Raw genomic sequence first — 55078 nt, 5'->3', positions numbered from 1 at the left:
CTGGAACTCCAAGAACCGCTCGGTGGCGGCGTCCTCGCTGGGTGCGGTGTAGACGGGCTTGAGGGCCTTTGCGACCTTGTCCCAGTCCTGGCGTGCGGCATAACGGAACGAGTTGCGCAGCAGGTGAACCACACACGTCTGGACAATTGTGCGAGGCCAGACGGCTTCCACGGCCTCGGGAAGGCCCTTGAGCCCGTCGCAAACCAGCATCAGCACGTCGTCAAGGCCGCGGTTCTTCCGCTCGGTGAATACGTGCAGCCAGTACTTCGCACCCTCGCCGCCGTCACCGGCCCAGATCCCCAGGATGTCCCGGGTGCCTTCGGCGGTCACCGCCATCACGACATAGACGGGACGGTTCGCGACCTGTCCGTCCCTGATCTTGACGTTGATGGCGTCCACGAACAGGACGGGGTAGACGCGGTCGAGAGGACGGCTCTGCCATTCGGCCATGCCCTCCATGACCTTGTCGGTGACGGTGGAGACGGTCTGCTTGGACACTTCGGCGCCGTACACCTCGGCGAGATGAGCCGATATCCCCCCGTGAGTGAGGCCCTTCGCGGACAACGACAGCACCATTTCGTCGACGCCGGTCAGGCGCCGCTGCCGCTTCTTGACGATCTGCGGCTCGAAGCTGCCGGCAGTGTCGCGAGGCACCTTCACCTCCACCGGCCCGACATCGGTCAGCACGGTCTTGGCGCGGGTGCCGTTACGGCTGTTGCCGTTGTTCTTGCCTGCCGGATCATGCTTCTCATAACCGAGGTGATCGGTGATCTCGCCTTCCAGGGCAGATTCCAAGACTCGTTTGGTCAGCTGCTGCAGCAGCCCACCCTGCCCGGTCAGCTGCAGCCCCTCCGACCGGGCTCGCTCCACCAGCATCGCAACCAGTTGCTCGTCGGACACGGGCGCGGGCTGCCCCACCTGGGCACTCTCGACGGGTTCCACGGTCTCCAACTCCACGGCGGTGTCAGTCACTTGACGTCTCTCCCATGCTCGTCGGATCCGCCGTTAGATTTACACTCCCTCACTAGATCAGCAGCTCAACGCATCACTCACACAGTGATCCTTCGTGGATTTGTCACTGCTGGGCGCGGTGGCCGGTGAGGTCGAGGCCGAGGCGCCGGGCGGCCTCGATCATCTGGTCGTTGGCGGGCTCGCCTTCCCACTTGCCGATCAGGCCGGCGGAGCGGACTTCGAGCTCGCCGGCGCCCCGCTTGGCGAGCGCCAGGGCGGCGAAGGGGCTGCGGCAGTAGTTGCCGAGGCAGACGGTCAGGACCTGGCGCACGATGCGGCTCCCGTGGTCTTGAGGGCCTGGCCGAGGACGGTGACGACCTGGTCGATGTCGTTCTCGGTGAGGTGCTGGTGGAACGGCAGGCTCAGCAGCTCGCGACTGATCTTCTCGGTGGCGGGCAAGTCGCGCCGCCACTGGGCGAAGGCGGACTGCAGGTGGTTGGGCGGGTAGTGGACGCCGACGCCGACACCACGGGCCTTCATCTGTGCGTGCACCTGGTTGCGGTTCGCGATGAGGACCTGGCACAGGTGCGGTACGGAGCGGTCGACGTCGACGTCGACCAGGCGTACGCCGTCCAGGCCGGCAAGGGCTCGCTGGTAGGCGCGCCACAGGAGGCGGCGGGTCGTCTCCGCCTTCTCGAAGTGAACGAGCTGGGCGAGGCCGATGGCGGCGTTGATGCCGGACATCTGGTAGCGCAGCCCGAAGCCCTCCACGCCGTAGCTGGTGGTCCGGCCGCGTTCGGCCTGGGACTGGACGACACCAAGCATCCGCAGGCGGCGGACCGTGGCGGCCTCGGCGGAGCCGCGCGGGATGACGATGCCGCCCTGCCCGCAGGTCAGGTTCTTGATCGGGCCGAAGCTGAAGCAGGTCAGGTCTCCTGTACCGCCGACACGGCAGGCGCCGTTGCGGGAGCCGAAGGCGTGCGCGGCGTCCTCCACGATGGCGATCCGCCGGGCGGCCAGCTCCCTGCGGACCCGGGAGAGGTCGACGGCCCGGCCGCCGAACAGGACCGGCATCACGGCGCGGGTGCGGTCGGTGACGGCGTCCATGACGAGCTGGTCGGTGACGCACAGCGTGGCCGGGTCGATGTCCACGAACACGGGGGTGGCGTCGGTGGCGAGGATCGCCTGGACGGATGCGCAGAACGTCATGGACGGCACGACCACCTCGTGACCGGGGCCGACGTCGGCGGCGAGCAGGGCCGTGTGCAGGGCAGCCGTGCCGGACATGACGGCGACGGCGTCACGGACGCCGAGGAACGCGGCGATGCGGCGCTCGAATTCCTCGGTGACCTCGCTGTGTCCGTACTGGCCGCCTTCCAGCACGCGGGCGACCGCGGCGGCCTCGCCGCCGTACAGGTGAGGGGTGTTGTTGCGTCCGGCGTCGGGCCTGACGGTGGTGGTCATGCGACGGCTCCCCTCGGGGCGGCTGCGATGTCCAACTCGCAGATGTCGCCGACGTGCAGCGTCTCCAGGTAGTTGTGGTGAGGAACACGCCGGTGCGGTAGGTGGGCTGGTCGTGGTCGACGGGTAAACCGAACAGGCCCTGGCGTAGGGACATTACCCAGACCCCGCACGGACCGCAGGCTCCACCACATCTAGCATTGGTCTAAACCACCAGAGAAGGGTGGGCGGGCAGGTGATCAAACCGACCGCACTCATGGTGGATGACACCGCGGTTCGGCCGAAACCGACCCGCCGCGCACCCGGGGTCACAAGGCGCGGTAGAGGGCCTCGACCAGTGCCATCTTCCGCGGGTCGTCGGCGATATGAGGCCCCATACGGTTCATGACGTACCCCAGTGACACCCCCGCCTCGGGGTCGGCCAGTCCGCAGGAGCCGCCGAAGCCGTCGTGTCCGAAAGCCCTCGGGTTGGGCCCGTAGGAGCCGTTCGGCCCGCTCAGCCACAGGCCGAGCCCGATCTCCGCAGCGGTGCCGAGTCCGGGACCGAGCACCAGGTCCCGGCACCTGCCCTGCCCCTCGCGCACCCGCTCCGCCGATTCGGGGAACAGTACGCGCTGGCCGCCGTACGACCCTCGTCCCGCGAAGATCCCGTACAGGGCGGCGACGGCCCGTGCCGTGCCGTGGCCATTCGCGGCCGGGATCTCCGCGGCCCGCCACTCCGGCGTGTTCGCCTCGGCCGCGCCCACCAGGGGATTGGCCAGCGCGGCGAGTACCGCCGGCGTCAACCGGCCGAAGGCCGCGGCCTGTTCGCTGTCGGAGGCGGCCGGCGGATGCACCAGCTCGGCGGCCCGCCCCGCCTCCTTCTCGGGCAGGCCGATGGTGAAGTCGACCCCCAGCGGCCCGGTCACCTCCCGCTCCAGGAAGGCCCCGGGCGCCAGCCCCGAGATCCGCCGTACGACCTCCCCGACGAGGTGGCCGAAGGTGATCGCGTGATAGCCGGACACCGTCCCCGGCTCCCACCACGGCTCCGTCGCCGCCAGCCGCCGTGTCGTCAGCCCCCAGTCGTAGAGCTGCTCAACCGAGTGCGGCTCGCGCAGGCCCGACAGGCCTGACCGGTGCGACAGCAGATGCCGTACGAGGACCTTCTCCTTGCCGGCCGCGGCGAACTCGGGCCAGTACTCGGCCACCGGCGCGTCGAAGTCGAGGAGCCCCCGGTCCGCCAGGATGTGCGCGCACAGCGCGGTCGGGCCCTTCGAGGTCGACCACACGTTGACCAGGGTCTCCCGCTCCCACGGCCGGGTGCGGTCCGCGTCGGCCCAGCCGCCCCACAAATCCACCACGACCTCGCCGCCGACGGTCACCGTGACTGCGGCGCCCAGCTCCCCCCGCTCACGGAAGTTCTCCTCGAATGCCGTCCGCACCGCCTCGAACTGCGCGTCGCAGTGTCCCCGCGCGACTGGCTCACGTTCCGCCATGGGCCCCTCCGTCCTCCGCCGGAAGCCCGGGCCGCACCGCCGCGATCCGGGCCCCATGAACGTACCGACTGGTCGGACTGGAGGGAAGGTCAGAGAAAGAACAGGTCGCCGGCCGGCTCCTTGTGACCGTCCTTGGTGTGCCAGTAGTCCCGTGTCTCGACCGCCAGACCGGCCTCGTCGAACCGCGCGAACACGCAGCCCGCCAGGGTGGACGGCGCTCCCCCCCCTCCTCGGCGAGCACCCGGAACTCGGCCACCGCCACCCCGTCCGGGCCGACGACCGGCGCCGAGAAGCGCACGTCCGTCACCGCTCTGCGGCTACTGGCCGAGCTGCGCGGCTGCGTCGGCCGCCAGCGTCGCGCGCCTCGACGATGCCATCGGTGTACGGCAGCAGGCGGTCCCCGGGTCCGAGTTGCTCGGTCGCCATCGTGATCGGCAGGCCGAGGGTAGTCGAGAGAGGAGTGCACCACGAACACCTCACCCGAAGGACGCAGGTAGAGGTACCAGATGACGCAGTCCTGTTGATCCCGCAGGAATCGCACGAGGAAGGCACCAGGCTCTACCGGGCTGGGCAGGGGCTCTGAGATATCAGTCCAGCAGCAGGTCACCGAGACCTCGTCCAGCGAGCAATGCAGCTTGGAGTCGGCCTGGAAGGTGGTGAAGTCCCGTGGCAGCGTCAAGCCCCTGGCTGCAAGGTTCTCTGCCAAGCGATTGAGCGCCGTGACCTGTTCGGGAACAGGTTCGCCGGTACCACCGAGCCATTGAAAGGCGCCCGTGAACTCGGTGGAGTCGACAGGCGGCAGGCTCTCGTAGGGGTAGTACTCATAGGTGTAGCGACAGGGCCGGTATTCACCCAGGTCGGTGGCACACCAAGCAGAGTCGAAGCCGACCGAGGACACGTCAGACCCAGATCGTCCACCAGGCATCGGCCCCCGTTGATCACCGTGAGCGGAGTTGTCGGCGTCAGCATCGCACTGCCTACTGACACTCCCTGTGACGGGTGGGCCAGGCCCGCTCTCTCCTGCGCCTCCCTGATCCCGTGGGGCGGCGCGCGGCAGCGGTTGTCGGGGTACGCCCTTCTGTGCCCAGGCGGGTACGGAGAAACGTGCCCACTTTCCGCATCCCTCCGGTCCCGTGCATCCTGGTCAGTGCTGCGGAGAGGGTTGAATGCGCAGGGGGTCAGCGACGCAGGGGGTCAGCGGCCTGTCATAGGGTCCCGCCAAGAGTCCCCCAGTCCTTTCGGAGCGCCTGTGCCCCGCCTTGCTCGCCTTGTGACTACGCTCGCGGCCCCTCTCCCGTTCTCCGGGGCCGACGCAGCGCCTCATCTGGAGCCCCGGCCCACATCGCGGCTCCTCGTACAGCGAGGGGACACGAAGCTGATCGTCCAGGAAGTCCAGCCGCCGACCACTGCCTCGACCGTCTCCTTTCCGGCGCCCTGGCCTCGCCGGTTCGGCACGAGCGCAGTGTCGCCTGCCGCTGACCTGGTTGTCTTCGCCGGACCGCATGCAGTGCGAGCCGTTGACCAGTCGGGAAACCCACGGTGGGAACTGCGGCACCGCTGCTGTTGCAGGCTGCGCGGGACACAGAGACTTCGCCGAGTACGCGGACGACAGAGACCACCGCTATGCCAACCGTGGCTTCGCCGGCTTCTCCTCGGACGGGAAGACCGTGTGGGCCCATGTCCACGGTTCTCTGGAGCACGACGCCCCGGACCACGACCGCGGGGAAGAGTGGCTGGTTATCGACGCCGCTGACGGCACGGTGCTGGCCCGCACCCAGACTCGGACGGCCGCGGCGGGCTCCGTCCACGTTCCGCATCCGGACCCCGGCCAGATGGGTCTGACCATCGGAGAAGGCCAGGACGGATCACCCCTGCGCTGGGGGAAGTGGGACGGTCACGCCCTCATTGTCCACAGCTTCGGCGACGAGGACCGTGTCCTGCTGGGGGTGAGCCCGAGCGGAGATCGTCTACTCACAGTGACCCATGACCAGGACCTTCTCGCCGTTCATCTGGCCGCCGACGGCTCCGTGGTGGCCGAACTGAGCGCGGACATGCTTCCTCCGCATCCCGCGTTCGAGGAGGAGACCACAGATGACGAGGCGCAGGCGTTCCTCGACTACGAGGGCGGCTTCATCGACGAAAACACCCTCGTCGTCGGGACCGTCGAGAGCGACGAGGAGTTCGGCCCAGGCCGGCACTGGCTCGTCGACGCGGTCCACATGCAGCTGATCGACCAGATCACCTATCCCTTCGAGGTGCCCGGCCTGCCCAAGGCTCTCGGAGACGGCACCTGGTACACCGTGTCCAACCTCGACCACGCCCTCCACATCTGGGCTCTGTAACGGCGCTGCCGACGATCAGGCGTACCCAAATGCTGAGCACGTTCACCTGTACGCGGCTGGGTACGTTCGCGTGTACGCCGACAAGGGCGAGATCGTCCTCTACAACCCGGCGAAGATGCGGGTCCAGCGATACACGTTTCGTGGAGCGCAGATCAGCACGCCCTACAACATCGACGAGGTCGATCCCGACGGAGCACGCTTCCGCCGGACGAACCACGGCGATGTGGCCTTCGTCGGCCAGGTCAGCGAATACCTCGCCTGACACATTGGATCACGTGGAGAGCCGGATGCTCGGCCAACGGGCACGTCCGGTTCGGCGGGCGGGGACGGGGAAACCGGTACCGGAAACGGTGCACGGCGTCCCGTCCCCGACCCAACACATGGAACTCGACCGACACGGCGCCGAACTGCTCTTCCATGTGCTGACCGAACGCGAGGAGAAGAAGAGCGTCGCCATCGCATCCAACGAGTCCTTCGGCGGCTGGACCAAGACCTTCACCGACCCCCGCCTCTGCGCGGCCATCGTCGACCGCCTGACCTTCAACGGCACCATCCTCGAGACCGGCACCGACTCCTACCGCCTCGCCAGCACCCGGGCACGAGCCGAGCAACCCGCCAAGGCCGGCTGACACCTGCCGGTCCCGGCTCGACCGCTGCCCTCACGTCGAGCCGGACGGTGGAGGAATCACCTACTCGTCGGCGCGGGCCACAAGCAGCGGCTGGAAGAAGCCTGTCTCCTGCGGCATCCGCCACCGGACGTCGGCAAAGCCGGCCTCGGCTGCGAGGCCGGCCAACCGGTCCTGGCTGAGAGACCAGTAGGTGGTCCGGCGGACCTTGACGCGCCATTCTCCGCCTGCCGGAAGGAGTTGGAAGTGCTCCAAGTCGTAGTGCTCACCGTCGTCGTGCCAGTGCCAGAGCTGGAAGGTGACAGTCCGCTCTCCGCCGTCGGCGGTCCGGTGGACTTGTGGGAGCGTCGAAACGGGGTGGTTGCGCAGCAGGTCGTCGTAGTTGCGTGTGCTGACCAGCAGCAGGCCGTCGGGGCGCAGCACGCGGCGCATCGCGGCCAGGGCGACGTGCACGTCCTCCTCTGTCAGCAGGTGGGGCAGCGAGTTGTCAGCGCAGACGACGACGTCGAACCGGCCATCGGGAAACGGGAGGCGTCGCATGTCGGCGGCTGCCGTGCTCAGGCTGAGGCTTCGGCGGGCGGCCTCACGGCCAGCGCGGGCGGCGGCGCGAGGGCTGAGATCGGTGCCGGTGACGCGGTGCCCGTGCAGCGCCAAGCCGATGGCCTGCGTGCCGATGCCGCAGGAACAGTCGAGCACCTTGGCGCGATCCTGACCGATAAGGGCGTCGAGGGCGTCCCCCTGTCGGCGAATGCTGGCGTCCCAGTCTGGGTAGATCAGGTGGTAGTCCTCGGCCAGTTCGTCGTAAAAGTGCGCCACCGATGTCTCAGGCATGGCCAGAGGCTACCGCGCCTGATCTTCCGGAGGCGCTAGTCGCCTCAGCGGTCCGCGCGACGCCCTCACTGACGACAGTGCCGTCATTTCCCGTGAACATCTCCGAGCGCGTTGATCGCCAACTGCTGTCGAAACCCATCGACAAACGCTGCTGCTGAACGTGAACGAAGCCACTGGGTACCGTCACCGCTGCCGCACTCCTCATCTGGCTCCGGTCATAACCACGCTGGGCGTTGCCCCACGACCTCGTCGTCAGTGACGGACCAGGCAGAACGGATGACCTGCGGGGTCGGCGTATATCCGCCAACTCCGTCCGTCCGCACCGTCATCCAGCACCTTGGCGCCCTGGGCCAACACCTGTTCTCGAGCGCGGTCCAGGTCGGCGACACCGAAATCCAGGTGGAACTGCTGTGGTCGGCTCGGGTCCGGCCACAGCGGCGGCTGGTAGTCCGCTACCCGCTGGAAGGCCAGGACGAGGCCGGATCCGGTGTGCAACGTGGCCCAGCCCTCGCTGAGCGCCCATCGCCGATCCGACTGGTTGACGGCGCCGCCAAGGAGCGACTGGTAGAACTCGGCGAGTTCACCGGGGTCGGAGCAGTCCAGCACCACGCACTGCAGATCAGCGATCACGGGGGCAGAGCCTATTCGGCAACGACGCGGGCACCGGCCAGTTCCTCGGCGGCGGCCCGCATACGCCAGGTCCGTGGCCTCGGCTCGGGAGCGCCCACGCGAGCGTGTGGCCAACCACACCCCGCACACCAGCGCACCCGCGTCCAGCTCCGGCGGCGCCCCGTACATCCAGTCGCGTGCCCGGGTACGGGAGACCTTGCCGACCGCGGCGCTGATCTCGTCCAGCACCTGGCGCTGGGGGGAGCCGGCCGAGCGGCGCTCACCCTCGCCAGCGCCGTGCTCATCCACGACGACGATCAGCAGACGGCATCCGCCGCCGACAACGTCGTGCCGCTGCGCCGACCACCAACGTGACGGCCGCCGCCGTCGGCGGCTGGCGATGCGCCTCAAGCGAGGCTTCCAGCCGCATCCACCTTGCGCTTTGGGTGCATCTCCAGACGATCACGCCTCGTCGATGTCGTTCGGCCAGGCGGGCCCCACATCCACATGGCCGAGCTGCACGCGTATCCCGGGGAGTGCCCGCGGGGCCGCGCTCGGGGAGAGCAGGGCGGTGAGGGACCGGCAAAGGCCGTTCTCGTCGCCTTCGGGATGCTTCGCGTGCAGGTGGTGAGGCCGGGGGTCCTGGGCGAGGACCCAGCTCGGGTCCCAGACGCCGGTGCGACGGCCCCGTACGACCGCGACGGCGTCCACGACTGTGCAGTGGTAGGTCACCCGGACGGGGAAACGCGCCGCGGAGTCGGACGTGCTCAGGTGCCATGTGGCGAACAGCTGCACGTCGGGGCGGACGTCGACCAGGGTCACGGCGGTGGCCCGTGCGGTGTCGACGGCCCCCGTGCGGTGTTCCCCGTCGATCTCGTGCACGAGGATCTCACCCGCCCCCGCGACCAGCGGAGCGCGCCGCTCGCGCACCGCGCTCCACCGCAGCCGGGGCCGCAGTTCGCGGTGGCGGAGGACCGGGTACCGGGTCGTCACGCCGCCGCCTCCTTCAGTGCTGCAGCGCCGTGGCCACGTCCCTGCCGATGCGCTTGACCGCCGCGAGGTCGAGACCGTAGTGGACGTAGCGGCCGTTGCGTTCCACGCACACGAGCCCCAGGTCGCGCAGGGTGCGAAGGTGACGGGAGACCTGGGGGCGAGTCATCGACAGCCGGTCCGCGAGGTCGGCCGTGGTCATCGCCTGGCGGGCGATGAGCCGGCACAGCCGGACCCGGCGAGGATCGGTGAGCGCCAGCATGCGGCTGCGGGCCAGGGTGACCCCGATCTCCGGGGCGTGCACCGGGAAATGGACGACTGGTGGCAGCCCCGGTTCGTCCTTCACCAGCAGGTGCGGGGCGCCGTATCGGGTGGGGATGAGCAGGATCGGCGTACGGGCCGGGCTGATCACCGCGTGGTGCACCTTGTCGAAGACGACCCGCGACGGACCGGCCGGCCGTGCGCTGGACGGGCTGAGCGAGAGCAGGGCCGCCTCCGGTCCCTCGTCCGCGAGCCGCTGCCGCACGAGGTGCGCGGCACGGGCGAGCGCGGGCTCGGTCGTCGCCCACAGGTCGGCGAAGAAGACGCGGCGGCACAGGTCGAGGAAGGCGAGGATGTCGGTGCGCAGTCGCTCCGGGTCGCGCAGCAGGTCTTCGGCGAGGGTCGGGTGCGGTTCCGGCAGACCGGAGGCCGCCCGGCGCAACGCGGCGGCCTGTGCCGGGTCGTGGAGCAGGCGGCTGAAGTCGAAGCCGCGGTAGCCGCTGGCACAGGTGTGGGCGGTGAGTTCGGCGAACCGATCCGTCGTCAGTTCCGGCAGGGGGGCGTTCAGCCCCGGGTAGAAGCCCCGCCAGCGCAGCGCCGTCCACAGCGGGGCGAAGCGACGCAGGCCGGCTCGGAACGCGGGCGGGGCGTCGCGGGTGGTCTCCTCGGCCCAGGGCGCGTGTTCGGTGTGGTGGGTGTGGTCTGTCAGGACGTGCAGGCTCGCTGCCAGTTCCGCGAGCGGCGACACGGTGACGGTGAAGCGGTCGGGGGCGGCGCCTTCCAGGACGATCACGACCGGCATGACGGGAAGTGTAGGATCGCGGGCCGCTCACGTCAGCACTCGGCTCCCGCAGCGACCTGTGCGAACTCCGCTCTCACGGCCGCCAGCAGCTCCTCGTCCGTGAGCAGTTCGGCGACTGTGCGGGCCAGACCGGTCGCCGCGATCTCGGTGCGGTCGTGGGCGAGCGAGGTCGCCGCCGCCTCGCGCATCGCCTCGGAGTGGGCGGGCGTACCCGGCTCGGCGATCTGGATGTACGGGTGGATCACCGGCAGAAGCTGCGAGAGGTTGCCGATGTCGGAGGAACCGGCGGGGCTGTCCGGACCGGCGGGCGCGATGTCCAGGCCCAGTGCGCGCACGGCCTGCCCGAACCGTTCGGCGAGCACGGTGCTGTCGCGGCGTTCCGCGTAGAGCGGTCCGGTCTCTGACACCTCGGCCGCGGTTCCGGTGGCCAGCGCCGCTCCCTCGGCGGCCGCGCGAACCCGCTCGACCAGGGCCCCGGCCGATACGGCCGTACGGTCCCGTACGTACAATTCCACGGCGGCGTGGGCGGGAACGACGTTCGGGGCTTGCCCGCCGTCCGTGACGATGCCGTGCAGGCGTGCTGTCGGCGGGACGAACTGCCGCAGCGCGTCCAGGGCGGTGAGGAACAACTGGGCGGCGGCCAGTGCGCTGCGGCCCTCCCACGGTGACTTCGCGGCGTGCGCACTCACGCCGGTGAAGGCGACGCGCAGGTGCGCCGCAGCCAGCGAGTGCTGGGTGGTGACCGAGTGGTCGGCCGGGTGGAACATCATCGCCGCGTCCACGCCCTCGAACACTCCGGCCTCGGCCAGCCGGACCTTGCCGGCGCCGCCCATCTCCTCGCCGGGCGTGCCGATGACGGCGACCGTTCCCGGGTGCGACGGCAAGGCCCGTACGACGGCGATCGCGGCCGCGGCGCACCCGGCTGCGATGAGGTTGTGCCCACAGCCGTGCCCGACGCCGGGCAGAGCGTCGTACTCCGCCAGGACGGCGACGTACGGGCCGGGCCGGCTGCCCTCGTGCACGGCCACGAACGCGGTGTCCATCCCGCCCACCGCCTCCGTCACGGCGAAGCCGGCTTCCGTGAGCCAGCGAGCCAGCGTCGCCTGGGCGTGGAACTCGAAGAACTTCAGCTCCGGCCGCGCGTGGATCGCCAGGCTGACCGCCTCCATGCGGGGACGCAGCGTGGCGAGTTCAGCGGCCAGGGCCTCCAGCGGGGGCGGCGCGGTGGTGGGCATGTGGGCCTCCGTCGTACGGGTCGAGCACCGGGACGTACGGCCTGAGCTGTCACGGTGTGCGTCGAGACTGCGGCAGCCTTCGCGTCGCCGGCTCGCGATTACCGCGCCGCAGGTAACCCAGGCGGACTGCGCGCTCCGGAGGGACAGGATGCCTCCGTGACGAAGTGAACTCAGGGGTGCCGACCCGGGTCCTGCCTTGTGGCTCGGGACGCCGAACGTTATGGAGGGGGAGCATGGGCTCGGAACGGGGACGACAGGCCTCCGTGCGGGATTGCGCGGAGGCACTCGGTCTCGGCGAGGAGCGAGGAAGTTATGCCGTCGCAGGGCTGTGTGGCGCCCTCGCACAGCTCGCACGACGGTTCCTTGCAGGGCTGTTCGTCGTCTTGCTGGTCTGTATGGTCGTCATCTCGTCGGGATTCCAGAAGGGCGTCATCACGATGGGAGCCGTGATGCTCTCACTGTTCGGTCTCACGCTGGCCTGGCGCGGTCTCAGCGCCAGGTTCGGGCTGCGCAGGTGCTACCTCTACACGCGCGGTCTGGTGGTCACCGGCACCTTTGGCCGAGTGCGTCATGCGGTGGCATGGAGCGAGGTGACCGAGCTGAAGTGGATGGCGGCCAACATGACGCTCCTCCTGGCTTTTCACCGATTCGAGATCGAACGGCGCGGTGCTGGGCGCGTGGCGTTCCTGGCCCTCGGCATCAAGCCCCGACTGGTGGAGGCCCTGGTAGTGCCGAAGTAGACCCGGTGGAACACGCCGTCGCGAATCGCGGTGATGCTGCCTGGGCAGGGCTACCTGCCAGAGAGGCGAGGGCAGCACGCAAGTTACGGTCCGGCACCACAGCGGAGATCCGCTGGCTACGGAAGACGGCCAACCCTTCCTCGACCGCGCGGCGGCCGCGAGGCCTGAGCGTGACCCGGAGCTCGCGAACCAGCTCCTGGTCGGTGATCTCGCGGGGCGCCGCTGGCTCCATGGGCGGCCCTTGGGGATACGTCTGCGTGTTCAGCAGACTCAAGTCGGTGAGCGGGAACGGCGGCTGAGCCAACAGGCGCAACGCATCACGGCTCGGATCTTTCGCCTCGCTATGAATGCTGGTGGCGCCCTAATCAGCTGACGCAGGCGTGGCCGACGCCACGGCGGTGGGCAGCAGAGTTGCGGCAGCCAGCGTCACGGCCCCGGACTCCTATCTCTGTCCCCAGGGGAAAAGTAGCTGTCAGTGATGCTCTGGCTGGCGGTCCCAGAGGTGCACCGTCTCGCCGACTTTGAGCGGCTTGTCGCTGGGGCCCTTGATATGAGCGGGCACGATGCGGTCTTCATGCTCGCACCCGCCGTCGGCGTGGGCGCGGGGATTGAGGTAGGCAAATAAGGACGTGGAGGCGCGCCCCGGACCGATCACGGCCCGGGGCGTTCGGACGCGGGGGGGGCTGGTCACTTGCACATTGTGCCGTTGACCGGGGGTTTTCCATGCAGAAGGTAGGTGTTGACTGCTTTCTGGATGCAGGGGTTGCCGGTCATGTAGGAGGTGTGGCCTTCGCCGTTAAGGGTCAGGAGGACGCCGGAGCCCAGTTGTTCGGCCAGGGCGGGGGCCCAGGTATAGGGGGTGGCGGGGTCGCCCGTGTTGCCGATCACCACGATGGGCGGGGCGCCGGGGGCGTTGATGTGGTGGGCGGGAGTTCCCTTGACCGGCCAGCCGGTGCAGTCCATCTGGCGCCAGGCCAGGGTCGGGCCGAAGACCGGGGAGGCCTTGGTGAACGCGGGCAGTGCTTTCGCCACGTCCCGCTCGGTGTAGCGCTGGGGAGTGCTGGCGCAGTAGATGCTGCCCGAGGCGTCGAGGTAGTTGGTGTAGTGCCCGTCGGGACTGCGCTGGAAGAGGGCGTCGGACAGGGCCAGCAGGATGGTGCCGTCACCGGACTCCGCCTGCTGGATCGCCTGCCAAAGCGCCGGCCAGATGGCCTTGGAGTAGAGCCCTGTGAGGACCCCCGCTTCACCGAGGCTCTGGGTGAGTTCACGGCCGGTGTCGGTGGGGATGGGTTTGGTGTCCAAGCCGTGCAGCAAGGCGGCGACCCGGGTGACCACCGCGTCCTTAGTGAGGCCCTTGGCCTTCGCGTTCGCGTTCGCTTGCGGTTGCTGGGCAGCCCATCTGCCGAAGTGGCCGAGCGCCCGCTGGAAGCCCGCCGCCTGCTCGCGGAAGAACCGTAGGGGGTTCAGTTCGGTGTTCACGGCGCCGTCAAGGATCGTGCGTCCTACCTTCTCCGGGAACCGGTGGGCGTATTCGGCGCCCAGCCAGGTGCCGTACGAGAAGCCGAAGTAGTTCAGCTTCCGCTCGCCCAGCGCGATCCGGATCATGTCCAGGTCCCGGGCGGCGGCGACCGTGCCGACGTACGGCAGGGTCTTACCGGACCGGTTTGCGCACCCCTTGACGAAGGCCCTTCCTCTGGAGAGGAGGGCGGCCTTCTCACGGGCGTTGTCGGGGCTGGTGTCCATCGCCAGCCACGCGTCCTTGCGCTTGTCGCCCACGCAGTGCACCGGGCGGCTCCGGCCGACCCCGCGGGGGTCGAAGCTGACCAGGTCGTAGCGAGCGCCCAGCTTCTTGAACTGGGCCGCGGAGCCCCCAGCGAAGGCGTCGATCCCGGATCCGCCGGGGCCACCGAAGTTGAACACGAGTGAGCCGATGCGGTGGGCCCGGTCGGTCGCCCTGAGGCGGATCAGGGCCACCTTCATGGTCTTCCCGCGAGGCTTGGAGTAGTCGAGCGGCACCATCAGCTCGGCGCACTCGAGGCTTCGCGGCGCCGGTCCGCCGGGCGGGGCGGGCGGGAGGTCGTGGCACGCGCCCCAGGCGAGCGGCGCCGGGCGATAGGGCTCGCCCGCCCGGGCGCCCGGCGCGGCCGCAGCTTCGTCGGCCGGTCCGTACTGCCCGATCACACCGACCGCGAGGAGGGCCGCTCCGGCCACGAGAAGGGGCTTGCCGCCCCTCCCACCGAGCGCGGATCGTCCGCGGCCGCTGATCGATTTGCCGGTGAACAGCATGAGCTGTTCTCCTTTCCCATGGAGGCACGTACATGTAAGAGCACGCCCGTGGGCGTGGTGGTGCGTCTTCCGTCCGTGGGCTGCCGAGTGACCGCTCGGCAGCCCACTTCATGACACGGTGAAGTGTGCGAGGCCCTATTCCTGGTCGGGTTCCTGGAGGGATTCCTCCGAGAAGTTCCTCAAGCGCTCCAACTGGTCCCAGTGATGGGCGATGCGCTCTCTCCCGACCGCAGTCAGGGTGACGCTCGTTTTGGGCTTCTTGTGCACGAAGGTCTTGTCGATCTCGACCAGGCCCGCATCCTCCAGCTTCGACAGGTGGCTGGAGAGGTTCCCCTTGGTGAGCCGTGTCGCGCGCTGAAGGAAGACGAAGTCGGCGGCTTTCACGGAGGACAGCACCGTCAGGATCGCCAACCGGCCCGGTTCGTGGATCAGGCGGTCGAGGATCAGCTCCTCGTTTCCAAACTCCGGCATGACAGACCTGGAGGTTTCAGATTCCGAGAGTCCGGACCCTGACGTTTCAGGCCCGGGCATTGCTGTTCCCGATGGTCGGTTCCTCGGAGGGCCTGAAGGCGCGATTGAGGGCGCGATGGTCGAAGATCCCCGTCGCGATGGTGGCCGCCCCCGCCAGGATCAGACCCAGGTTGATCTTGCTGTCCGCTCCCGCACCACCCCAGACGGGTACGAGGCCGGCTGCCAGGAGAGCGCCGCAGATGATCGCGTGGTGCGCCCTCAGTCCTACGCCGACGGCGTAGTAGACCGCCATGATCAGGGCGAACGAGGCCGCGGTGAGGCTGAGCGGCAGATCGAGGGACCAGTCCGTCTGCACTCCTGCGGCGACCACCACCGCGCTGACGGCGGTGGCGACGGCGCCCTTGGTCTGGGCCCTTGTGGACAGGGTGACCCGCCCGTAGTTCTCGTTGTAGTAGCGGGCGATGAGCAGGTATGCCGCCGCGGCCGCCAGCAGGCAGCCCATGAAGACCCAGGCGTGGCGCAGTGGGCCCCAGGCCAGGTTGCCGAGCCCCGCGAAGATGATCACGGCGCCTACCGGGATCGAGAGAAGGCCTCTCAGGTAGTAGTAGATCGCCGCCGCTGACTCCAGACTTCTGCGTTCCATTGCCGCCCCTCCCAAACTGGTCTGTGCCGCAAACCATATGTTCGGGGCAGCATCTCGTCAACTGGTTTGCACGGCAAACCTCAGTGGTGGGCGGTCACAGTTCCGTCGGGAGGCCGTCGTAGCCCGCGACACCCGGGCGAGCGGTGGCCAAGGCGGGCGGTGGCCAGGGTTGACACGACGGTGGGGTGCGGGGAGGCGTCGACCACCGGGTAGTCGATCTCGCCCTGCGACGGGTCCACCGGCCAGGCCAGGTGTTCACCGTTCAGGGAGAAGCGGGCGTCGACGCCCGCCTTGTTGCCACGGGCATCAAGGCGGATCCAGCAGTCTGCCGACGCGAGATGGACCGTGGTGAGGCCATGCAGCACGAAGCTACTGGGGGCACACTCCCAGCTTCGTTCCAAAGCAGGAACGCAAGGAAGCAACAGCCTCCAGTTGGGACGAGGTTCTGGGCAGTGGCCCTGACGGGCATCCGCGCTGGTCGCGACACCCGCAGGGCATGGCCGAACCCTCGGATAAAGAAACCGGCCGTCCGCTCCCGGTTTGTCCGGACCTCCGAGCACCAGCCCCCGGCCGCAGGCCGTAGAGGCGGACGATCTCGGCGAGGTCGGCCGGCGGGTGGGAGCTGGTGGCGGCATGGGGAGCGTCGGGGTGGGGCAGGTTGGTGGCCAGATACCAGGTGGCCTTCTGCGGCAGGCCGGCTGGGTCGGTGGTGGCCACGACCAGCCGGCAGGGTGAGTCGGGGCCGTAGCCGCCCAGGCGGGCATCGGCGGCCCACCAGGTCTCGGTGTGCCCGTCGCGGAAGTGACGCTCAACGGGTGTCCAGTCGCCTGGACGCCTGGCATCGCGCCAGGCCAGGGCACGAGCGGCTTCGATAGGGGTGTGCGGCTGGTCGGCCCGGGCCCAGGTGCCGCGGTGCGGCTTGAGCGCGACCACGTAAGCCAGGCCGGCCTCGCGCAGCGCGAGGTACCAGTCGTCACTCACGGAGTAGGCGCAGTCGGCGACCACCGCCCGGCAGCCGAAGCCCGCCTCCTTCCCCCGTGCCGCGAGGGCAGCAGCCAGCTGCGGTTTCGTACGGAAGGCCGGATCCGAGCGACCGCGGGCGAAGTGATGGGCGGGAGTGTAGGGAGTCGCGTGCAGCGGGTAATACACGCGGCCGTCGGTCCACACCGTGGTCACCGTGACGATGCCGTTGTCCGTCTTGCCCAACCGGCCCAGCCACTGCCGGCCCACGTGCGCGGTGGCCGTGCCGTCCTTGCGGTCCCCGGAATCGTCGATCACGATGACCCCGCCGTCGTGCGGAGCCGTCGCCGACTCCTCACGCAGCAGCTCAAGCCGCCGGTCGTTGAGCAGCTCAGCCTCCCAGGGAGACTCGGACAGGAAGAACTGCAACCGCTGCACCCCCGGCATCCCCGCACCCACCACCGGCTCCGCCCCCGCCAGACAGGTGATCGTCTTGTTCCGCTCCCGCGGCGCCAGCAGCCCGGTCAGGTACGCGCGAAATCCTCGCCGCTGCGCCAAGCTGAAGAAGAGGTCGTCGAACCGGGCCGCGTAGCCCTCCAACGGCCCCGGCGCAGGCAGACACGGACGGCGAGCGGTCATCTTCAGCCCCCAGCAAGGCAGTTCACTCCTCCCACCGGCCTACGGCCAACCCGACCTACCGTCAACCCACACCGCCCACCGGATTTAACGAACTACCGGTAACCGCCGGCCCAACCAGCCAACTGATCAGCCCAGCCCCGGATGCCGATCAGAACGGACGAACCGCGACACTCAGGAGGGTCTCGGCCTCGGTCGATGGCGTCGTCGATGCCGTCGTCGATGACCTCTTCGCGGTACTCGGTGGGGTAGTCCTTGCAGTTCATGGCGACGCGGTGCAAGCTCGGCGAACATGTTGCCGACGCAGAGCATGAGGAAGTTCTTGTTCTGGTCCTCGAACTCCGCCATGAACTTCGTGTCGAGGGGGGCTCGGAGGAAGCAGCTCGATGGGGCCCTCTTGTCAGACTTGGTCGGCGACTTCGTCATCGACGTTGCCCTCGGCCTTCTCACCTCGTCGGTCCGCAGCCGCTTCTGTTCGTCGTCCAAGGGCGCGGCGAGCGCGCTCGTGGGCTGCAGCAGGGTCGTCGTCCTGCTCCTCGTCGGCGGCCTCGCGGCGGAGGGCGAGCGCTTCAGCGGTGCCGCTGCAGACGACGAGGAGTCCGTTGAACAAGGCGTGCACCGAGGGGCCGGCGGCCTGGCGTGTGGCCGTCCGTCACGTCCTTCGGACGCCGGGAGCAGCCGGTGAAAGCGCCGTGCAGCAAGGGGTCGTACGTCAGTCGTCCTCCCGCTCGGCGCCGGCGAGGTACTCGGTGAGGGCGTGGAACACGCAGAGGTTCGGGATCCCGGACGCGACAGTGGCTCACACCTGCCAGCGGCCGGCGGCGCGGACGGCGACGAAACCGTTGAGTATCTCGATCTGCTGGATCTGCGCCCATCGCAGGGCAGTCCCTCCGCAGCTGACTTCGTCCCCGGTGATCCATACGGGGCCGAAGGCCAGCCGTGCTCCCTGGTGCACGGCCAGGGCCCGTGGCACCTGAGCGTCGACGACGGCCCGGCGGATCCCGGGCCACCACTCCCCCGGACGGTCGAAGTCACCGCAGCGCAGTTGCGCAGCCGGTACACGTAGACCGGTACGACGTTCCCGTCCGGCATCTCCCTCCCCCATACGTTCTCCAGCAGTTGCCGCTGGCTGATGGAGCGGCCCGGACTCAGCGCCAGCGCCGCCAGCACCGCCTGCTGCCGCACGGGGCCGACGTCCACGGGCCGCCCCGCGAGCCCCATCCGCAACGGTCCGAGCAGCGACAGCCGGAGCTCGGAACCGGGTACGGTGCCCGCCCGTCGTCCGACGGCTGTCCCCGGCGCCGGCACCGGCCCGCGCGGGCCCTGTCCCGGCACGACCAGACTCGGCTCACTCGCCGGCGGCCTCCTGGACGGCATGATCGTCGGGCTCCTGGCCGACTTCCTGTTCGGGCTCGTGCACCGGCTCACGTACACGGTCACGGGCAAGGTCATCAGACCGTCCGCCGTACGCCTGCAGATCCGCGGCCGGCCGGAGACCAGCACGTGGACGGCCGGCCCCCGACTGGTGATCGGCACGCTGGGCGGCGCGCTCTTCGGCTTCGCCTACGATTTCGTGATCGGCCTGGTGCACGCGTACGGCTCGAAGGTCGGGCTGCCGACCGCGCTGTACCTCGGGCTCGTCGACGGGATCGTCTACTGCCTGGTCTTCGGCGGCGGTGCCGGACTCACCTTCTGCTTCCTCGGCCTCCTCGAAACCCCCCTCGACATCGGCTCCGCCGTCAGCCCGCGCAGCGTCCTGGCTGCCGACCGGCGGGCGGTGATCACTCAACTGGCTGTCTGGACACCAGTTTTCGGCGCAACGGTCGGACTCGGAATCGGGGTGGTGGTCGACCTGCTGCAGGGGCGTCTGGGCCGACTCGTCGTCGACCCCACGGCCAGCCTCATGCTCGGCACCATCAGTGGCCTGGGCGGCGCCCTCGGCTACACCCTGAGTCTGACCGCCTGGGGCCAGTGGTGCGTACTCGCCCGCCTCTGGCTGCCGCTGACCGGGCGCCTCCCCTGGGCCGTCGCCACCTTCCTCGACGCCTACCAGCGCGGCGTCCTGCGCCAGGCCGGTGCGGTCTACCAGTTCCGCCACGCTCGTCTGCAAAGCCGGCTCGCCCAGGCCCACCGACGGAGATGAGCCGCCCCGGGTCCGGCTACAGCGCAATTTCGTCGCTGCTCCCGGCCCCGGGGACAACATGACCTCCTGACCGCGAAGGCACCTATTGATGGAACGTCAGTTGTCGGTGATCCAGGTGCCCTTGTCCGGGTGCCAGTGGATGGTGGCCTTCTGGAAGCGCTGCGCTTTGCCGCCGCCGGCCTCGTCCACCTCGTCGCTGGTCGGGTAACCCAGGACGCTCTCGTGCCCCGCCGCGTGGAAGGCGTCGTAGATCGCGTCATGCACGACATGCGTGCCGGTGGACGCAGACCACAAAAACAGCCCCCGCTCGAAGAACTGGTAGCGCCCCCGGGTCCCGTCCGGCGCCCGCGCGGCATCGGCCTCGTCCATGGTCGGGAAACCCCAGCGCCGCTCCGCGTCCGACGCCCAGAACGCGCTCAGAATGTCGCCGTACACCGCATAGGCCACATCCGGATGCCACAGGACGATCCCGTGCTCGAACTGCTGGAAGCGCCCGCCCAGCGAGGCATCGCGTTCGCCCCGGACGGGCTGCCCCAGTACGCTGCTCGGACCGCCCATGCTGTCGTACTTGACCGCGATGGTGCCGTACGGCACAAGGTCGTCCAGCTTGTTGTAGCGGCGGGGTGAGAACCCGCGGAGCCCGTCGGTCCACACCTGTTCCTCGGCCACGTGTCCGAAGTCGTACTCCTCACGGACCACCGGTTGGGTGTGGGCCGCGTCCGCCCAGCGGGCGAACAGTGCCACGTGGTCGGTGCCGTCCGAGTCCCGCAGCAGGGCGTCACCTGGTTGCAGGTCGTCGGCCGGGACGTCGAACGTGACGTTCCACAGGTTCCAGGTGGTGAGGGAGCTGCTCAGATGCCAGGCCATGGACACATAGCCCGAGCAGTCCGGGCGGTAGCATCCGAACTGGTTGTTGTGGCAGCCGGTCTGGCTGTACGGCACCTGTTCGTCCATCCACGACCATGCGCGGTCCATCACTTCGCCCCGCCCGATCGGCTCGTCGGGACTTGACGCGCTCGCGGCCGGTATGGCGCAGAAGGTGACCGCAAGGGTCGCCAGCGTCAAGGCCGCCATGCGACGCACCGTCCGATGAAGGAACCTCAAGAGAGCTCTCCTGTTCAGTTGTCGGTGATCCAGGTGCCCTTGTCCGGGTGCCAGTGGATGGTGGCCTTCTGGAAGCGCTGCGCTTTGCCGCCGCCGGCCTCGTCCACCTCGTCGCTGGTCGGGTAACCCAGGACGCTCTCGTGCCCCGCCGCGTGGAAGGCGTCGTAGATCGCGTCATGCACGACATGCGTGCCGGTGGACGCAGACCACAAAAACAGCCCCCGCTCGAAGAACTGGTAGCGCCCCCGGGTCCCGTCCGGCGCCCGCGCGGCATCGGCCTCGTCCATGGTCGGGAAACCCCAGCGCCGCTCCGCGTCCGACGCCCAGAACGCGCTCAGAATGTCGCCGTACACCGCATAGGCCACATCCGGATGCCACAGGACGATCCCGTGCTCGAACAGTTGGAAGCGCCCGCCCAGCGAGGCTGCCTCCTCGGCACGGACCGGCCGGCCCAGGACGCCGCCCGGGCCGCCCATGCTGTCGTATTTCGCCCCGATCGTGCCGTAGGGCTGGAACGCCTCGTCCTGCAGCGCCCAGGCGGTGTCCTCCGCCTGGTCGTACCGGTCCGGGTAAGCGGAGCGCTGGACGGCCTGGGCGAGCTGCCCGGCGGTGCTGCCCTCCATGCCAGGCTCCATCTGCAGGGCCACCTCGAAGAACTTTCCCGCCGCGTAGTCGACGTCCATGACCTGCTCGGGGGAGCCCCAGCCCTGCGAGGGGCGCTGCTGGAAGACGCCGAGCGAGTCCCGGTCCCCGCATGACAGGTTGTTCATCCGGGACTCGACCCAGCCTGTCTCGAACCCGGCGAGCATGACCTTCTGGGACACGTTCATGCGCTGGCCCACCTCGTAGACCTTTCGGGTGACCGCGATGTCCCGCTCCGGAGGGACGTAGCAGTACAGCGTGGCTGGGGCCGCGTGGTTCAGGGGGCCGGGGATGCCCTTCAGGGGCTTTGCACTCTGGGCGCCCGCGGGGCTGCCGCTCAGTGCGGTCAGGGTCAGGATCGTGAGGGCGAGCAGCGCTGTGCTGCCCGGTTTTGCGCGTCGTGAGCCGACGCCGCTCATCTGTTCCTCCTGTGCCGGGGATGTGTGCCGAAGGGGGATTGCGGAATGCGGACTACGGGTTGATGCCGTCGTACTGCAGTACTCGGTAGGGCGACTGGCCGGGCTGCCCGTTCCACTGCGACACGATCAGGGTCAGGGAGTTGGGGCCGGCGCTGCCCGGGTGGATGAATCCGCCGTAGAGGAACGGAAGTTGGGGTCTGCCCCAGTGGTTGGGCGGCCAGGCGGCGTCGCCGACGATCTGCGACTTCGGCGCACTCCACACGGCATCGGGCCGGGGAGCGGTGCGGGTACAGATCGAGTAGTCGGTGACGTCGAAGTAGCTCATGCAGTACGTGCCGCCGATGCGCTTCACCGAGAACTCTCCGATGTTGTTCCCGGACAGGATGATCGAAGGCTGGACTGCCCGGGTCCACTGCCAGCGGCCGTCGAGGTAGGCCCAGTTCTCCTGGGCTCCGAAGTTGCCTGCGCGGAACTCTTCCGGCTGGATGCGGAAGAGCTGGATCGCCCCGCCGTCACCGGTGTTGCGGTGGCTGCCGTTCCAGCGTTTGGAGAAGATGTACAGCCAGCCGTCGGGGTCGATGCCCGCGAACGACCACATTCCGTACAGGGACTGGTTCACGCCCTGCGTGTCACCCGCCCAGTGGTAGGGGTAGTCGTGCCAGGTCACGCCCTGGTCGTCGGAGTAGGCGACGCCGGACATCCGCGAGCCGTCGTAGCCCGCGGGCGGCTGCCAGACCTCCACGGAGGTGTACTGGATGTACGTGCGGCCGCCGAACTCGATGCAGTCATTGGGGATGCGGCTGACCTCGAAGCCGTGCCCGTTGTCGGCGTTGTGCTGGTAGTCGAAGAGCTGCCGGGCGGCGCCTCCCGTGGGCATGGCCCAGGTGAACGAGATCGGGGTCGCGCCGGAGGCGTCGAAGGCGGCCTGGTTCAGCATGACCGGGGAGCCGAGGTAGTCCCCTCGCAACCCTGGTTCGGTGAAGGAGTCGCCGAAGACGTAGCCCCAAGTGCTGTCGTGCTCCCGGTAGTAGGGGATGGCGAGATCCCCCGATCCCAGCCCCTGCGAGCTCGCCGAGTCGCCGGGCTGTTCGCACAGGGGGGTGCCGCGCTGGGCCGCGGCGGCGCGGGGAGCGGCGGCGATCGAGCTGCCCAGCGCGCCGGCGCTCAGGGCGACGCCCGCGCCGGCCCTCAGCAGCGATCTGCGGGTGGGCGGGAGGCGGTCGGGGTGTGCGGGGTTCGACATGGGCGGCCCTCCAGGGTCGGCTCACCGCGGCGAACGCGGTGTCGAGTCGGGATGCAGTCCGCGAGCGCGGCACGCTCATCCTGGCGAGGGGCGCTGAAAAGTTGATGAAGTCCCGGTTCACCGCCCGGATGCGGCGTTGCGGTGAGGTGAGAGGGCCACCGTCGAGCAGGCCGGGGACCGCCTGACCGGAATGCGGCTGCGCCGCAAACACCTGTCACCGATAGGAGTACGTAGCCGACACCACGTGTCTCCCGCCGGCCGGCGCCATCGAGGACACCGACCGCGACGCCTGGTACACAAGCCGGGATTTCACCCTGTGCGGCGACGGCACCGGGGGCGCGGCGCATCATCGAGATTTCATCGGTTCTCCCTAGCGTGGCCACGTTCGAACGAAGACCGCTACCACAGGGGAAGGACGGCTCGATGGCGCGGAGAAGATTCAGATCGAGGTTACCGATGGCGGTCATGACCGCGACCGCCATGATGAGCATGATGGCGGCTACCGGGTCGTCTGCCACCGAGCAGGGGCCGGACGAGCCGACGATCCGTTACACCGAGTACGGAATCCCGCACATCATCGCATCGACCTGGGAGGGGCTCGGAACGGGCTACGGATATGCCGCGGCCAAGGACAACATTTGCACCTTGGCCGACACGTATCTGATGGTCAACGCCCAGAGGTCCCGCTATCTGGGACCCGATGGCAAGGCGAGCCCCGGCCAGACCCAGAACGGCACCACCAATCTCAACAGCGACCTGTACTTCCAGCGGATCAAGGACAACCGGGTGGTGGAGCGGCTGCTCGAGCAGCCCGCCCCCAACGGGCCCGAGCCGGAGGTCAAAGAGGCGGTTCGCGGCTATGTGCGGGGATACAACAGGTACTTGGCCGAGACGGGCGTGAACAACATCTCCGACCCGGCCTGCCGCGGTGCGGCCTGGGTGCGGCCGATCACGGAGCTGGACGTCTACCGACACGCGCACGCCGAGATCATCATGGGCAGTGCCGATGCGCTGCTGGACGGTGAGGTGAACGCCGCACCCCCGGGTGCGTCGGCCGCCGCGTCGCCGGCGCTCTCCGCCGCACGGACCGCGAAGAAGATCCGCGCCGCCATGGCGGTGAGTCGTCGACAAAGCATGGGAAGCAACGCGTTGGCGGTCGGCTCGCAGGGCGTGTCCGGCGGCACCAGCATGATGCTGGCCAACCCGCACTTTCCATGGCAGGGAAAGAACCGGATGTGGCAGAGCCAGCTGACCATCCCAGGGAAGGTCGACGTCTCCGGGGCCGGCCTGCTGGGGTTGCCCGCGGTGAACATCGGGCACAACAACGACGTCGCCTGGAGCCACACGGTCGCCACGGTGGCGCCGTTCGGGCTGTTCGACGTGCAGGTGGATTCGCTGAATCCGACCAACTACCTGGTGGACGGCACCTGGCAGCGGATGACCTCGCAGCAGGTCGCTGTCGACGTGAGGAACGCGGACGGCTCCATAGGCAAGGTCACCAGGACGTTGTGGTCCACCCGTTACGGCCCGATCACCACATCGATGCAGGGCGTCCCGTTGCCCTGGGCGGTCAGCGCCCACGCGGTGCGTGACGTGAACATGGACAACCTGCGGGCGTTGAACACCTGGTTCCATCTCGACCAGGCCAAGGACGTCAATGACGTCGTGAACACTCTGGAGACCACGCAGGGCGTGCCCTTCTTCAACACCGTCGCCTCCGACCGCAAGGGCAACGCGCTGTACGCGGACATCCAGGCCACCCCGAACATCACCGACGCGCACGCTCAGTCGTGCCTCACCGAGACAGGTAAGTTGCTGTTCAACCAGCCGCTACGCCTGCCGAACGTGCCCCCGATCTCCATCCTCGACGGCAAGCGCAGCGAGTGCGACTGGCCCAACGATTCCAACGCGGTCGCGCCAGGGCTGCTGGACCCGCACAAGCAGCCACGCCTCATCCGGTCCGACTTCGTGGGCAACGCCAACGACAGCGCCTGGCTGGCCAACCCCGAGCAGCCGCTGTCCTTCCCCAGGGTGATGGGCGACACGGCGGCGCCCCGGTCGCTGCGTACCCAGGAGCTCACCCTGACCGCGCAGAACCGGATCAACGGCACGGACGGCTTGGCCGGCAAGGGCTTCACGCCGGAGAACATGCGGCAGTTGCTGTTCGCCGACAACAGCAGGGCGGCAGATCTGGCCCTCAACTCCACGGTGACGATGTGTCAGAGCATCCCCTTCGGGACCATCCTGGTGGACGGCACCCTGGTCAACGTCAGCGAGGCATGTCCGATCCTGGCCGCCTGGAAGGATCACGACTACACGGCGGACAGCCGGGGGTCCTGGCTGTTCGCGAATTACTGGGCCTTCCTGCTCGGTGGGCAGGGCATCGAGAAACTGCCGTGGCGGGTTCCTTTCGACCCCAAGGACCCGGTGCACACGCCCAACTCGCTGGACTCGGGCAGCTCCGCCGTCCGCGATGCGCTCGGCCGTGCGGTTCTCGCGCTGCGCAAGGCGGGCATTCCGCTGAACGCGCCGCTCTTGGACGTCCAGGAGATCACCCGCAACGGTGAGCAGATCCCGATCCACGGCTCGATCAGCGAACTCGGCGTGCTGAACGTGATCACTCCCGGCCAGGTCGACGGCAAACCGGACGTGGTCTTCGGGTCCAGTTTCATCCAGGAGGTGCGGTTCACAGCAGACGGTCCGCCACAGGCCTCCTCCGTATTGGCCTACTCCCAGTCGGCCGACCCGAACTCGCCGCACTACGCCGATCAGACCAAGCTCTTCTCGGCAGGCCAGTGGGTGACCGAGCGGTTCACCGAGCAACAGATCGCGGCCTCACCGGCATTGGAGGTCAAGGTCCTGAACTGAGATCGACGGTGAGCGCGCCGGAGCATGGATGGCGGTGTCCGGCGTGCTCTTTCATCGGAGCCTCACTGCTTCCCGGCACATCTCGCGCCGCACGACAAAGAACTCACGAGGGGACACACTGTGGCAAGGACATCGAACAAATGGCTGACGGTGACGGCATGGATGGTCGCCGCCCTGGCCATGGTCATGCTGCCGACCGGTCCGGCACAGGCCGCTGACAGCACCGCGCCGCCACCGATGGCGAACGGATTCGGCCTGACCCAGGTCGACACGGCCGTAGGAGGCCCCACCAACTTCACCATCACTGTGACCACGCCCGAGGTCACGGGTAAGCACCACATCAAAATCATTCTGCCGAGCGGCTATTACGACGACCCGGCCCGCCGCTATCCGGTGCTGTACTTCCTGCACGGTTCACCCGACGACCCGATTCAGCAGACCTATCCGGCGCTGACCATGTCGGACTCGATGATCACCGTCATTCCGGACGGCGGCGCTCGGGGCTGGTATGCCAACTGGCTCAACCAGAAGACTCAGCTGGGGGCCCAGAACTGGGAGCACTTCCACCTCAAGCAGGTGATCCCGTTCATCGACGCGAACCTGCGGACCATTCCCACCAAGAAGGCCCGGGCCATCGCCGGTGTCTCCATGGGCGGGTTCGGCGCCTTCCACTACGCCCAGGTCCGTCCCGACCTGTTCAGCCAGACCGCATCCCTGTCAGGAGACATCGACCTGTCGGCCAAGTCCATGGACTTGCGGCTGGCCGTCGTCGCCTCCGTCACCGATGCGCTGGGCGCGATCTGCGGCTCGTCGTCCGGAGCCTGCGACCCTGACAACTCGCCCTACAAGCCCGGCGTGGACAGCGACGCTCTATTTGGCTCGCCCTACCCGGTGTTCAACGCCGACTGGCGATGGAACGAGGTCGACCCGGCAGCGCACATGGACAAACTCGCCGGAGTCGGGGTGTCCATCTATGTGGGCAACGGAGGCGGCTCGCCCCTCGAATCCGAGTTCTGGCTCGAAGGGGCGGCCAAGCACGCCAAGGACAGCATGGACGCGCTGGGCATGTCCTACCACTACGTCGACTACGGCGACGGTTCCGCCTGGGGCACCCAGTGCGACGGCGGCCACAACGGCGGCTGCTGGGAACAGGATCTCCGGGACCTGATCCCCAGGCTGGAAAGGTCCTTCGCCTCCTGACCGTCCAGCACAGCCGGACGTGGAGGGCACCATCCTGGCCGTGCAGACCATGACATCCGTCGCCGCGTGTCGGAGGATCATCTGGTGCGTCACCGGCATTCGGCTCGGAGGAGGCCCCACGTCGTCGGACAGGCGGTGGCGGGTACGGCCCAACACGTTCGGTGTCTTCGGGGGTTCGGGGGGCTAGGGTCGCCGGGGACCCCGTTGCCCGCGTCGGTGCAGGCCGTCGAGGGTGCGGGCGAGTTCCCCGGGCTCGGTCCGGGAGCCGGCGACGGCCCGCTCGAAGCGGTCGCGCGCCTGGGCGAGGTCTTCCGTCGCGGCGTGGTGCCAGCCCAGCCGGTTGCGGATCTCGGCCGCCAGCCGGGTGCCGGACCGTCCGCCGACCGCCGCGAGTGCCCGGTCGTGGAGTTCCGTCGCCCCGGCCAGGTTGCCCAGGCACTCCTCGGCGGTGGCCAGCCTGCCGAGGACCGCGGCGTACAGCGGGATGTCCCCCACGCGCTCGGCGAGTCCGGCGGCCCTGCGGAGCGCGTCGGCAGCCTCCGCGTACCGCCCACGGTCGAGTTGCAGGGTCCCCATGCGAAACAGCGTCTTGCTCAGGATCCTGGGTCTGCCGATCTTTTCGGCGAGGACGACCGATTCCGCGTAGCAGTCATGCGCCGTTTCAAGCTGTCCCACCTGATGGTGGATGGCGCCGACGTTGGCCAGGTACATGACGGTGAGCCAGTCGTCCTCCACTGACTGGGCAAGGTCCGCGGATTCGGCCAGGAGCGCGGCGGCCTCGGCCGGTTCCCCCGCCGCATTGGCGAAGATCCCGAGGGAACCCAGGGCCCGGGCCTGCTCGATGAGGTCTCCGGTTCGGCGGCTGATCTCCAGGGCATCCCTCAGCCAGCGGCGCGCCTGCTCGTACTGGCCCTGGAGACCGTGCGCTATGCCCATACAGGTGCGCAGTTCGGAGACCATCCGCTGGTCGGTGGCCTGCTCCGTGAGCGGCAGCACGATCTCAACGGTGGCCCGGCACTCGTGGTACCGGCCTTGCCTGGTGAGGTAGTCGCACAGTCCCTCGGCGAGCCGACAGGCGTCGTCCACGTGCCCCACGGCCGCCGCGTGGCCGACCACGTCGACCAGTTCGCTGCCCACCGCGTCCAGCCAGGCCGACGCCTCCTCACAGTCCGCGAAGGGCGCGGTGTCCGGCTGCGGGCCGGTCGGGAAGGCAGAGGGGCCCCAGTCGCTCGCGCGGCGGGCGGCGACCACGTAGAGCCGGAACACCCCGGTCCGGGCCGCAGCGACTTCCGCGGGGTACGCGCCGGCGACGCGCCGGGCGTAGACCGCGACCAGGTCGTGCAGGCGGTAGCGGCCCGCGCCCGCCTGCTGCACGAGACTTGCCTCGACGAGGCTCTCCAGGGCGCGCTCGGCGTCGGGTGGTGTCATGTCGAGCATGGCGGCCGGCGTCAGCCGGTCGAACTCTACGGTCGGCGACAGGCCCAACGCCCGGAACGCGCGCCGTTCGGCGTCCGGAAGCTGGTCGTAGGAGACCCGGAAGGCCGCCTCCACGCTGCGGTCCTCGACGGCGAGCTCGCCGAGCCGGTGTTCGTCGTCAGCGAGCCGGACCGCCATGCGCTCCAGCGCCCAGGACGGGCGGCTCTGCAAGCGAGCCCCGACGACGCGCAGGGCCAGCGGCAGCCGGTCGCAGAGGCGGGCCAGCTCGCGCACCGCCGCATGCTCGGGGTCGGTGCCCGGGCCGCCAACGATGCGGGTCAGCAGCGCCACCGCCGCGTCGATGTCCAGCGGCTCCAGCGAGAGCCTACGGTCGGCGTCCAGCCCGGTCAGCCGCTGCCGGCTGGTCACCAGCACGAGGCTGCCGGGACCGGCGGGCAGCAGGGGGCGCACCTGTTCTGCAGCGGATGCGTCATCGACCACCACGATCAGCCGGAGGGCGGCGGTCGCGGCCCTCCATGCCGCGGCCAACCCGTCGAGGTCGTCCGCATACTCATTGTCGCCTTCGCCGACGTCGCCGACTCCCCGCAGCAAGCGGCGCAGCACGCGGTCCGGGACCGCTGCCTCCCGCCCCTCGCGGTGACCGTGGAGGTCGACGAACAGGCAGCCGTCCGGATAGCGCTCCCGCATCGCACGCGCGGCGCGCACCACCAGCGCGGTCTTGCCGACCCCGGCCATGCCGTCCACAGCGCGGACCGTCACCACCTGCTCATCGGCCGGCGCGAGGAGCATGTCGAGTTCACGGCCCCGCCCCGTGAAGCCGCCGACGTCGACCGGTAGTTCGTTGCGCACGCGTGGGAGTGGGCGAGCGGCTGCGGGCCGCCGGTCCGTCGATTGGTGTGACCGTGACGATGCGCCGTCCGCCGAACGGCGCGGCCGTGGCGACGCACCGATGAGAAACGTTTCATCAGCGCGCAGCACCGCCTCGTGCACGCGTTGCAGTGCACCGCCCGGCTCCGCCCCCTGTTCCCTCACCAGACGACGGCGCACCTTGGCGAAGACACTCAGCGCATCGCCCTGCCGGTTGCCGGCGTAGAGGGCACGCATCAACAGGGCGGCCAGGGACTCGTTGTGCGGATGCGTCTCGGTCAGAGCGAACAGCTCTCCCACGACCTCGGCGTGGCGGCCCAGCTGCAGCTGGCACTCCACCTTGTCCTGCACCAACGCCAGCCTGTGTTCCGTCAGCCGGAAGCGCTCTCCCTGGGCGAACGGCCCGGGGATCTCGGCCAGGGGATCGCCCCGGAACAGCTCCAGGGCGGTGGACCACGCGCCGACCGCGGCGTCCAGGTCACCGGAGTCCCGAGCGGCGTGCGCCTCGGCGACGATCTCCTTGAGCCGAGCCACGTCCATCGAAACGTTCCGCGGGTCGAAGCGGTAGCCACCCCGGTCGGTCACGATCACGGAGCCGGAGGGGCTTGCTCCATCAGTGCCCAGACGTCTGCGCAGCTGGTACACATAGACCGGGATCACCTTGGCGCCCGTGCCCGGCGGCTCCGGACCCCATGTTCCGTCGAGCAACTGCTGCCGGCTGACGGTCGTCCCCGGCCGCAGCAGCAGCGCCGTCAGCAGAGCCTGCTGGCGAGCCGGACCGAGCTCCAACTGTACGTCGCCGCGCCAGGCCCGGAGCGGACCGAGGACAGCGAACCGAAGCCGACTGTCGCCCGCTGACGACTCCCCCCTCGATAACACGCAGGGGAGTATAGGCCCAGGATCCCCCGTTTTCCCGCGGACATGGTCAAGTGGACAGCCGGTCTCCCGTCCGTGCGACCGTGGGGAGCGCCGTGCTGGTTGGGGTTTGGCAGACAAGAACTCGATGCAGCACAAGGCGGCGAACCCAGAGACCAGCGAGGATCACAGACTGTAGTCAACTCTTGATCGCAGGGGGCGCTGAACTGTTGCTCCAAGTCCTGACCGAACGCGAGGAGAAGAACAGCGTCGCCATCGCCTCCAACGGGTGCTTTGGCAAAGCGCACATGTTCCGGCGAACACGTGCCAGGCGGCGCCGAAACGTCACGGGTTCATCTTGCGGAAGTCCTCGTACTCGTCGCAGACCGTGCCTTGGTTGACCCAGCGTTGGGGGTCTGCGGCGAGGGGCCTTGACCAGGCCTTGACCCTTGATCCTGGACACACGAGACACTGGATCCTGAGGATCTGAGAACGGACATCTCGTGGTAGAACTATCCGCCGCAGTTCAAGGCGGACGCGGTCGCGTTGTACCAGTCGCGGCCCGAGGCGACGATCCGGCAGGTCGCTGCCGATCTGGGAACCAATGCCGAGACCTTGCGGAACTGGGTTCGGGCAGCCGGTGCGAGCCGGCCGCGGGGACGCCGGGCGGAGGTGTCGGCCGAGCCGCCGACGCCGCTGAAGGCGGAGAACGCCGCTCTGCGCAAGAAGGTCCGTGAGCTGGAGGAGGAACGCGAGATCTTGCGCAAGGCGGCGAAGTGTTTCGCCGGGGAGACGCGCTGGTGAACCGCTTCCAGTTCGTTGCCGACCACCACCGCCGCTACGGCGTGAAGCGGCTGTGCATCATCCTGGGCATCGCCCGCTCCAGCTTCTACGACTGGCGTCGGACGGCCGCGGACCGGGCCGCCCGACATGCGGCCGACGCTCGCCTCGCCTCCCGGATACGGGCCGTGCACCGCGAGCCGGACGGCACCTATGGCGTTCCGAGGATCACCGCCGAGCTCCGCGAGGCGGGCGAGCGCGTCAACCACAAGCCGATCTCGCGTGTGATGCGGGGCGCCGGTCTGGTGGGCGTGCGCTTGCGCCGCAGGCACCGCACCACTGTTGCGGACCCGGCCGCGGCGAAGGCCGGATCTGATCGGCCGCGACTTCACCGCAAGCGAGCCGAACACGAAATACGTCGGCGACATTACCTATCTCCCGCTGGACGGCGGGAAGTTCCTTTATTCGGCCACGTCATCGACCTCGCCTCACGCCCCCTGGCCGGCTGGGCGATCGCGGACCACATGCGCACCGACCTCGAAACCGACGCCCTGGCCGCCGCCGAACGGACCCGCGGCAGCCTCGCCGGGGCTGTCATGCACACCGACCACGGGGCCCAGTACACCAGCCGGGCCTTCGCCGGCGCCTGCCGCCAGGCCGGCGTCGGCCAGTCCATGAGCGCGATCGGCTCCAGCGCGGACAACGCACTTGCCGAGTCCTTCAACGCGACGTTCAAACGCGAGACGCTTCAGGGCCGCAAGACCTGGTCCAGGGAACGCGAGGCCCGCCTCGACGCGTTCGGCTGGCTCAACCGCTACAACACCCGACGCCGTCACTCCCGCCTTGGACAACGCAGCCCGATCGCCTACGAGACAGCGTCCGAAACAACATCGACTACGCTGACACCAGCCGCATAACCCGTGTCCAGGATTCCGGGTCAAGGCCCAAGGCCGGGAAGTTAGCCTGTTTGTGCTGGTGGCAAGGGGGTTGAGGTCCAGGCAGTGGCTGCGTAGAGGCCGGGCCCGAGTTTGTGGATGAGCCCGGTGTCGGCCCATCGGGAGAGCTGCCGATACATGGTGTGCAGGGTGATGTCGCCGAAGTGTGCGGCGATCTCCGCGGGTCTCCATAGGCGCGTCGGGTCGTCCTGCAGCAGGGCGAGAATCCGGTGTCGTCGGCGCTGGGCTGGGGCGGTGTAGCGGTCGTCGCGGGAGGCCGTGGGCAAAGGCGGCTGTTCGGGGCCGGGTTCGAGGACGGTGACGGTGAGGTCGGTGATGGTGCGGCTGTGATCGGGACGGCCGTCGTCGCGTCGCTCGCTGTAGCGGGACATCGGGGACTTGACCTTGCGGGTGCTGGTCCGGTGTCGGCGGGGCGCGAGGAGTCGGGCCAGCACCCGCCGGCCGATCAGCCCGAGGGAGTTCGGCTCGTCCGGGACGATCCCGGCGGCCTGAATGAGCTGGTCACGGGCGGTCTGCAGGGCGATGGTGCAGCAGCAGCGGTCGGGGTCGGTGCCGGGGACGGACTCGGCGGCCTCAACCATCACGGCCCGTAGGGCCTGGTAGAGCGTGAGCAGGGCCCACATCTCCTGTTCGAGGCCGACCCGGTCGCCCGAGCGGAGGTTCCGGCCGGCCAGGATCGTGTGGCGGAGCGCGAAGTACGTGCTCTCGTGTTCCCAGCGCTCGTGGTAGAGGTTGATCAGCGCCCTGGCTGAGTGTCGGCGGGCGTCAGTCAAGGTGGTGACCAGCCGGTAGGAGCCGGTGAAGACGGTGCCGTCGCTGCAGGTCACCGTGATCTCGGCGTCGATGATCCGGACGTTGACGGTGCCGATCACCGACAGGTAGGAGCCGTCGTCGAGACGGGCCAGGACCGGGGTGCGCCGGTTGCTGCGGAGTCGGCCCAGCACCTTCGCGCCGGTCGCGGTCACCTGGGTGAGGAAGCCGTTGGCGTCGAAGCCCTTGTCCCACAGCACCAGCATGTCTGGCCTGAGCAGGTGCAGCAGCCGGAGGGCGTAGGCGGTCTCGCCCTCGTCGGTGGGGCCGAACACCGCGCCGATCAGTGCTCTCGTCCCGGTCTCGACCAGTGTCATCAGCTCTAGCGTGGGATAACCGTGATGAGCCGTCCGCCCGAGCCAGGCCCGGTTGCTGGGCGAATCGGGTACCCGCAGCGAACTGCACCCGTCGAAGGACACCGTCCGGTAGGCACCGAACCGCACCCCCGGCGTCGTCGGGCGGGCCAGGGGACCGGCGAGCACCTCGAACAGTGACCGCACCGGTGCGGCCCCCAGCCGACGGCGCAGGTCCCGCAGGGCCTTCGCGCTCGGCGAGGCCACCGGCATCCCGGTCAGGCCGCCGGTGAGCTTGTCCCACACCAGCCGGTAGCCGACCTCGGGGAACAGGCACATCGCTAGCAGGAAGTAGACCCCGACCCGGGACGGCAGATCACGCAACCGCCGCTGCACCGTCCGCGTCTCCGCCAGCACCGCGTCCACCAGCTCGAACGGCACCACGGCGGTCAGCTCCCCCAGATGGCCCGGCGCGAACCGGCCCGCCGCCACGGTCACCGAACGGGTGATGGCCGTCAGCGCGGACGGCAGGACAAAATGAACCCGCAACGGAGCTCCTCACGTACAAGTTGTCTTGGTCGACTGCCTGTACCAACGAGCTCCGTTGCTCTGCGTCGGAAATCCTTCAACTCACTTGCGTGACCTGCGAAAACGCTAACTTCCCGGCCTTGGGTCAAGGCCCGTGGCCCGCCTCTCCCCGTTCGTACGGCACCACGTCAACATGCTCGGCCGGTACTCGTTCCAGCTCCCCGAACTGCCGGGCGACCTGCGCCCGCTGCGCGACCCGGACGCGGCCGAAGAGGTGTGACCCAAGTGCGGTGACCGTCACCGCCGGGGGCTGTCCCGGCGGTGACGTTTGCACTGGTTACCGACTCGTAGGGTGCCGTGAGCCGTAACACCGGCGGAGGGCGTGGCGGCTATGCGTGGTGGCGGGTGCGGTAGGCGGTCCGTAGCGCGGGTGGCGTGGACGGCGGCCGGAGCAGCGGATCAGCCCGGCGTCACCGCGCCCTCCGGCACTCCGAACCACTCCTTCAGCGCTTCCGCCAGACCGGCCGTCGACGTCGGTGCCTGCGCCCCCGCGTCGGCCGCCCAGGCCGTGAAGCCGTCCGGACGGACGAGGATCGCCGCCAGTTCCGGGCGGGACGGGCAGCCGGCCGTCAGAGTGTCGACATGGCCGGCGTACCCCGCGGCGAGGGCCCGGAGCTCCGGGTCGTCGGTGAGGTCGAGCAGGAGCGCCCGGCCGCCGTGGAGGTGGTCCGCGAGACGGCTGCCGTCGGTGAGTTCGAGGTCCGGGGTGCTGCGGCCGGTCAGCGGGTGCTCGCCCGGCAGCTCGTACCGCACCCCGCCACCGTTGAGCCGCACGGTGAGGTACGTGGTGCCCACGACCGTCCCCGCCAGGTCGCTGACGATCTCACGCAGGGCCCGGGACTGCGCGTCCGGGCGCATGGCCGCGACCTGGGACCGGGTCCAGTCCAGGACCCACGCACCGACCGGGTGCCGCTCGGAGGTGTACGTGTCCAGCAGCCCTTCCGGAGCCCGGCCGCCGATCACCGCGGCGAGCTTCCAGCCGAGGTTCATCGCGTCCCCGATACCCAGGCTCAGCCCCTGGCTCCCGAACGCGGAGTGCACGTGCGCCGCGTCGCCCGCCAGCAGCACCCGGCCCTCGCGGTACTCGGTGACCTGGCGGGCGTGGTCGGTGAAGCGGGTCGCGGTCCGCACCCCGGTGATCGTGACGTCCACGCCGGATACGCAGCGCAGCCGCGCCTGGAGGTCCTCGGTGGTGACCGGCGCGTCCCGGTCGGCCGGTGGGCCGTCGAGCTCCACCGTGACGACGCGGCCTGGCATCGGCCCGTGGGCGTACACCCCGGTGTCCCTGGCGGTCCAGCCGACCTTCAGGTCCTCGGCGCCGGTCATCTCCACGACCGCCTGGTGACAGGTGATCTCCGGGTCCGTACCGAGAAATTCGAACCCTGCGAGCTTGCGGACCGCGCTGCGGCCGCCGTCGCAGCCCACGAGCCAGCCGGCGCGTATGGCCCCGTGGCTGGTCCGCACGGTGACGGCCCCGTCGTCCGCGTCGAAGCCGGTCAGCTCCACTCCCCGGCGCACGTCGACGCCGAGCTCGTCCGCCCGCCCGCCGAGCAGCCGCTCGATGTCCTGCTGCGCCACGAAAGCGATCTCGGCGGCGGGTCCGGCGTCGCCGAGGCCCGGCTCCGTACGGTCGACCAAGTCGGCGCGCAGCATGATTCCGGCGAAGTGCCCGACAATCCCGAGCCTTTGGCCCGCGGTCCCGCCTCCGTCCCCGCCGTTCTGCTCGCGTATGAATGCCTGGAAGCGGTCCATCGCCTGCCGCTGCACCTTGGCCAGCGCGGGCAGCATGCCTCGGCGGTAGAGCGCCTCGGCGCTGGGCGTGGTGATCGCCCCGCCCTTGATCGTCGGGTTCACTTCGGTGAGGCGCTCCAGAACGGCCACCCGCGCGCCTCCGAGCCGGAGCTCGCAGGCCACCATCAGTCCGACCGGGCCGCCTCCGGCCACCACTACGTCATAGTCCATGGCGCCGACTATGACCGAGGGTCAAAAAGGCCAAAAAGACGCCGCGATGTCAAGGGGTCGGCCCCGCGAGGAGAATGGGGTCGGCACAGTCAGCGCTGAGAACGATCAAGGAACGATGCTCATCGGCTGCTATCGCCGGGAGCGAGCAGGCTCGTGAGCTCGGCGATCGCCTCTGGGGACGGCTTGAAGCAGCGGCGGACGTTCTCCGGCTTCTTGTGCCGTGACTTCGCCATGAGCATCAGGAGCGAGGAGCCCTGCTCGCCGAGGTGGGTCAGAGAGGAGTGGCGGTATTCGTGCAGGTCCCAGCCCGTACGGGGACCGCGGAAGGCAGTGTGCTCGTCCAGCAATGCTCGGGCCTGCCCATACGACAGCCTGGCCAGCCCGGTGTCCGGGCAGACGTCGCGGGGGCAGACGACCTTGCCCGGCCCCGGACGGCGGTGGGTGACGAACACCGGTCCGCGGGTGCGGCCCTTGAGCAGCCGGGGCAGGAGCCGGGCGGTGCCGGCGCCCCAGTACACGGTCTCCAGCACATAGTCCTCGCGCGCCTGGCCGCGGCGGCGGGCCTTGGCTCGGGCGCCCTTGGCCTTGACCAGGCAACGACGCCCGGCGAAGTCCAACTCCTCGATATTGACGCCCAGGACCTCCTCGGCCCGCCCGGCGGTCTCGTGGAGCATCCGCCACAGCGTCTTCTCCCGCAGGTGGACCTCGCGCCGCGCGATCAGCCGGTCGATCGCCGCCTTGGAGCGCGCCGCGGTCTCGGAGTCCGGCACCGCCAGCCGCTTCGCCCAGGCCGGGACCATCGGCCCCTCGTAGCCGCGCTCCCGGCACCGGCCCAGCCAGGACAGCACCCCCGCCCGGCGGGAGTTCCACGTGTTCACCGCGGCGGTGCCCCATAGCAGTTCCAGAGTTCCAGGGCCTCGCCGATCTCGTCGTCCGCGACCGACGCCAGCGGCCGGGCCTCGTCGAGTCGTTCCGCGGTCTTGCCCACCCTCCTGGTACCAGAGCGACGAGCGCTGGCGCGACGAGTACCGCGCCGCCCCCGTCCGGCTCTGGGCGAAGTGCAGCGCCCCGGGCCACAAGCCCTGGAAGCTCGCCTTCGCGGTGCCGCAGGACGGCGGCTGGGCCCTAGGCGGCGCCTGACCCGAGACGGGCGTCGGCCGTCGCCACGGTCAGTCCTCGTCGTCGTGAATCCGGGTGTCAGGCTGTTCGGTGATCCGACGCTCGCGTTCGCCTTTCCGCGACCCCCGGGTCCAACTGCCGTAGCTAGGCTGCGCCGCAATCAATGCAGACTCCAGTACCGGGCTGTCCTCCGCCAGCCCGGCGGTCCCTTGAGGAACCTAGCCGAGCCAGACCAGGTCGAGGACGTACAGGCGCCCGGCTGGTCGGTTGATCCAGTACACGGCGGTGACCTGGCCGACCGAGGCGGAGCGGACGTCTTCACCTTCGGGGTCACGGCTGTCGAACGGCGGAAAGGCCCACGGGTCGCGGCCGGCGATGTCGAGCACGTCGCGCACGATTTGCCGCGCGTAGTCGGGCAGTTCGGTCAGGACGCCCTGGGCTTTCGCGGACAGGCGGGCGCTGAAGGCATCACTCACGTGCGCGTCCCAAGGACGTCCTGAGCGTCGATGCCGTCGGAATCGTCCATGCCACTGTCCAAGAACGCGGTCACGGCCGGCAGGGCGGCAAGACGGGCCGTCCAGGCGGCGACCACAGCGTGGAGGGGGGCAAGGCTGTAGCTGTGCCGGGCGTCGTCCAGGGCGGCCGTCCAGTCACGCTCGAAGGCCGGCACCCAGCTCTCCGCCCGGCTGCTGGCACGAAGTTCAGCGAGCAGCTGCTTGGCCGCAGTGGGCGCTAGGGCCGACGGTGGCGCGGCGTGGTCGGGCTGGGCGCTCATGTCTCCTCCAGGCGTCTCAGAGCTACGGTATCGCCGCGTACGCTGGGCTGGGAGGCGCTTGCGACATCAGCGCGCAGGCCCCGTCGAAGCTGATGTCGGCGAACTCGGCCTCCAGCCCGCCGTTGCTCCGGCTACTGGCGGCACGTCCTTCTGATGTCGTACAGCCCTTTGGCTTGCGGGGGGGCTGGATGCAACGTCAGCGCTGAAGCGGATCCGTGGAGTCGGGTATCCCCAGGGCGGTGTCCGGTCGGCGGAACTCGCAGGCACGGAGGAACGACCGATCGCCGGTAAGCGCCTGGCGGGCGTCGCCGACACTGACGGGGCTGGCGCCACGCTGGACCACGGTGCAGTCGGCGCGGTGGACGGCAGCGCCCAGGGGAGAGAGAGGTGCGCAGCGGCCCCGCAGACAGGAGGAGCAGGGTTCCACTGCTGGGTCCGCGGGGCCGGTGCATGACTCACGTACCCTGCGATGCGTCCGATACGCCCGATCCCTCCCAACCGCCCGCACCGGCGGTCTTGTTACGCGAGTGGGGCCCGGCCGCATCCGGCCGGACCCCACTCACCTCTCGCGCGTGCCGCGCTCCTCACGCTGGGTGCCTTCTCGTCTACCAGCGGTACCAGCGGCCCTTGCGGCCGCCGCTGTCCGCCGTACGGACGACGAAGCCCAGCAGCCACACAACGAGCACGATCACCGCGATCCACCACAGCGCCTTCAGCGCGAAACCCGCACCGAAGAGGATCAGAGCCAGCAGAAGAACCAGAAGCAGGGGAACCATTGTTATCAACCTCCTGGCCACCAGGTGCCCTTACCTCGGGCCGACAAGCCCACAAAGCGGGAGTTATTTCCGCGGGGCACGGGGCATATGCGCGGGCGCCACGCGCCATGCCTGGTTCCCCCAGCCCCACCCCTCACGCACCGCAGGTCCACCTCGTCAACTGCGGTGGGCCGGCCTGTGGTCAGGGCGTGTCGCCGCAATAGTGGAAGCGCCAGGCGATCGCCGGGCCTGGTGTGCGCGGCTCGTCGGCGCTGGGGCGCGGCAATATCGGGCCGGGGTCTGGGACGATCATGCTTCCAGCTTCTGTGAGCCACACTTCGGCATCCGAACGTTCTCCTTCCGGAGCATTCGCACCCACCGATAGAACTCAAGCGGTCTATCCGGTGATCTTCATCGACTGCGTGCACGTCAAGGTGCGAGACGGGCAGGTGGCGAATCAGCCCGTCTACGTCGCACCCGCGGTCACGGTGGACGGCACACGCGACATTCTCGGCCTGTGGGCCGGCGACGGCGGGGAAGGCGCCAAGTACTGGCTCCAGGTCCCGGCCGAGATCAAGGGCCGCGGCGTCGAAGACGTGTGCATGGTCGTCTGCGACGGGCCCAAGGGCCTGCCCGACTCGATTTCGGCGGTCTGGCAGCAGGCCGCGACCCAGACCTGTGTCGTCCACCTGATTCGGGCGTCGTTCCGCTACGCGGGTCGCCAGGACTGGGACAAGATCTCCCGCGCACTCAAGCCGGTCTACAAGGCTCCAACTGCGAGCGCGGCGGAAGAGCGATTCCTGGAGTTCCAGGGAGATTGGGACACCAAGTATCCGGCGATCGTGCGGCTCTGGGAGAACGCCTGGGCAGAGTTCGTGCCCTTCCTCCAGTTCGCCACCGAGATCCGCTGCGTCGTCTGCACCACCAACGCGATCGAGTCGGTCAACGCCCGCATACGAAAAGCCGTCCAGGCCCGCGGGCACTCCCCGAACGAGGCCGCAGCCCTCGAATGCGTCTACACGGCCGTAATGAGCCTCGACCCCACCGGCCAGGGACGCAAACGCTGGACCATGCGCTGGAAGCCGGCCCGGCAGGCCTTCGACATCGCCTTCGACGGCCGACTCTCCGTCGGCCGCCGCTGACTCACCCCACCCGAGTTACACCGTTGGCTGGACAGACCCCCGGCGGCAGCAGCCGCATCGCGCGGTTCACGACGAGGTGTTCCAGGACCACCTCCTGCACGCATTGGCGCAGGAGACGCGCATCGCTCTCTGACCGGTCGGCAGACACCGTGGCGTCGGGGGCGTCTCACGGGCGGGGCTGCAGCATCTCCAGGGCGCCGGTCTCGGTGTCGTAGCTGCGCAGGGTGACGAGCCGGGCCGACAGCGGTGGCGCTGCGAGGAGTTCGGGGATCTGCCGGGCGGCGAAGGCACCGGCCCGGCGGGTGCGGCCGAGGGTGATGTGCGGGCTCCAGCGCGCGGGGTCGTGGAAGGGGTTGAGGGTCTCGGGCGGGCTGTCCGAGGCCACCGCCTCCCACACCCGGCGGTGCAGGCCGGCCAGCGCGGAGTCGAGGTCCAGCGCCCAGGCCAGTACCGAGGTCGGCCGCTCGAAGCGGACCAGGCCGGTGAACCGCACCGGCAGCGGCAGCGCGGCGGCCGCCTCGGCGAGTTCCCAGCGGATCGGGGCGGTCAGCTCCGGGCAGGCGGCCAGGGTGAGGTGCGGGCTGTTGGTCGGTGAGCGGTGACGGGCCTGACTGGGCAGGCCCGCCACCGCGAGCCGCCGCCAGGCCTCCCGGACCGCCAACTCTGCCGCCTCGTCCAACAGAAGCTCGACCGTGCGCACCACCGCAGCCTACCGGCGGTCGTCGGCGCGGTCGCCGGCTCTCTGACCAGCGCCTCGCTCCTGGACAAGCCGCGTCGACACGCTCTCGGGAGTGTCGACCCCCGCAGTGCCCTGCTCTCGCGTCCGCTGGTTGGGGCTGTGGCGCGCGATGGAAGAGTGCCGGTAGACCTCCTGGTCACCCGCGCAGGCGGCGGCGAGGACGGCGGGCAGCCGGACGGGAGGGGGCGCGGCGGTGAAGTGGGTGAGGTGTTCGAGGGTGGTGGGGCCGGTGCGGTGGGTGACGAAGTACGGCGGCTTGGGCGTGAGCGAGGGGCAGCCGGTGAACAGGCCGCGGGGAGCGGGAGCGAAGGGGGCGCGCAGCCCCGTCTTCGACGTCCTGGAGCATGAGGGCGTTGTTGACGACGCCGGGTGCCGCTGCCGATCGCCTGCCAGGTGTGGCCCGGGTAGGCGCCCCACGGGGTGTAGCCGGCAGGAAGTCACGCCGGACCAGGTGTTGACGCCGATGGTGCCGTGGCGCAGTTCGGCCAGGGCCTCTTGCACCGCGTACGGATGGGTCCGCTCGGTTCGGGGGTGCACGATCAGGGTCGCGCCCAAGGTGCCGGTCAGGACGGTGTTGGCGAAGTCGACGGCGTGTCGCTTGTCGATCAGCGGGGTGTCGTCGCGGCGACGGCGTGCCGCGTGGTCGTCGGTGCCTCAGACGATGGCGTCGTGGGTGCGGTCGCTGCCGGTGACGTTGAGGCAGGCCACGTAGTCGTGGGCTGCGAGGTAGGCGCCCTCGGCGGGGCCGCCGTCCACGAACCGCAGCCGGCCGCGCTGGACGTACTCGGCGAAGATCTGCTCGAAGTGCGGGCGCAGGTAGGCGTTGACCGGGTTCATCTTGGCGATGACGACGTGGCCTTCGCCGTAGAGCTTGTGCAGGATGTCGGTCGCGGTGAGTGCGGCGATGTTGTCGGCGCCGAGGACCAGCGCCACACCAGGATGCTGGACACCGCCCCGGTACGGTGCGGCCGCGCGGTGGCGTACCTGCTCAGGGGTGATGCCGTCCTGCATCCGCACCTGGGCGAAGTAGCCGCCCAGCAGCCGCGGACCCAGGCGGTGGCGGGGAAGACGCTCACCCACCCAGGTGCGGCCGCCTCGCTCGTGCACCGCGCCGGCGGGCAGCGGTTCGCGGCCTGCGGCGAGGTGGCGCGGCACGTGCAGCCGTGTGGTGACGTGCTGGGCCAGTGCCCACGGGGGCTTCACCGGCGACATCGCCTCCGTCGCGGCGGTGAAGGCACTGCGCAAGGCGGAGCCGAAGCTGAGCCTGCTCGCGGCGGTGCAGCTGCAGAAGGCGGCCGTGGCCCATCCGGAGCAGCCCCCGACACAAGCACTGCGTGGGCGGACAGTGGGGTGCAGAGTCAGCGGATTCGGCGCCGGTTCACCGGGGTGTTCCGTCGCGGGCGAGGGTCCCCCATCCGCCGGGTTGTTCGGTGATGATGTCGCACGCCTCGGTGGTGACCCGATCACTGATCCAACCGAGGGGTTCGACGTCCGTCACGAGGGGTTCATTGTCGGGGCCGCGGGCCGCCTCACGGCCGTGCAGCAGCCACGGCCGGGTCCGCGGGTCCTTGACCCGGGGCAGATGGCAGTAGTCGTACAGCCGGCGCGCGACCCAAATTTTCGCGGGCCGCTCGCTCCACCAGGCTTCGATGTCCAGCGAACTGGCCGAGAGCCCCGGCAGCCGAAGGCCGGTCAGGTCGTCCTTGCTGCGGGCATGCGGCAGGTCGCATGCCGGGCCGAGGGACCAGCGCACGTACAGGCCCCGGCGGCTGGTGACGAGCCGGGTCAGTTCCTCGAGGCTGGCGACGGTCGGCAGATCGGCGCGGGTGCTCATGGTGCAACGCGGGGCGAGCGGGGGGACGGTCAGGCGGTGAGCAGGGAGTCGTCCTGCGGGCGGGCGCCGGGCAGCCGGTGGCGGGCGGCGATGAGGGCGGCGTCGATGTCACGGGTGCCGGTCGCCACGCACAGGGTGTAGGCGACGTCGTCCATGCGCTGGCGCACCTCGGGGCTGCCGTCTTCGGCGTGCAGGATCCGCAGCGTCTCGTACTGCTCGATCAGGTTCGTCAGTACGGCGGGGTGCGCCATGAGCATCGAGGGTCTCCTCATCACCATAAATCACTTGGCGTGTACACCGACCCTTGTGCCCCGCCTTGCGGCCGTCATTCCCGCGCATCCCGGCGAGGCCGCCCGCCCCCTGACAGCGGCCCGGAATGTCGTCGTCCCGGGTGACAGGGAGCCATCAACGCGGATGGTGAGGGTAGGCGGTAGTGACTCTCAACCGTTCGCACGAAAGTGGTGCCCCGCCATGGCCGAAACCCAGGACGTCGTCGACCTCATCCTCCAGGACCACCGGCGCATGGAGGACCTGTTCCGCCTGATGCGCAGCGTCGAGGCCGACCGGGCCGGTGCGCTCAAGGAGTTCGCGGACCTGCTGATCGCCCACGCGCAGGCCGAGGAGGCCAAGGTCTATCCCGCCCTGAAGCGGTACAAGAACATCGACGACGACGAGGTCGAGCACGGCGAGCACGAGCACGACGAGGGCAACCAGGCCCTGCTGGACCTGCTGGAGGTGGAGGAGGTCGGCTCCGAGGAGTGGGACTCCAAGCTGGAGGAGCTGGTGGAGGCCGTCACCCACCACGCCGACGAGGAGGAACGCACCATCCTCAACGGCGCGCGCGAGAACGTGGCGATGGAGCGGCGCGAGGAGCTGGGAGCGGCGTTCTGGGAGGAGCGCGAGCGGCAGCTGAAGGCCGGCTGCGGCTCGGTCGAGAACGTGCGCCGCATCGTCAATTCCTGATCGCGACCGCCCCGGCGCGGGGCGCCGGTCCATCCTGCGGAGGAATGGGGCGCCCGCGCCGAAGGGCGGCACGTCGGCGGTGGTGGCGTCCAGGCCCAGCCGAGGCGACCACCGACCGTGATCGCGCACAGATTGACGCCTGCTGTGACGGTCCCCAAGCTTGAGAAGGCGATGCAGGAAGGGGCCGTGGCCGTGAGCGGTGGGCAGAGGACTTCCCCGGCTGTTGACCGCAGCGGAGAGGGCGGCACCGGTGAACGCCGTCGAGGTGGTCGCTGAGCACCTGCGACGGCGTTTCGGGGCCACGGAGGTGTCCTTCCTCAGTGGACCTGACGGGGAAGGCAGTGGCGCGGCTGGCCCCGGCCGTCGATGTGGAGGGTGGACGGGAAGCGGAGCGGATCAGCTTGTCAACACGTCGCCACGAGCTGGAGTACCTGGAGTGAAGTGGCTCAGCTAGTAGTGCTTCGTTACGTCGGGTGATCTCGCCTGGTGGTGGGCATCTTCTCCGGTATGAGGTTGGGGGAGGTGGAACGGCTCCCGGGCGAGTTATCGGAGTTCGTTGCCGATGTGTTCGGGTCGGTGCCGCGGCGGGATCAGCGGCGGTGGGGCGAGTGTTATCTGCGGGGCCTGATGCTGGACGGCCGGCGCAAGTCGATCCAGCCGATGGCCGAGCGGCTGCCGGACGGCAACATGCAGGCCCTCCAACAGTTCGTGAACCAGTCGCCGTCCGCTGCCCGTCAGACAGCGGATCGCCGAGCGGCTGTCCGAAGTTGTCATGCCCGAGGTGTGGGTGATCGATGACGTGTCGTTCCCCAAGTGCGGCAAGACGTCGGTCGGGGTGGCCCGCCAGTACTGCGGAGCGGTCGGCAAACGCGCGAACTGCCAGGTCGCGGTCAGCGTCCATGCCGCCACCGACACCGCCTCGTGCCCGCTGGAGTGGCAGTTGTATCTGCCGCGTGAGTGGACGGACGAGCCGGACCGATGCCGCAGGGCAGGTGCCCCCGACGACGTGGTGCACCGGGAAAAGTGGCGTCTCGCGCTCGGCCTGCTGGACACACTCGCCGAGTGGCAGCTGAAGGCGCCGGTCGTGATCGCCGACGCCGGCTACGGCGTCAGCACCTCCTTCCGGCTCGGTCTCGAGGAGCGAGGACTGTCCTATGTCCTGGCCCTGAACGGGAAGGAAGCACCCGGAGGATGCCGAGCCGCACCAGCCTGCTTATGGCGGACTCGGACCGCCCACCCTTCCCCGCTACCGCACCCCACCGCGAGCCGTCTGCGTCCTCGCAGCGCAGGCGGGTGCGGAGCGGTTCACCGAGGTGACCTGGAGGCAGGGCAGCAAAGGCGCGATGACACCCGGCGGTCACCGACCGGCACGTCGGCCACCGTCCGCAGGTGATAGCCGTGCACCCGCCCCGACGACGCCCCACACACCGAACAGACCGCAGCGTCCTGCGGAGTCCGAGCCTGCACCACGATCCGTAAACCCTCGTCGGCCAGACCCTCTATGACCAGCGGGGACAGACCCGAAAACACCTCTTGCACAAGCTCGTTGAGGTCATGTCCCTTCTCGTGGTGTAGCCGATCATTTGGCGGTCGTGTTGGTGGTGTTGGGTAGCGCGGGGGCGCTTTCGGGGAGTTCGGTGGGGTAGAGCTGGTCCATGCTTCCCTCGGGCAGGTAGCGGCGAGGGAAGGCGATCCATTCGTCGTGCAGTTCGAAGAGCACGGCGGTGACCAGTCGCAGGAGTGCGTCGTCGTTTGGGAAGACCTGGACGACGTCGGTGCGGCGCTTGACCTCGCGGTTGATCCGCTCCAGCGGGTTGGTGGACTGGATCTTCTTCCAATGTCGCTCGGGGAATGCCGCGAAGGCGGTCAGGTCGTCCTTTGCCTCCAGCAGCATCTCTTTGACCTTGGGGAACTGCTTGCCGAGCATGTCGGCGACGGTGTCGAGCTGGGTGCGGACCGCGTCGGCGGTGGGCTGGGCGAAGATCGTGCGGATCGTGGCGGCGGCCATCTCGGCCGCTTCCTTGTTGATCACGCTGAACACGTTGCGCAGGAAGTGAACCCTGCAGCGCTGGTAGGCGGCCCCGAGCATGACCTTGCGAATGGCCTTGACCAGCCCTAAGTGGTGGTCGCCGATGACGAGCCGGACCCCGGTCAGACCGCGTTCGCGCAGGTGACGCAGGAACTCGGTCCAGAACACCTCGGTCTCGCTGTCGCCGACCATGACTCCCAGCACCTCGCGGCCGCCGTCCTCGGTGATCCCGGTGGCGATCACCACGGCACGGGAGACGATCTGGTGCTCGACCCTCGCCTTGCAGTAGGTCGCGTCGAGGTAGACGTACGGGAAGCGGACATGGTCCAAAGGCCGAGCACGGAACGCCGTCAGTTGGCCGTCCAGGTCCTGGCAGATCCGCGAGACCTCGCTCTTGGATATCCCGGTGTCCGCGCCGAGGGCCTTGACCAGGTCGTCGACCGACCGCGTGGACACGCCGTGGACGTAAGCCTCCATGATGACCGCATACAGGGCCTGGTCGATGCGGCGGCGCCGCTCCAGCAGCGCGGGGAAGAAACTCCCTGACCGCAGCTTGGGGATCGCCAGGTCCAGGTCGCCGGCCTGCGTGCTGAGCGTCTTGTCCCGATGGCCGTTGCGAAGCGCGGTGCGCGTCTCGGTGTGCTCGTTCCACTCCGCGCCGATCCGGGCCGTGGCCTCGGCCTCGATCAGCTCCTGGAGCATCCGCTCGGCCACACCACGGACGAGTTCGAGCCCGTCCGCCGAACGTAGTGACTCAAGCAGCCGGAGTAGGTCATGCTGAGACAGGGCCACCCTGCACCTCCCGCATTGAACTGCCCGTTCACTACGGAGAGTTGCACGGTGGCCCACCCTGCGGGCAGGGAGCGAAAGCCTCATCGGCACACGCCCCGGCGCACTCCCTCACCTTGATCGGCTACACCACGACAAGGGACGCCATCCTCGTTGAGATCCTTCACGCGAGCGTCAACGAACCTCACGACTCTCCGTCACCACCGAAAGTGAGACAGGGCCGTTCACTGGACAGACCCCTGGTCGGCCCTGCGCCACCAAGGCGGCCGCGTGGACGTAGGGGTGAAAGCGGCCGGACGGCGCCGACTATGACGCTCGGCGCATGGCCAGCGCGGTTCGCGCCAGCCCACGCAACCAGGCGTGGGCGTGGTCGGTGTCGTAGCGCTGATGCCACGACAGATATACCGGTGCGAGCGGTAGTTCGAGCGGCAGGGGGAGCACGACCAGGCCGAGGTCGGCGACCGCGGATCGCGTGGTGGCTTCAGGGACGCTGACCAGGAGATCGGAGCCGCGCGCGAACTCCAGCGCGGCCGCTTCCGTGGGTGCGGTCGCCACCACGCGGCGGGTGAGGCCAAGCCGCGCGAGAGCGTCGTCGAGGGCATTGCTGAGGTTTCCCCGTCGCGAGACGGTGACGTGCTCGGCGGCGGCGTATTGATGTGCGGTGACGGTCCTGCCACGGGTGAGGGGATGCCCCTGCCTCACGACGATGACGAGGCGGGACTCGCCCACGTTCTCGGCGCGGATGTCCGGTGCGCCCGGGTGGTTGGCGTTCGCCTCCAGGTCCACCTCGCCGCGCCGCAACTCCGGTGTGTCAATGCTCGATTCCGCGACGAAGCGCAATCGCACGCCCGGCGCCTGTTCACGCACGGCCGCGAGCAGCGCGGGGCCGCTCAAGGCGACCAGGGAATCGTGCCAGCGGAGTGTGAAGGTGCGCTCCAGTGTTGCCAGATCGAGTTCACGGCTCGGTGCCAGCACCCCTTGGACCTGGTGAAGCAGCTCGTGCACCTGTTCCCGGACGGCGATCGCGTACGGCGTCGGGGTCATCGTGCGGCCGGTGCGCACCAGGATCTGATCCCCGGTCGTGCGCCGGATTCGGCCCAGGCTCCGACTCATCGCGGGGGCGGTGACATGCAGGCGTGCGGCCGCCCCGGCCACACTGCCCTCCTCCAGCAGCGCGTCGAGCGCGGCCAACAGGTTCAGGTCCAATTGCACGTGAGTAATCCTAGCCGTGCTTTACATGCATTTGAAGTTAATTAAAGGGCTGTATACCGTCGAGATCAGAGCGCTGGACAGAGCGCACGGCGCGGCCTGAACGGCCTCATCACCTCTTACTCACCTGGGAGTTCACCATGTCCGAAACGCTTCAGACCAATGACGTCGCCGCCTCCGACGCCGACCTGCTCGGCCAGACAGCGACCGCCGTGCGCGCGGCCGGTTCGGCGCTGCGCGAGCGCTTCGGCGAGGTGGTCCGCTATCAGACCCGCGAAGAGCTGATGCGCGCGCTCGCCGCCAACGACGACACTGCCCTCGACATCCTGCGCCCCCGCCTCACGCACTTGCGTCCGGACGCCGGCTGGGTGGAGGACGAGCTGGACGGCGGGGCGCTGCCGCCCGGCGAATGGTGGGTCGTGGATCCGGCCGAAGGCAACGTCAACCACCTGCACGCCCTGCCGGAGTGGGCGGTGACCGCCACCCTCGTGCGCGAGAACCAGCCGGTGCTCACCGCGGTCCACCTGCCGTTGACCGGCGAGACCTACACCGCGCTCACCGGCGCGGGCGCCTACCTGGACGGCCGGCCGCTGCGCGTCTCCCGGACCGCGGACCTCGGCCTGAGCATGGTGGCCACCAGCCAGGCCCGGCCGGACGAGGACGACGACGTCGTGCGGCGCGTCGGCTCCTCGATCACCGCGATGCTCTTCGACGCACTCGTCGTCCGCACCGCCGTGCCCGCGACCCTGCACCTGCTGAACGTGGCAGCCGGCCGCATCGACGCCTTCTGGCAGTTCGCCGGCGCCCGCGCGGACCTGCTGCCCGGGGCGCTGCTCGTCACCGAAGCCGGCGGACAGATCTCCGACGCCGAGGGCCGCCCCTGGACCCCGCAGAGCGAGAGCTTCCTGGCTGCCGCGCCCGGCGTCCATGCCGAGGCCGTCGCCACCCTCTCCCGCTGACCGCGCACCACAACCTGCACGCACGGAGGTACCAGATCACCATGCCCACGATCGCAGTTCTCGGAAACGGCCGCGTCGGCGGCAACCTGGCCGCAGCCCTTACCCGGGCAGGGCATGAGGTAAGGGTGGCGGACCGCGAGCCGGGCGCCGCCGCCGGCGCTACCCGCACAGCCCAGATCGTCATCAACGCCACGCCGGGCGCCGGCTCGCTGGACCGGCTCGTCGCCCTGCGCGAGGAACTGCACGGCAAGATCCTCGTCGACGTCTCCAACGCCACCATCGACGGACCGGACGGACTGCCCGCCGACCTGATCTACCCCGGCTCAAGCCTCGCCGAGCAACTCCAGCAAGCGCTCCCCGAAACGCGCGTCGTCAAGACACTCAACACCATGCTCTTCCCGGTGATGACCGCGCCGGCCACGCTCACCCAGGCGCCGGATGCCTTCCTTTCCGGCGAGGACCCGCAGGCCAAGCAAACCGTCCGCGAACTGCTCGTCAGCCTCGGCTGGCGTATGGAGTGGATCACCGATCTCGGCGGGATCCAGACCGCTCGCGCCACGGAGGCCGCGATCCTGTTCGTACCGCACGTGATTCGCTCCAACGGATTCGCGCCTTTCGCGATCTCGATCGCCCGCTGATCCGGCGGGCCCTCCCAGCACGCGGAGAGTTCGTCGAGCCCGATGTTCGAACCATATTCGGTTCCGAGAACGGGCGCTGACTATGTCCCTCGTCATCGAGTCGGCGCATGAGCCGGCCCGTGGTGGGCAGCGGATTTCCGCGCGCAGGCGGGGAGTCGGCACGGGGCGCGTTGAACCGCTCCGGGCGCGCCAAGAGGAGGGTCCCCACCCCTCTGTCGCGCCCCGCTCCCCCGGCACCACGCCGCCCGTCCCACCCGCCCGAGCGTGCGCGTCGGTGCCTCGCAAGCCAGCATGCAGTCGGTTGTTGAGCAGTGCCGCCTGTCTGCGCCGCGCGTAGTCATCGGCGCTGAACATGCGCGGCATGCTCACAATGAGGTGCCGTGCGGCCGAGGTGGGCGAACCCGCGGCCGACGTCGGGGACGCCGCCGCGGGCTGCCCACTCGCCGTTCCCGTCATTTCGCCGACGATGAGGTGTCCTCGGGACCCGCGACGGATGATCGACGGCGGGTCAGACGGAGGTCGGTCAGGCCGATGGTGACGGCCGAGGCGACCACGACGGCGTTGAGGCACAGGGCGAGGCGCGGGCCGATGCCGACCAGGGTGCCCGCCAGTGCCGTGCCGGCCGAACCGGCGGCCATCTTCAGCCCGGCCATCGTCACGAACACCTGCGCTCGGGCGTTGGGCGGGGAGTACACCGAGCGCACGGCCAGGGACGCGGTGAACAGGACCGCGCTCGTCGCTCCCGCCAGGGCGAAGGTCGCCAGGGCGAGGACGTAACCGGGTGCCAGTGCACAGAGGCCGACCGCCACGGCGTTCGCGGCGATCAGCCGCAGCACCCAGCGCTCCGGTTCCCCGGTGAGGGGGAACGCGCCGGTCAGCAGCGCTCCGCAGAGGTTGCCGACGCCGTAGGCGGCGCCGAGGGCGGCGCCCGCGCCCGCCGAGCCCTGTAGGTTGCGGCCGAAGACCACCGCGATCACCATCACGCCGCCGGTGCTGACCGAGGTGATCATCGTGGCGATCATGACGCGCCGCAACGGACCTTGCCGGACGATCACTTTGAGGGCGTCCCGTACGGGCATCGAGCGCTGCCTCGCGGCGGCGGTCCGGTGCTCCTTGGGCAGCGCGAACATCAGCAGGCCGGCCAGCACGCCGGCCGCGCCCAGCGCGACCACCGCGGTCAGGGCCCCGGTCAGGGCGGTGATCGCGGCGACCGCGGCCGGACCGAGGATGTTGCTGCTTCCGTAGGTCGCCGAGTCCCACCCCTCGGCCCGGCGCTGGGCGCGGGTGTCCTCGCCGACGATCAGCGCGAGCCGGCTGCTGAGTCCTCCCGTCATCAGCGGATCGCAGAGACCGCCGACGATGACGATGAGACCCACCAGGACGACGGGCAGACGGTCCAACGTCAGACCGGTCCCGGCGAGCATCAGCCCGAAGACGATGAACGCGGCCGCCAGCCGAAATCTCGGGTCGCGGGCCTCCTCCAGCCAGCGCGCCATCCACGGTCCGGCGACGTTGGGCAGCGTGAGCAGGGCCGCCAGGACGCCGCCTAGCGCGGCCCCGCCGTGCCCGGCCCGGGCCAGCGTCAGCGCGACGAGCGCGACGGGAGCGCCGCCGCTCGCCGAGCGTACGAGCGTCGCCGAGGTGAGGTACACGGCGAGCGAGAGACCTCGCCGCTGCCGTAACTCTCCCTGCGCGTCCTGCGGTTGCGGCGCCGGCGGGCCGGCGGCCCGGTCGGGTGCCTGCGGGACGCCGGCCGGCTCCTGCTCCTTCGGCACGGCGGTCGCGTCCGGTGTCCGCAGGGTGCCGGACGTCGTGTCCCCGTCGGCGCGCTTTCGGCGGTCGGGCACGTCTTCTCCGTTCGACGAGGCCCGGCCGTGGTGTCCCGACACGCAGTTGCTGTTCGTGCCCGCGGTGGTCCGCCGGCCGCCGTCGCGCCTCACGCGACCGGAGCCGGGGTGCGGGTCCGCTCGGCCAACGACGGGAAACCGAGAAAGCCCTCGATGTCGGCCTTGACCGCCGAGCACGCCGCCTCGGCCTCGGCGGGCGTGGGGGCGACGGCGCGCAGCATGCCGAACGAGTCGAAGTTGGTGCGCATGGGCGGCACCACGTCACCGGCCCCCACCCGCGCGTAGCCGGAGTGGAGTCGGGCGAGGAAGGAAGCGAACCAGGCGTCGGGGAGAAGGGCGGGCACGGTGGACTTCTGCGGTGCGGCGAGGAAAGAGTGCGAGGCCGAGCCCTTCACGGGCAGCGGGCCGTCGGGCAGGGGCCCGCCAGGGAACAGGTCGACCAGGAGGGCGAAGACGTCCACCCCGGCGACGCTGCTGATGGTGTCGGGCAGGGAGCCGCCCGTCAGCCACGGGTTGACCTCGATGAGCCGGAAGCTGGACGGGGTGTGCATCACCTCTACGTGGAAGATGCCGAGGTCGAACCCGAGTGCGCGGCACACCTCGACGGCGTAGCGACCGAGTGCGGCCTCGTCGGTGGCCGGCAGTCCGGACGGGACGGTGCATCCCAGTTCCAGCACCGGGTTCTCCCGGCTCACCTTGCGGCTCGCGCACACGAGGGGGACCAGGCGCCCCCCGGACGCGGCGACCTCCAGGGAGTACAGGTCCCCGGACACCAGTTCCTCCACCAGGTACCGCTCGTCGAGACGCCGGGCCATGCCCTCGGTGAGCCCGTCGCGGTCCGCCGCCGCGGCGGCGAAGTGGGCACTCACGGCTAAGGGGTCGCGGGCGATGGAGGTCACGGCCTTCCCGATGCCGAGGACCGGTTTCACGATCACCGGGTAGCCGATCGCCTCGGCGGCCTCCAGCGCTTCGGCGGCGTCGGTGACGACACGGAAGCCGACGCTCGGCACCCCGCGCTCGCGCAGGATGCGGCGGCGCTCGCCCTTGTCCCGGGCCACGAGGGTGCCGGCCGGCGAGGTGCCGCGGGCGGCGAGGTCGGCGGCGGCCTGCGCTCCGTAACTCAGTGTGGAGAGCACGGCGTCGACGCTGCCGGGGTCCGCTCCGGAGGCGAGCGGTGCTCCGTACACGGCGTCGCCGGCCAGGGGATCGGCGAACGGGACGGCGTGGTCGGCGAGCTGGATGGCTTCCCTGCGCTGGGCCGATGTGGCGGTGAAGTCGTAGAGGGGGCAGTGCAGGTAGGTCACGGTGTGACCGCTTCGCTTCGCGCGGGCGAGTGCCTGAACACCCAGACCCGTGGTCTCCACGAAGAGGAGGTGAGACATTGCGGCCCTTCCTCGCCGTGTGGCGGCGGGAAATCGATCCGATCGGACGCGGGATGGCGTCGGACATGACAGGTGTTCCCACTGGGCGGGATTCATGTGCGGCCGGCCGGGGCATCACATGAGGCCGCCGGCTGCCGCGTGAGGGCTCGGATGCGGGCCGGTGCGCGTGACCTGGAGCGATGACGAACGCGCAGGGGATCCGGGTGTTCACTCCCCCTCCAAGCCTGCACCTTCAGGAGTTCACCGCCATTGGCGGCAACGGCCGGGCCCGGCGCACCGCGCCGGGCCCGGAACCGTTCAGAGCCGTCGCGGCTCCCGTCCGCTGACAGGCGCCGCTTCCGCAGGCGCACGTACGACGCCACGCCACCCGGCCCACATCCCACCAGGGCCAACACAGGTCCCGGCCACGGAGTTCACTCACAGGAGTGACACCGCCGCACGCCCCGCACTTCCCGGCCGCAAACAGATCTGCCAACCCCAGATGCAGGCGCTCGGCTAGGGTTTCCCAGCCGAGCGATTCGCGTGGGTGGCCGTTGAGTTCACCGGCGACCGCATCGAGGTCGCCCCTGCGAGTGCTTCGGACGGTCGGTCACCAGGTGACGGGCAGCTCGGCAAGGCAGTGGAAGACGGGGTTCTCACGAAAACGGAGCCGAGACGCCTCGCAGGCCAGGCGGAGGGTCGGCAGCCTGGTGAAGAGGGAGCTGAGGGCGAGTGTCACCTCCAGTCGGCCCAGCGAGGCGCCGAGGCAGAAGTGGGGGCCATGGCCCCACAGTAGATGGCCGGAGGCATCGCGGTGGATGTCGAGGCGTTCGGGGTCGGGGAAGACAGCGGCATCGTGGTTGGCGGCGAGCAGGCTGATCATCACCGACTCGCCCTCCCTTACCAGGGTCTCGCCGATCCGGAGGTCCTCGGTGGCCTGGCGCACGACGCCATCGTGGATGATCGACCAGAAGCGCATCGACTCGTCCACGAATTTCGGCAAGAGCGCCCCGCTCTCGGCGAGGACCTCGGCGCGCAGCCCATCATCGGTCAGCAGGCTCAATGTACTGACCGCGATCTGAGTGGCGGTCGACTCGTGGCCGGCGATGAGCAGCAGTTTGAGGATTCCCAGGAGATCGGCGCGGTCGAGTTCGCCGGTGGCCACGTGGTTGAGGACGAGACGGCTGATCAGGTCGTCACCCGAGTCATACTCCGTGACACGCGCTCTCTCGTCGAGGAAGGCGATGATCCGGTGGTGCGCGGCCAGAGAGACCGCCGGGTCACCGTCCGTGAGGAGGATCTGGGTCTGCTCCAGGAAGAACGCGGTGTGCTCGTCCGGGATCCCCATCAGCCGGGCGATGACCAGCGCCGACACCTTGGCAGCGAAGTCCCGTACCAGGTCCGCAGGTTGCGGACCGGCTGCCAGCGCGTCGGCCACCTGGTCGGTCAACTCCTGGAGCTGGGGCCGCAGTGCGCGCACCCGTCGCACGGTGAACTCCGGGGCAACCATCCTGCGCAGCCGGCCGTGGTCCGGATCGTCCATGCGCAGGAATCCGCTCGGCCGGCCGTCGGCGGGCACGGGGATGCGCAACGGAAAGCCGGGCCGAGTCTCATCGGCGCTCAGCCGGGGGTCCTTGAGGGCGGCCTTCACATCCTCATAGCGGGTAATCAACCAGACCAGCTGTTCCTCACCGGCGCCTGCCAGGAGACGGACCAGCGTCGGCGGGCCGTCACGAACCACACCGAGGGCCGGCGGCGGCGACATCGGACACACGCGGGCCAACGGCCAGTCAAGCACACGTGGGTATGCACTGGGCATGGTCCACCCTTCATCGCGTACGAATACCCGCGCCACCTGGCATCCCCGGCGGCGGGTGCCCCAACCGGACCACACAAGCACCCACCGCTGACACCCCAGTGACCAACCACTGACTCCCAACCGGTTCACCTGGGGCTGAGGGTCGGCGACAGCATGAGCGAGCCGTTCTGGAGCGAGTTCCTGCGCAGCAGGCGGCCCCGCGGCCCGGGCGAAGGTGCACCGGCCGGAACGGACGGTGGCGCGTGTCGGCTCGGTCGCCTCCACACCCACGGCCTGGCGGTTGCTCGCCGACGTTGACGAGCTGGCACTGGCCTCTCTGCGTTCGACCCGCGCTTCACCCGGGAAGTCGCCTGGATGCAGGCCGCCGAGACCGGCGAGGGCATACCCGCTGTCCGGGCCGCGGGACGCCCGCTGGGGAGGCGGCCATTCACAGGTCCCGGGCGAGGGGCGTGGTGATGGTCTCGACGTCGTCGAGGCGGGCATGGAGGGCGGCTCCGCGGGCGGGCGGTAGGCGGCGGTCGCGGAGTTGCTGAGTGCGGTCGTGTTGTTCGGCCAGCCGGATGGGGGCTTGGACCGCGGTGAATTGCGTCATCTCAACGCGACAGCGCCCGCCTGGTGCTGTGGGCGTACCGGCCCGGTCCTTCGGCCGCGCGTCACCTTGGGATGCGGGCTTCGATGCCGTCGAGCAGGAAGTCGAGGCCGATCCGGAAGGTGTGCTCGGCGTTCAGGTGGGCGGCATCGCGCACCACCGTGGCCAGCGCGGGGAATCGGCCGGTGGCGAAGGCCCGTTCCAGATAGGGCCCGAGTGAGGCCTGCCAACGCTTCTCGTCCATCCCGGTGGCCCGCTCGGCACGCCGCTCGGCGATCTCCCGACGCACCGCGCCGATCACGTACGCGTTGACTGCGGCGACCATCGGCATGATGGCGTCCACGTCGACGCCGCCCAGTGCGGCCACCACGGTCTCCCCGCTGGCCAGCGCGTGCGGCCCGAGCTGGGGTCGGCCACCCAGTAGATCGGCGAGCCATTCGTGCTCGTGGGCGGCGTGCCGCGTGGCTTCGGCAAGAGACCGGAGCACCTCCCGCCAGCCGTCTCCGACCGGCCGGATCTCGGCGTGGACCGCGTCGACCATCAGGTCGAGCAACTCCTCCTTGCTGGCGATGTAGCTGTACAGCCGCATCGGCCCGACGCCCAGCGCGGTGGCGACCTTGCGTAGCGACACCGCTTCCAGGCCGTCCGCGTCGGCCAATTGGATCGCCGCTCGCACGATCCGCTCTCGGTTCAGCGGGGCCGGCACGGGTCGATTCGGTGGTTCGGGCCTCTCCCACACCAACATGCCGCTAACAATACATCGCATGGGTCGATACAGTGTATTGGCCAGTACGGCGTATCGAAGAGGGAGGCAATCATGACCATTGCCATCGTCGGAGCCGGCCTCGGCGGCCTGGCTCTCGCCCGTGTGCTGCACGTGAACGGCATCGACGCCGTCGTGTACGAACGCGAACCGTCACGCGGCACGCGCGGTCAGGGCGGCATGCTCGACCTGCACTCCGGGACCGGACAGCGCGCGCTGCGCGAGGCCGGCCTGATCGACCAGTTCCACGCGATTGCCCGTC

At 69.6% G+C, this 55078-nt stretch carries 53 protein-coding genes and 7 pseudogenes (2 of these 60 only partly in view); 17 read left to right on the top strand and 43 right to left on the bottom strand.

Going from position 1 to position 55078, the window contains the following annotated elements:
* The 5 genes from ACFZDC_RS32480 to ACFZDC_RS32460 all read right to left on the bottom strand — a co-directional run.
* Window positions 1-876 carry the 5' portion of an IS256 family transposase gene (locus ACFZDC_RS32480; RefSeq protein ID WP_391329400.1) on the bottom strand. The gene continues 330 nt to the left of window position 1, outside the view, so 876 of the gene's 1206 nt are visible here — the first part of the coding sequence; its start codon is at window positions 874-876; the stop codon falls past the left edge of the window.
* Window positions 877-1075: 199 nt separating this feature from the next.
* The gene (locus ACFZDC_RS32475) at window positions 1076-1282 is read right to left on the bottom strand and encodes a hypothetical protein (protein WP_391329355.1); all 207 of its coding nucleotides are present in this window, start codon (window positions 1280-1282) and stop codon (window positions 1076-1078) included.
* Window positions 1267-2415, bottom strand: coding sequence for an aminotransferase class I/II-fold pyridoxal phosphate-dependent enzyme (locus ACFZDC_RS32470; protein WP_391329354.1), 1149 nt, complete (start codon window positions 2413-2415; stop codon window positions 1267-1269). Before ACFZDC_RS32470 ends, ACFZDC_RS32475 begins: the two co-directional genes overlap by 16 nt.
* 305 nt (window positions 2416-2720) lie before the next feature.
* Window positions 2721-3887 carry a serine hydrolase gene (locus tag ACFZDC_RS32465; protein ID WP_391329353.1) on the bottom strand — a complete coding sequence of 389 codons (1167 nt, stop codon included), beginning with the start codon at window positions 3885-3887 and terminating at the stop codon, window positions 2721-2723.
* Between the two features lie 303 nt (window positions 3888-4190).
* Complete coding sequence (locus tag ACFZDC_RS32460) at window positions 4191-4313, bottom strand: SpoIIE family protein phosphatase (protein ID WP_391329352.1); 123 nt, start codon at window positions 4311-4313, stop codon at window positions 4191-4193.
* Window positions 4314-5404: 1091 nt separating this feature from the next.
* On the opposite strand from ACFZDC_RS32460, the gene ACFZDC_RS32455 reads away from it, so the two are divergent.
* From ACFZDC_RS32455 to ACFZDC_RS32445, 3 genes and pseudogenes are all read left to right on the top strand, one after another.
* Entirely contained in the window at window positions 5405-6229 is an 825-nt protein-coding gene (locus tag ACFZDC_RS32455) for a hypothetical protein (RefSeq protein WP_391329351.1), read from the top strand.
* Window positions 6230-6299: 70 nt separating this feature from the next.
* The gene (locus ACFZDC_RS32450) at window positions 6300-6491 is read left to right on the top strand and encodes a hypothetical protein (RefSeq protein WP_391329350.1); all 192 of its coding nucleotides are present in this window, start codon (window positions 6300-6302) and stop codon (window positions 6489-6491) included.
* A gap of 115 nt (window positions 6492-6606) precedes the next feature.
* Window positions 6607-6858 (top strand): annotated as a pseudogene (locus ACFZDC_RS32445) (ATP-binding protein); the annotation flags it as partial.
* A 60-nt stretch (window positions 6859-6918) separates the two neighbouring features.
* Here ACFZDC_RS32445 and ACFZDC_RS32440 read toward each other — a convergent pair.
* The 5 genes from ACFZDC_RS32440 to ACFZDC_RS32420 all read right to left on the bottom strand — a co-directional run bounded on the left by ACFZDC_RS32440 (window position 6919) and on the right by ACFZDC_RS32420 (window position 11583).
* Complete coding sequence (locus ACFZDC_RS32440) at window positions 6919-7686, bottom strand: methyltransferase domain-containing protein (protein ID WP_391329349.1); 768 nt, start codon at window positions 7684-7686, stop codon at window positions 6919-6921.
* 252 nt (window positions 7687-7938) lie between these two features.
* Window positions 7939-8316: a VOC family protein gene (locus tag ACFZDC_RS32435; protein ID WP_391329348.1), complete on the bottom strand. Its 378-nt coding sequence runs from the start codon at window positions 8314-8316 to the stop codon at window positions 7939-7941.
* 441 nt (window positions 8317-8757) lie between these two features.
* On the bottom strand, window positions 8758-9288 hold the full coding sequence (locus tag ACFZDC_RS32430; protein WP_391329347.1) for a hypothetical protein: 531 nt from the start codon (window positions 9286-9288) through the stop codon (window positions 8758-8760).
* A 13-nt stretch (window positions 9289-9301) separates the two neighbouring features.
* Window positions 9302-10348 (bottom strand): DUF5937 family protein, encoded by a 1047-nt coding sequence (locus ACFZDC_RS32425; RefSeq protein ID WP_391329346.1) that lies wholly within the window; start codon window positions 10346-10348, stop codon window positions 9302-9304.
* A 32-nt stretch (window positions 10349-10380) separates the two neighbouring features.
* The gene (locus tag ACFZDC_RS32420) at window positions 10381-11583 is read right to left on the bottom strand and encodes an amidohydrolase (RefSeq protein WP_391329345.1); all 1203 of its coding nucleotides are present in this window, start codon (window positions 11581-11583) and stop codon (window positions 10381-10383) included.
* A 233-nt stretch (window positions 11584-11816) separates the two neighbouring features.
* Here ACFZDC_RS32420 and ACFZDC_RS32415 point away from each other — a divergent pair, with 233 nt between their 5' ends.
* A complete protein-coding gene (locus ACFZDC_RS32415; protein WP_391329344.1) occupies window positions 11817-12323 on the top strand; it encodes a hypothetical protein in 507 nt (168 codons plus the stop codon).
* A gap of 687 nt (window positions 12324-13010) precedes the next feature.
* Here the strand turns inward: ACFZDC_RS32415 and ACFZDC_RS32410 are convergent.
* From ACFZDC_RS32410 to ACFZDC_RS32370, 9 genes and pseudogenes are all read right to left on the bottom strand, one after another.
* A complete protein-coding gene (locus ACFZDC_RS32410) occupies window positions 13011-14609 on the bottom strand; it encodes an alpha/beta fold hydrolase (protein WP_391329343.1) in 1599 nt (532 codons plus the stop codon).
* A 135-nt stretch (window positions 14610-14744) separates the two neighbouring features.
* Entirely contained in the window at window positions 14745-15080 is a 336-nt protein-coding gene (locus tag ACFZDC_RS32405) for a transcriptional regulator (RefSeq protein ID WP_391329342.1), read from the bottom strand.
* A gap of 46 nt (window positions 15081-15126) precedes the next feature.
* The gene (locus tag ACFZDC_RS32400; RefSeq protein ID WP_391329341.1) at window positions 15127-15723 is read right to left on the bottom strand and encodes a hypothetical protein; all 597 of its coding nucleotides are present in this window, start codon (window positions 15721-15723) and stop codon (window positions 15127-15129) included.
* 80 nt (window positions 15724-15803) lie between these two features.
* The gene (locus ACFZDC_RS32395; protein ID WP_391329340.1) at window positions 15804-16088 is read right to left on the bottom strand and encodes a hypothetical protein; all 285 of its coding nucleotides are present in this window, start codon (window positions 16086-16088) and stop codon (window positions 15804-15806) included.
* A 4-nt stretch (window positions 16089-16092) separates the two neighbouring features.
* On the bottom strand, window positions 16093-17322 hold the full coding sequence (locus ACFZDC_RS32390; RefSeq protein ID WP_391329339.1) for a transposase: 1230 nt from the start codon (window positions 17320-17322) through the stop codon (window positions 16093-16095).
* Window positions 17323-17414: 92 nt separating this feature from the next.
* Window positions 17415-17585 (bottom strand): hypothetical protein, encoded by a 171-nt coding sequence (locus tag ACFZDC_RS32385; protein ID WP_391329410.1) that lies wholly within the window; start codon window positions 17583-17585, stop codon window positions 17415-17417.
* A 134-nt stretch (window positions 17586-17719) separates the two neighbouring features.
* Window positions 17720-17929, bottom strand: coding sequence for a hypothetical protein (locus tag ACFZDC_RS32380; protein WP_391329408.1), 210 nt, complete (start codon window positions 17927-17929; stop codon window positions 17720-17722).
* Window positions 17930-18118: 189 nt separating this feature from the next.
* Window positions 18119-18424, bottom strand: a complete 306-nt coding sequence (locus ACFZDC_RS32375) for a DUF6585 family protein (protein ID WP_391329406.1) — start codon at window positions 18422-18424, stop codon at window positions 18119-18121.
* A pseudogene (locus ACFZDC_RS32370) lies at window positions 18424-18540 on the bottom strand (transcriptional regulator); the annotation flags it as partial. The pseudogene ACFZDC_RS32370 and the gene ACFZDC_RS32375, both read right to left, overlap by 1 nt.
* 154 nt (window positions 18541-18694) lie before the next feature.
* Here ACFZDC_RS32370 and ACFZDC_RS32365 point away from each other — a divergent pair.
* Complete coding sequence (locus ACFZDC_RS32365) at window positions 18695-19462, top strand: hypothetical protein (RefSeq protein WP_391329338.1); 768 nt, start codon at window positions 18695-18697, stop codon at window positions 19460-19462.
* A gap of 96 nt (window positions 19463-19558) precedes the next feature.
* On the opposite strand, the gene ACFZDC_RS32360 is transcribed toward ACFZDC_RS32365, so the two are convergent.
* The 3 genes from ACFZDC_RS32360 to ACFZDC_RS32350 are packed head-to-tail and all read right to left on the bottom strand — an operon-like array spanning window position 19559 to window position 22870.
* The gene (locus ACFZDC_RS32360; RefSeq protein ID WP_391329337.1) at window positions 19559-20566 is read right to left on the bottom strand and encodes a hypothetical protein; all 1008 of its coding nucleotides are present in this window, start codon (window positions 20564-20566) and stop codon (window positions 19559-19561) included.
* A gap of 14 nt (window positions 20567-20580) precedes the next feature.
* Window positions 20581-21627, bottom strand: a complete 1047-nt coding sequence (locus ACFZDC_RS32355) for an LGFP repeat-containing protein (RefSeq protein WP_391329336.1) — start codon at window positions 21625-21627, stop codon at window positions 20581-20583.
* Window positions 21628-21679: 52 nt separating this feature from the next.
* Window positions 21680-22870: a DUF4185 domain-containing protein gene (locus ACFZDC_RS32350; RefSeq protein ID WP_391329335.1), complete on the bottom strand. Its 1191-nt coding sequence runs from the start codon at window positions 22868-22870 to the stop codon at window positions 21680-21682.
* Between the two features lie 423 nt (window positions 22871-23293).
* Between ACFZDC_RS32350 and ACFZDC_RS32345 the strand changes: the two genes are divergently transcribed.
* Both ACFZDC_RS32345 and ACFZDC_RS32340 read left to right on the top strand, forming a co-directional pair.
* Window positions 23294-25738, top strand: a complete 2445-nt coding sequence (locus tag ACFZDC_RS32345) for a penicillin acylase family protein (protein ID WP_391329398.1) — start codon at window positions 23294-23296, stop codon at window positions 25736-25738.
* Window positions 25739-25900: 162 nt separating this feature from the next.
* Window positions 25901-26938, top strand: a complete 1038-nt coding sequence (locus ACFZDC_RS32340) for an alpha/beta hydrolase-fold protein (RefSeq protein WP_391329396.1) — start codon at window positions 25901-25903, stop codon at window positions 26936-26938.
* A 183-nt stretch (window positions 26939-27121) separates the two neighbouring features.
* Here the strand turns inward: ACFZDC_RS32340 and ACFZDC_RS32335 are convergent, their stop codons facing one another.
* On the bottom strand, window positions 27122-30121 hold the full coding sequence (locus ACFZDC_RS32335; RefSeq protein ID WP_391329334.1) for a BTAD domain-containing putative transcriptional regulator: 3000 nt from the start codon (window positions 30119-30121) through the stop codon (window positions 27122-27124).
* Window positions 30122-30315: 194 nt separating this feature from the next.
* Between ACFZDC_RS32335 and ACFZDC_RS32330 the strand changes: the two are divergent.
* The 3 genes and pseudogenes from ACFZDC_RS32330 to ACFZDC_RS32320 form a co-directional block, all read left to right on the top strand.
* Window positions 30316-30393 (top strand): annotated as a pseudogene (locus tag ACFZDC_RS32330) (AAA family ATPase); the annotation flags it as partial.
* Window positions 30394-30643: 250 nt separating this feature from the next.
* Complete coding sequence (locus ACFZDC_RS32325; protein ID WP_391329333.1) at window positions 30644-30901, top strand: transposase; 258 nt, start codon at window positions 30644-30646, stop codon at window positions 30899-30901.
* Entirely contained in the window at window positions 30898-31794 is an 897-nt protein-coding gene (locus ACFZDC_RS32320; RefSeq protein WP_391329332.1) for an IS3 family transposase, read from the top strand. The genes ACFZDC_RS32325 and ACFZDC_RS32320 overlap by 4 nt, the downstream gene beginning before the upstream one ends.
* Window positions 31795-31835: 41 nt before the next feature.
* Here ACFZDC_RS32320 and ACFZDC_RS32315 read toward each other — a convergent pair whose 3' ends face one another.
* Window positions 31836-33485, bottom strand: coding sequence for an IS4 family transposase (locus ACFZDC_RS32315; protein WP_391329331.1), 1650 nt, complete (start codon window positions 33483-33485; stop codon window positions 31836-31838).
* A 133-nt stretch (window positions 33486-33618) separates the two neighbouring features.
* Here ACFZDC_RS32315 and ACFZDC_RS32310 point away from each other — a divergent pair, with 133 nt between their 5' ends.
* The gene (locus tag ACFZDC_RS32310) at window positions 33619-33744 is read left to right on the top strand and encodes a hypothetical protein (RefSeq protein ID WP_391329404.1); all 126 of its coding nucleotides are present in this window, start codon (window positions 33619-33621) and stop codon (window positions 33742-33744) included.
* 179 nt (window positions 33745-33923) lie between these two features.
* Here the strand turns inward: ACFZDC_RS32310 and ACFZDC_RS32305 are convergent, their stop codons facing one another.
* The 6 genes and pseudogenes from ACFZDC_RS32305 to ACFZDC_RS32280 form a co-directional block, all read right to left on the bottom strand.
* On the bottom strand, window positions 33924-35486 hold the full coding sequence (locus tag ACFZDC_RS32305; RefSeq protein WP_391329330.1) for an FAD-dependent oxidoreductase: 1563 nt from the start codon (window positions 35484-35486) through the stop codon (window positions 33924-33926).
* A 119-nt stretch (window positions 35487-35605) separates the two neighbouring features.
* Window positions 35606-36483 (bottom strand): annotated as a pseudogene (locus ACFZDC_RS32300) (site-specific integrase); the annotation flags it as partial.
* A gap of 340 nt (window positions 36484-36823) precedes the next feature.
* Window positions 36824-37081 (bottom strand): hypothetical protein, encoded by a 258-nt coding sequence (locus ACFZDC_RS32295; RefSeq protein WP_391329329.1) that lies wholly within the window; start codon window positions 37079-37081, stop codon window positions 36824-36826.
* Window positions 37078-37380, bottom strand: coding sequence for a DUF6247 family protein (locus ACFZDC_RS32290; protein WP_391329328.1), 303 nt, complete (start codon window positions 37378-37380; stop codon window positions 37078-37080). Before ACFZDC_RS32290 ends, ACFZDC_RS32295 begins: the two co-directional genes overlap by 4 nt.
* Before the next feature lie 196 nt (window positions 37381-37576).
* Complete coding sequence (locus ACFZDC_RS32285; RefSeq protein WP_391329327.1) at window positions 37577-37924, bottom strand: DUF6233 domain-containing protein; 348 nt, start codon at window positions 37922-37924, stop codon at window positions 37577-37579.
* Window positions 37925-37985: 61 nt separating this feature from the next.
* A complete protein-coding gene (locus ACFZDC_RS32280; protein WP_011113206.1) occupies window positions 37986-38156 on the bottom strand; it encodes a DUF5670 family protein in 171 nt (56 codons plus the stop codon).
* 368 nt (window positions 38157-38524) lie between these two features.
* Here ACFZDC_RS32280 and ACFZDC_RS32275 point away from each other — a divergent pair.
* Window positions 38525-39277 (top strand): annotated as a pseudogene (locus ACFZDC_RS32275) (IS256 family transposase); the annotation flags it as partial.
* Between the two features lie 166 nt (window positions 39278-39443).
* Here the strand turns inward: ACFZDC_RS32275 and ACFZDC_RS32270 are convergent.
* The 5 genes from ACFZDC_RS32270 to ACFZDC_RS32250 form a co-directional block, all read right to left on the bottom strand.
* Window positions 39444-39977 (bottom strand): 2'-5' RNA ligase family protein, encoded by a 534-nt coding sequence (locus tag ACFZDC_RS32270; RefSeq protein ID WP_391329326.1) that lies wholly within the window; start codon window positions 39975-39977, stop codon window positions 39444-39446.
* Window positions 39978-39986: 9 nt separating this feature from the next.
* Window positions 39987-40571 (bottom strand): hypothetical protein, encoded by a 585-nt coding sequence (locus tag ACFZDC_RS32265; protein WP_391329325.1) that lies wholly within the window; start codon window positions 40569-40571, stop codon window positions 39987-39989.
* Between the two features lie 99 nt (window positions 40572-40670).
* Window positions 40671-41261 carry a hypothetical protein gene (locus ACFZDC_RS32260; RefSeq protein WP_391329324.1) on the bottom strand — a complete coding sequence of 197 codons (591 nt, stop codon included), beginning with the start codon at window positions 41259-41261 and terminating at the stop codon, window positions 40671-40673.
* Window positions 41262-41394: 133 nt separating this feature from the next.
* Window positions 41395-41850 carry a DUF6098 family protein gene (locus ACFZDC_RS32255; RefSeq protein WP_391329323.1) on the bottom strand — a complete coding sequence of 152 codons (456 nt, stop codon included), beginning with the start codon at window positions 41848-41850 and terminating at the stop codon, window positions 41395-41397.
* 29 nt (window positions 41851-41879) lie between these two features.
* Window positions 41880-42107, bottom strand: a complete 228-nt coding sequence (locus tag ACFZDC_RS32250; RefSeq protein WP_391329322.1) for a DUF5133 domain-containing protein — start codon at window positions 42105-42107, stop codon at window positions 41880-41882.
* A gap of 214 nt (window positions 42108-42321) precedes the next feature.
* Between ACFZDC_RS32250 and ACFZDC_RS32245 the strand changes: the two genes are divergently transcribed.
* Both ACFZDC_RS32245 and ACFZDC_RS32240 read left to right on the top strand, forming a co-directional pair.
* Window positions 42322-42813 (top strand): hemerythrin domain-containing protein, encoded by a 492-nt coding sequence (locus ACFZDC_RS32245; RefSeq protein ID WP_391329321.1) that lies wholly within the window; start codon window positions 42322-42324, stop codon window positions 42811-42813.
* 507 nt (window positions 42814-43320) lie between these two features.
* Window positions 43321-44206: pseudogene (locus ACFZDC_RS32240) on the top strand (IS701 family transposase).
* Here the strand turns inward: ACFZDC_RS32240 and ACFZDC_RS32235 are convergent.
* From ACFZDC_RS32235 to ACFZDC_RS32225, 3 genes and pseudogenes are all read right to left on the bottom strand, one after another.
* Window positions 44140-44352, bottom strand: a pseudogene (locus ACFZDC_RS32235) (ISL3 family transposase); the annotation flags it as partial. The pseudogenes ACFZDC_RS32240 and ACFZDC_RS32235 sit on opposite strands and share 67 nt — an antisense overlap.
* 40 nt (window positions 44353-44392) lie before the next feature.
* A complete protein-coding gene (locus tag ACFZDC_RS32230; protein ID WP_391329320.1) occupies window positions 44393-45634 on the bottom strand; it encodes an IS256 family transposase in 1242 nt (413 codons plus the stop codon).
* 303 nt (window positions 45635-45937) lie between these two features.
* Window positions 45938-46843: a LysR substrate-binding domain-containing protein gene (locus ACFZDC_RS32225; RefSeq protein ID WP_391329319.1), complete on the bottom strand. Its 906-nt coding sequence runs from the start codon at window positions 46841-46843 to the stop codon at window positions 45938-45940.
* 137 nt (window positions 46844-46980) lie between these two features.
* Between ACFZDC_RS32225 and ACFZDC_RS32220 the strand changes: the two genes are divergently transcribed.
* Window positions 46981-47799: an inositol monophosphatase family protein gene (locus ACFZDC_RS32220; protein WP_391329318.1), complete on the top strand. Its 819-nt coding sequence runs from the start codon at window positions 46981-46983 to the stop codon at window positions 47797-47799.
* Between the two features lie 41 nt (window positions 47800-47840).
* Window positions 47841-48437, top strand: a complete 597-nt coding sequence (locus ACFZDC_RS32215) for an NAD(P)-binding domain-containing protein (RefSeq protein WP_391329317.1) — start codon at window positions 47841-47843, stop codon at window positions 48435-48437.
* Between the two features lie 452 nt (window positions 48438-48889).
* Here ACFZDC_RS32215 and ACFZDC_RS32210 read toward each other — a convergent pair whose 3' ends face one another.
* The 5 genes from ACFZDC_RS32210 to ACFZDC_RS32190 all read right to left on the bottom strand — a co-directional run bounded on the left by ACFZDC_RS32210 (window position 48890) and on the right by ACFZDC_RS32190 (window position 54798).
* Window positions 48890-50284: an MFS transporter gene (locus ACFZDC_RS32210; protein ID WP_391329316.1), complete on the bottom strand. Its 1395-nt coding sequence runs from the start codon at window positions 50282-50284 to the stop codon at window positions 48890-48892.
* Between the two features lie 89 nt (window positions 50285-50373).
* On the bottom strand, window positions 50374-51666 hold the full coding sequence (locus ACFZDC_RS32205; RefSeq protein WP_391329315.1) for an ATP-grasp domain-containing protein: 1293 nt from the start codon (window positions 51664-51666) through the stop codon (window positions 50374-50376).
* Between the two features lie 589 nt (window positions 51667-52255).
* On the bottom strand, window positions 52256-53317 hold the full coding sequence (locus ACFZDC_RS32200; RefSeq protein WP_391329314.1) for a cytochrome P450: 1062 nt from the start codon (window positions 53315-53317) through the stop codon (window positions 52256-52258).
* 574 nt (window positions 53318-53891) lie between these two features.
* A complete protein-coding gene (locus tag ACFZDC_RS32195; RefSeq protein WP_391329313.1) occupies window positions 53892-54056 on the bottom strand; it encodes a hypothetical protein in 165 nt (54 codons plus the stop codon).
* 61 nt (window positions 54057-54117) lie between these two features.
* Window positions 54118-54798, bottom strand: a complete 681-nt coding sequence (locus ACFZDC_RS32190) for a TetR/AcrR family transcriptional regulator C-terminal domain-containing protein (protein WP_391329312.1) — start codon at window positions 54796-54798, stop codon at window positions 54118-54120.
* Between the two features lie 72 nt (window positions 54799-54870).
* Between ACFZDC_RS32190 and ACFZDC_RS32185 the strand changes: the two genes are divergently transcribed.
* Window positions 54871-55078: the 5' end (the start) of an FAD-dependent monooxygenase gene (locus tag ACFZDC_RS32185; RefSeq protein ID WP_391329311.1), read on the top strand. The gene runs 914 nt beyond the window's last position; 208 of the gene's 1122 nt are visible here — the first part of the coding sequence; it begins with the start codon at window positions 54871-54873; its stop codon lies beyond the right edge, outside the window.

The sequence above is a fragment of the Streptomyces sp. NPDC007905 genome (genome assembly GCF_042959345.1).
Lineage (GTDB): Bacteria > Actinomycetota > Actinomycetes > Streptomycetales > Streptomycetaceae > Streptomyces.
This window is presented reverse-complemented; position numbering and strand designations above follow the sequence as displayed.

Excerpts from the sequence above, each read along its gene's own strand:
- ACFZDC_RS32470 (WP_391329354.1), bottom strand. The coding sequence starts at position 2,415 with ATGACCACCACCGTCAGGCCCGACGCCGGACGCAACAACACCCCTCAC.
- ACFZDC_RS32465 (WP_391329353.1), bottom strand. The coding sequence starts at position 3,887 with ATGGCGGAACGTGAGCCAGTCGCGCGGGGACACTGCGACGCGCAGTTC.
- ACFZDC_RS32460 (WP_391329352.1), bottom strand. The coding sequence starts at position 4,313 with ATGGCGACCGAGCAACTCGGACCCGGGGACCGCCTGCTGCCGTACACC.
- ACFZDC_RS32440 (WP_391329349.1), bottom strand. The coding sequence starts at position 7,686 with ATGCCTGAGACATCGGTGGCGCACTTTTACGACGAACTGGCCGAGGAC.
- ACFZDC_RS32425 (WP_391329346.1), bottom strand. The coding sequence starts at position 10,348 with ATGCCGGTCGTGATCGTCCTGGAAGGCGCCGCCCCCGACCGCTTCACC.
- ACFZDC_RS32420 (WP_391329345.1), bottom strand. The coding sequence starts at position 11,583 with ATGCCCACCACCGCGCCGCCCCCGCTGGAGGCCCTGGCCGCTGAACTC.
- ACFZDC_RS32415 (WP_391329344.1), top strand. The coding sequence starts at position 11,817 with ATGGGCTCGGAACGGGGACGACAGGCCTCCGTGCGGGATTGCGCGGAG.
- ACFZDC_RS32410 (WP_391329343.1), bottom strand. The coding sequence starts at position 14,609 with ATGCTGTTCACCGGCAAATCGATCAGCGGCCGCGGACGATCCGCGCTC.
- ACFZDC_RS32405 (WP_391329342.1), bottom strand. The coding sequence starts at position 15,080 with ATGCCGGAGTTTGGAAACGAGGAGCTGATCCTCGACCGCCTGATCCAC.
- ACFZDC_RS32400 (WP_391329341.1), bottom strand. The coding sequence starts at position 15,723 with ATGGAACGCAGAAGTCTGGAGTCAGCGGCGGCGATCTACTACTACCTG.
- ACFZDC_RS32390 (WP_391329339.1), bottom strand. The coding sequence starts at position 17,322 with ATGACCGCTCGCCGTCCGTGTCTGCCTGCGCCGGGGCCGTTGGAGGGC.
- ACFZDC_RS32385 (WP_391329410.1), bottom strand. The coding sequence starts at position 17,585 with ATGAACTGCAAGGACTACCCCACCGAGTACCGCGAAGAGGTCATCGAC.
- ACFZDC_RS32375 (WP_391329406.1), bottom strand. The coding sequence starts at position 18,424 with ATGGGGGAGGGAGATGCCGGACGGGAACGTCGTACCGGTCTACGTGTA.
- ACFZDC_RS32365 (WP_391329338.1), top strand. The coding sequence starts at position 18,695 with ATGATCGTCGGGCTCCTGGCCGACTTCCTGTTCGGGCTCGTGCACCGG.
- ACFZDC_RS32355 (WP_391329336.1), bottom strand. The coding sequence starts at position 21,627 with ATGAGCGGCGTCGGCTCACGACGCGCAAAACCGGGCAGCACAGCGCTG.
- ACFZDC_RS32350 (WP_391329335.1), bottom strand. The coding sequence starts at position 22,870 with ATGTCGAACCCCGCACACCCCGACCGCCTCCCGCCCACCCGCAGATCG.
- ACFZDC_RS32345 (WP_391329398.1), top strand. The coding sequence starts at position 23,294 with ATGGCGCGGAGAAGATTCAGATCGAGGTTACCGATGGCGGTCATGACC.
- ACFZDC_RS32340 (WP_391329396.1), top strand. The coding sequence starts at position 25,901 with ATGGTCGCCGCCCTGGCCATGGTCATGCTGCCGACCGGTCCGGCACAG.
- ACFZDC_RS32305 (WP_391329330.1), bottom strand. The coding sequence starts at position 35,486 with ATGGACTATGACGTAGTGGTGGCCGGAGGCGGCCCGGTCGGACTGATG.
- ACFZDC_RS32290 (WP_391329328.1), bottom strand. The coding sequence starts at position 37,380 with ATGAGCGCCCAGCCCGACCACGCCGCGCCACCGTCGGCCCTAGCGCCC.
- ACFZDC_RS32285 (WP_391329327.1), bottom strand. The coding sequence starts at position 37,924 with ATGCGGCCGGGCCCCACTCGCGTAACAAGACCGCCGGTGCGGGCGGTT.
- ACFZDC_RS32280 (WP_011113206.1), bottom strand. The coding sequence starts at position 38,156 with ATGGTTCCCCTGCTTCTGGTTCTTCTGCTGGCTCTGATCCTCTTCGGT.
- ACFZDC_RS32255 (WP_391329323.1), bottom strand. The coding sequence starts at position 41,850 with ATGAGCACCCGCGCCGATCTGCCGACCGTCGCCAGCCTCGAGGAACTG.
- ACFZDC_RS32250 (WP_391329322.1), bottom strand. The coding sequence starts at position 42,107 with ATGCTCATGGCGCACCCCGCCGTACTGACGAACCTGATCGAGCAGTAC.
- ACFZDC_RS32245 (WP_391329321.1), top strand. The coding sequence starts at position 42,322 with ATGGCCGAAACCCAGGACGTCGTCGACCTCATCCTCCAGGACCACCGG.
- ACFZDC_RS32220 (WP_391329318.1), top strand. The coding sequence starts at position 46,981 with ATGTCCGAAACGCTTCAGACCAATGACGTCGCCGCCTCCGACGCCGAC.
- ACFZDC_RS32215 (WP_391329317.1), top strand. The coding sequence starts at position 47,841 with ATGCCCACGATCGCAGTTCTCGGAAACGGCCGCGTCGGCGGCAACCTG.
- ACFZDC_RS32205 (WP_391329315.1), bottom strand. The coding sequence starts at position 51,666 with ATGTCTCACCTCCTCTTCGTGGAGACCACGGGTCTGGGTGTTCAGGCA.
- ACFZDC_RS32195 (WP_391329313.1), bottom strand. The coding sequence starts at position 54,056 with ATGACGCAATTCACCGCGGTCCAAGCCCCCATCCGGCTGGCCGAACAA.
- ACFZDC_RS32190 (WP_391329312.1), bottom strand. The coding sequence starts at position 54,798 with ATGTTGGTGTGGGAGAGGCCCGAACCACCGAATCGACCCGTGCCGGCC.